The sequence below is a fragment of the Parabacteroides acidifaciens genome (assembly GCF_003363715.1).
Taxonomy (GTDB): Bacteria; Bacteroidota; Bacteroidia; order Bacteroidales; family Tannerellaceae; genus Parabacteroides; species Parabacteroides acidifaciens.
Window position 1 is genome coordinate 1 of the sequence record NZ_QREV01000002.1, and the last position, 57,671, is coordinate 57,671.

Annotated in this window: 44 protein-coding genes, 5 tRNA genes and 1 riboswitch (1 of these 50 running past the window's edge); of the genes, 42 read left to right on the forward strand and 7 right to left on the reverse strand. The window is 45.7% G+C overall.

All coding sequences use genetic code 11. The features are described 5' to 3' along the window. Positions 1–81 precede the first annotated feature (81 nt). The 7 genes from DWU89_RS00860 (at position 82) to DWU89_RS00890 (ending at position 9,007) form a co-directional block, all read left to right on the forward strand. The gene (locus DWU89_RS00860; RefSeq protein ID WP_244205822.1) at positions 82–1,548 is read left to right on the forward strand and encodes a hypothetical protein; all 1,467 of its coding nucleotides are present in this window, start codon (positions 82–84) and stop codon (positions 1,546–1,548) included. A gap of 29 nt (positions 1,549–1,577) precedes the next feature. After that, the gene (locus DWU89_RS00865; RefSeq protein ID WP_208642437.1) at positions 1,578–3,437 is read left to right on the forward strand and encodes a class I mannose-6-phosphate isomerase; all 1,860 of its coding nucleotides are present in this window, start codon (positions 1,578–1,580) and stop codon (positions 3,435–3,437) included. Beyond that, positions 3,412–4,341, forward strand: a complete 930-nt coding sequence (locus DWU89_RS00870; protein WP_115497819.1) for an ROK family protein — start codon at positions 3,412–3,414, stop codon at positions 4,339–4,341. The genes DWU89_RS00865 and DWU89_RS00870 overlap by 26 nt, the downstream gene beginning before the upstream one ends. 106 nt (positions 4,342–4,447) lie before the next feature. Then, positions 4,448–5,728, forward strand: a complete 1,281-nt coding sequence (locus tag DWU89_RS00875) for an acetylxylan esterase (RefSeq protein ID WP_115497820.1) — start codon at positions 4,448–4,450, stop codon at positions 5,726–5,728. A gap of 29 nt (positions 5,729–5,757) precedes the next feature. Further along, the gene (locus DWU89_RS00880) at positions 5,758–6,870 is read left to right on the forward strand and encodes a lactonase family protein (protein ID WP_115497821.1); all 1,113 of its coding nucleotides are present in this window, start codon (positions 5,758–5,760) and stop codon (positions 6,868–6,870) included. Positions 6,871–6,873: 3 nt separating this feature from the next. Continuing rightward, positions 6,874–7,698 carry an N-acetylmuramic acid 6-phosphate etherase gene (murQ, locus tag DWU89_RS00885; RefSeq protein ID WP_115497822.1) on the forward strand — a complete coding sequence of 275 codons (825 nt, stop codon included), beginning with the start codon at positions 6,874–6,876 and terminating at the stop codon, positions 7,696–7,698. Between the two features lie 160 nt (positions 7,699–7,858). Continuing rightward, positions 7,859–9,007 carry an alkaline phosphatase family protein gene (locus DWU89_RS00890; protein ID WP_244205823.1) on the forward strand — a complete coding sequence of 383 codons (1,149 nt, stop codon included), beginning with the start codon at positions 7,859–7,861 and terminating at the stop codon, positions 9,005–9,007. 611 nt (positions 9,008–9,618) lie between these two features. On the opposite strand, the gene DWU89_RS00900 is transcribed toward DWU89_RS00890, so the two are convergent. Further along, on the reverse strand, positions 9,619–11,214 hold the full coding sequence (locus DWU89_RS00900) for a DUF6377 domain-containing protein (RefSeq protein WP_115497950.1): 1,596 nt from the start codon (positions 11,212–11,214) through the stop codon (positions 9,619–9,621). 322 nt (positions 11,215–11,536) lie between these two features. Between DWU89_RS00900 and DWU89_RS00905 the strand changes: the two genes are divergently transcribed. The 8 genes from DWU89_RS00905 (at position 11,537) to DWU89_RS00940 (ending at position 25,771) form a co-directional block, all read left to right on the forward strand. Further along, on the forward strand, positions 11,537–13,753 hold the full coding sequence (locus tag DWU89_RS00905) for a glycoside hydrolase family 97 protein (protein ID WP_115497951.1): 2,217 nt from the start codon (positions 11,537–11,539) through the stop codon (positions 13,751–13,753). 98 nt (positions 13,754–13,851) lie between these two features. Continuing rightward, on the forward strand, positions 13,852–16,833 hold the full coding sequence (locus DWU89_RS00910; RefSeq protein WP_115497825.1) for a SusC/RagA family TonB-linked outer membrane protein: 2,982 nt from the start codon (positions 13,852–13,854) through the stop codon (positions 16,831–16,833). 13 nt (positions 16,834–16,846) lie between these two features. Continuing rightward, entirely contained in the window at positions 16,847–18,463 is a 1,617-nt protein-coding gene (locus DWU89_RS00915; RefSeq protein WP_115497826.1) for a RagB/SusD family nutrient uptake outer membrane protein, read from the forward strand. Positions 18,464–18,502: 39 nt separating this feature from the next. Continuing rightward, positions 18,503–19,945: a SusF/SusE family outer membrane protein gene (locus DWU89_RS00920; protein WP_115497827.1), complete on the forward strand. Its 1,443-nt coding sequence runs from the start codon at positions 18,503–18,505 to the stop codon at positions 19,943–19,945. A gap of 133 nt (positions 19,946–20,078) precedes the next feature. Then, positions 20,079–20,275, forward strand: a riboswitch (cobalamin riboswitch). A 261-nt stretch (positions 20,276–20,536) separates the two neighbouring features. Next, positions 20,537–22,096, forward strand: coding sequence for an ATP-binding protein (locus tag DWU89_RS00925; protein ID WP_115497828.1), 1,560 nt, complete (start codon positions 20,537–20,539; stop codon positions 22,094–22,096). 89 nt (positions 22,097–22,185) lie between these two features. Further along, a complete protein-coding gene (locus tag DWU89_RS00930; protein ID WP_115497829.1) occupies positions 22,186–22,773 on the forward strand; it encodes a porin family protein in 588 nt (195 codons plus the stop codon). Next, the gene (priA, locus tag DWU89_RS00935; RefSeq protein ID WP_115497952.1) at positions 22,770–25,247 is read left to right on the forward strand and encodes a replication restart helicase PriA; all 2,478 of its coding nucleotides are present in this window, start codon (positions 22,770–22,772) and stop codon (positions 25,245–25,247) included. Before DWU89_RS00930 ends, priA begins: the two co-directional genes overlap by 4 nt. 41 nt (positions 25,248–25,288) lie before the next feature. Then, entirely contained in the window at positions 25,289–25,771 is a 483-nt protein-coding gene (locus tag DWU89_RS00940; RefSeq protein WP_115497830.1) for a low molecular weight protein-tyrosine-phosphatase, read from the forward strand. Here the strand turns inward: DWU89_RS00940 and DWU89_RS00945 are convergent. Further along, on the reverse strand, positions 25,760–27,790 hold the full coding sequence (locus DWU89_RS00945; RefSeq protein ID WP_115497831.1) for an HD family phosphohydrolase: 2,031 nt from the start codon (positions 27,788–27,790) through the stop codon (positions 25,760–25,762). The genes DWU89_RS00940 and DWU89_RS00945 overlap by 12 nt on opposite strands. Before the next feature lie 238 nt (positions 27,791–28,028). Between DWU89_RS00945 and gltX the strand changes: the two genes are divergently transcribed. The 5 genes from gltX to DWU89_RS00970 all read left to right on the forward strand — a co-directional run bounded on the left by gltX (position 28,029) and on the right by DWU89_RS00970 (position 33,940). Continuing rightward, entirely contained in the window at positions 28,029–29,546 is a 1,518-nt protein-coding gene (gene gltX / locus DWU89_RS00950; RefSeq protein ID WP_115497832.1) for a glutamate--tRNA ligase, read from the forward strand. 3 nt (positions 29,547–29,549) lie between these two features. Next, positions 29,550–30,788: a 3-deoxy-D-manno-octulosonic acid transferase gene (locus DWU89_RS00955; RefSeq protein ID WP_115497833.1), complete on the forward strand. Its 1,239-nt coding sequence runs from the start codon at positions 29,550–29,552 to the stop codon at positions 30,786–30,788. An 81-nt stretch (positions 30,789–30,869) separates the two neighbouring features. After that, positions 30,870–33,200, forward strand: coding sequence for a GH92 family glycosyl hydrolase (locus tag DWU89_RS00960; RefSeq protein WP_115497834.1), 2,331 nt, complete (start codon positions 30,870–30,872; stop codon positions 33,198–33,200). A gap of 24 nt (positions 33,201–33,224) precedes the next feature. Further along, entirely contained in the window at positions 33,225–33,542 is a 318-nt protein-coding gene (locus DWU89_RS00965) for a nucleotidyltransferase domain-containing protein (RefSeq protein ID WP_115497835.1), read from the forward strand. Next, a complete protein-coding gene (locus DWU89_RS00970; protein ID WP_115497836.1) occupies positions 33,539–33,940 on the forward strand; it encodes a HEPN domain-containing protein in 402 nt (133 codons plus the stop codon). The genes DWU89_RS00965 and DWU89_RS00970 overlap by 4 nt, the downstream gene beginning before the upstream one ends. Before the next feature lie 84 nt (positions 33,941–34,024). Here the strand turns inward: DWU89_RS00970 and DWU89_RS00975 are convergent, their stop codons facing one another. Beyond that, the gene (locus DWU89_RS00975; RefSeq protein ID WP_115497837.1) at positions 34,025–35,419 is read right to left on the reverse strand and encodes a C1 family peptidase; all 1,395 of its coding nucleotides are present in this window, start codon (positions 35,417–35,419) and stop codon (positions 34,025–34,027) included. A 235-nt stretch (positions 35,420–35,654) separates the two neighbouring features. On the opposite strand from DWU89_RS00975, the gene DWU89_RS00980 reads away from it, so the two are divergent. Then, positions 35,655–35,933, forward strand: coding sequence for a DUF2089 family protein (locus DWU89_RS00980; protein ID WP_115497838.1), 279 nt, complete (start codon positions 35,655–35,657; stop codon positions 35,931–35,933). A gap of 3 nt (positions 35,934–35,936) precedes the next feature. Then, complete coding sequence (locus DWU89_RS00985) at positions 35,937–36,524, forward strand: YIP1 family protein (RefSeq protein WP_115497839.1); 588 nt, start codon at positions 35,937–35,939, stop codon at positions 36,522–36,524. Here the strand turns inward: DWU89_RS00985 and DWU89_RS00990 are convergent. The 4 genes from DWU89_RS00990 to DWU89_RS01005 form a co-directional block, all read right to left on the reverse strand. Further along, complete coding sequence (locus tag DWU89_RS00990) at positions 36,518–37,174, reverse strand: HAD family hydrolase (RefSeq protein ID WP_115497840.1); 657 nt, start codon at positions 37,172–37,174, stop codon at positions 36,518–36,520. The genes DWU89_RS00985 and DWU89_RS00990 overlap by 7 nt on opposite strands. Continuing rightward, on the reverse strand, positions 37,174–38,337 hold the full coding sequence (locus DWU89_RS00995) for a serine hydrolase domain-containing protein (RefSeq protein ID WP_115497841.1): 1,164 nt from the start codon (positions 38,335–38,337) through the stop codon (positions 37,174–37,176). The genes DWU89_RS00990 and DWU89_RS00995 overlap by 1 nt, the downstream gene beginning before the upstream one ends. Beyond that, positions 38,338–38,865, reverse strand: coding sequence for a gamma carbonic anhydrase family protein (locus DWU89_RS01000; RefSeq protein ID WP_115497953.1), 528 nt, complete (start codon positions 38,863–38,865; stop codon positions 38,338–38,340). A 93-nt stretch (positions 38,866–38,958) separates the two neighbouring features. Continuing rightward, complete coding sequence (locus DWU89_RS01005; RefSeq protein WP_115497842.1) at positions 38,959–40,749, reverse strand: aminopeptidase P family protein; 1,791 nt, start codon at positions 40,747–40,749, stop codon at positions 38,959–38,961. A 502-nt stretch (positions 40,750–41,251) separates the two neighbouring features. On the opposite strand from DWU89_RS01005, the gene DWU89_RS01010 reads away from it, so the two are divergent. From DWU89_RS01010 to rpoC, 20 genes are all read left to right on the forward strand, one after another. Then, positions 41,252–42,103 (forward strand): hypothetical protein, encoded by an 852-nt coding sequence (locus DWU89_RS01010; protein ID WP_115497843.1) that lies wholly within the window; start codon positions 41,252–41,254, stop codon positions 42,101–42,103. Between the two features lie 16 nt (positions 42,104–42,119). Continuing rightward, positions 42,120–43,169, forward strand: a complete 1,050-nt coding sequence (gene mtnA, locus DWU89_RS01015) for an S-methyl-5-thioribose-1-phosphate isomerase (RefSeq protein ID WP_115497844.1) — start codon at positions 42,120–42,122, stop codon at positions 43,167–43,169. Positions 43,170–43,266: 97 nt separating this feature from the next. Next, positions 43,267–44,304 (forward strand): TolB-like 6-bladed beta-propeller domain-containing protein, encoded by a 1,038-nt coding sequence (locus DWU89_RS01020; protein ID WP_115497845.1) that lies wholly within the window; start codon positions 43,267–43,269, stop codon positions 44,302–44,304. A 117-nt stretch (positions 44,305–44,421) separates the two neighbouring features. Continuing rightward, positions 44,422–44,613: a 30S ribosomal protein S21 gene (gene rpsU, locus DWU89_RS01025; RefSeq protein ID WP_115497846.1), complete on the forward strand. Its 192-nt coding sequence runs from the start codon at positions 44,422–44,424 to the stop codon at positions 44,611–44,613. An 82-nt stretch (positions 44,614–44,695) separates the two neighbouring features. Beyond that, positions 44,696–45,592 carry a tyrosine-type recombinase/integrase gene (locus tag DWU89_RS01030; protein ID WP_167451608.1) on the forward strand — a complete coding sequence of 299 codons (897 nt, stop codon included), beginning with the start codon at positions 44,696–44,698 and terminating at the stop codon, positions 45,590–45,592. 2 nt (positions 45,593–45,594) lie between these two features. Continuing rightward, positions 45,595–45,894, forward strand: coding sequence for a ribosome hibernation-promoting factor, HPF/YfiA family (gene hpf, locus DWU89_RS01035; protein WP_115497848.1), 300 nt, complete (start codon positions 45,595–45,597; stop codon positions 45,892–45,894). 96 nt (positions 45,895–45,990) lie between these two features. Next, a tRNA-Thr gene (locus DWU89_RS01040) sits at positions 45,991–46,064 on the forward strand. A 13-nt stretch (positions 46,065–46,077) separates the two neighbouring features. Beyond that, a tRNA-Tyr gene (locus DWU89_RS01045) sits at positions 46,078–46,160 on the forward strand. A 36-nt stretch (positions 46,161–46,196) separates the two neighbouring features. Next, a tRNA-Gly gene (locus tag DWU89_RS01050) sits at positions 46,197–46,269 on the forward strand. A 10-nt stretch (positions 46,270–46,279) separates the two neighbouring features. Next, a tRNA-Thr gene (locus tag DWU89_RS01055) sits at positions 46,280–46,351 on the forward strand. Positions 46,352–46,405: 54 nt separating this feature from the next. After that, the gene (gene tuf / locus DWU89_RS01060) at positions 46,406–47,593 is read left to right on the forward strand and encodes an elongation factor Tu (protein WP_115497849.1); all 1,188 of its coding nucleotides are present in this window, start codon (positions 46,406–46,408) and stop codon (positions 47,591–47,593) included. A 50-nt stretch (positions 47,594–47,643) separates the two neighbouring features. Continuing rightward, a tRNA-Trp gene (locus tag DWU89_RS01065) sits at positions 47,644–47,716 on the forward strand. Between the two features lie 19 nt (positions 47,717–47,735). After that, positions 47,736–47,930, forward strand: a complete 195-nt coding sequence (gene secE, locus DWU89_RS01070) for a preprotein translocase subunit SecE (protein WP_115497850.1) — start codon at positions 47,736–47,738, stop codon at positions 47,928–47,930. A 12-nt stretch (positions 47,931–47,942) separates the two neighbouring features. Continuing rightward, positions 47,943–48,485 carry a transcription termination/antitermination protein NusG gene (gene nusG / locus DWU89_RS01075; protein ID WP_102408019.1) on the forward strand — a complete coding sequence of 181 codons (543 nt, stop codon included), beginning with the start codon at positions 47,943–47,945 and terminating at the stop codon, positions 48,483–48,485. A gap of 71 nt (positions 48,486–48,556) precedes the next feature. Next, positions 48,557–49,000, forward strand: coding sequence for a 50S ribosomal protein L11 (gene rplK / locus DWU89_RS01080; protein WP_115497851.1), 444 nt, complete (start codon positions 48,557–48,559; stop codon positions 48,998–49,000). Between the two features lie 15 nt (positions 49,001–49,015). After that, positions 49,016–49,714 (forward strand): 50S ribosomal protein L1, encoded by a 699-nt coding sequence (rplA, locus tag DWU89_RS01085; RefSeq protein ID WP_115497852.1) that lies wholly within the window; start codon positions 49,016–49,018, stop codon positions 49,712–49,714. 16 nt (positions 49,715–49,730) lie between these two features. Next, entirely contained in the window at positions 49,731–50,261 is a 531-nt protein-coding gene (gene rplJ, locus DWU89_RS01090; protein ID WP_115497853.1) for a 50S ribosomal protein L10, read from the forward strand. 45 nt (positions 50,262–50,306) lie between these two features. Then, positions 50,307–50,684 carry a 50S ribosomal protein L7/L12 gene (rplL, locus tag DWU89_RS01095; RefSeq protein ID WP_115497854.1) on the forward strand — a complete coding sequence of 126 codons (378 nt, stop codon included), beginning with the start codon at positions 50,307–50,309 and terminating at the stop codon, positions 50,682–50,684. 107 nt (positions 50,685–50,791) lie between these two features. Beyond that, positions 50,792–54,604, forward strand: a complete 3,813-nt coding sequence (gene rpoB / locus DWU89_RS01100) for a DNA-directed RNA polymerase subunit beta (protein WP_115497855.1) — start codon at positions 50,792–50,794, stop codon at positions 54,602–54,604. A 74-nt stretch (positions 54,605–54,678) separates the two neighbouring features. After that, positions 54,679–57,671, forward strand: the 5' portion of a protein-coding gene (gene rpoC / locus DWU89_RS01105) for a DNA-directed RNA polymerase subunit beta' (RefSeq protein WP_115497856.1). The gene runs 1,294 nt beyond the window's last position; 2,993 of the gene's 4,287 nt are visible here — the first part of the coding sequence; it begins with the start codon at positions 54,679–54,681; the stop codon falls past the right edge of the window.

Below are 57,671 nucleotides of genomic sequence, written 5' to 3' on the forward strand. Positions count from 1 at the left end.
TTACCACTACTTCTCAAATAATTCGCTAAAAGTTTATTCCTCAATTGGTTAAGTCAAACCGATGAAAATCTAAAATAGATTATGAACGATCTAAAGAGAAAAATGATGAAAATAAATAAGAATAGAAAACCAAAGGCGGGATTGTTATTAATAGCGTCTCCACGATTTAGGGATTTAGGGGAAGGACTTCAACGGGGAACTTATGCAGAACGTAAAGGCTTTGTGGTCGATGCTTTTCTGGAACAGCTTCAAGACGAATTAGAAATCGTTTTTCCAGATGTGGTGTATGAACGGGAAGATGTGGAGAAAGCGATGACCTCTTTCTTTGTGGAACGGGTTGATTTTGTTATTGCAGAATATTTATCTTGGGCTGAAGATTTTGCCTGGATTCGTTTCTTGCGTGATATGCCTTCAATTCCGATGTTGTTTGTCAACCATGCAAGGGAAAAAGTCTCTTTTGAAGATACATTGGATGAAGATGATTTTATTGACTTCCTGTGTGCAGGAAATCTGGTCGGTTCTCTGGAGGCTGGTGGCTCTATTGCACGCATGGAACGTCCGGATGTAAAAATTGTAATGGGTTCAGACTTTCAGATTTACCAGCAGATTGTTCTGTATGCCCGGGCTGCCCGTGTCCGGGGATTATTGAAACAGTCAACTTTCGGGTTACTGGCTAACTATAATGAGGTAATGTGGTCTACCTATATGGATCCCTATAACCTGTTCACCCGTATCGGTCCGGAATTGCGTTTTATTCCTTATTCTGCCTATGCAGAGGAGATTGAAGCTGTTCCGAGCGAAGAGACGGCAGTCTTTAAAGAACGACTGATGACCAAATATAAAATGATGGATGATGTTGTTGATGATAAATTCGATGCTTCTATTCAAGCTTCTTTAGGAATCGCTCGTTTAGTGGAATCTTATTCTATTGACGCCATGATTTTCAACGATATTGATCCGGCCATGTTTCGTCTGATCGGGCTTCGTGCAGGTTTTTATCCGGATAGCCTGAATGAACGTACTTCAATATTGGTTCCGGAAGCAGATTTAGGAGCCGGAATGATTACCTACATATTGAAATTATTGAGCGGTAAACAAGTTAACTTTATCGAGCCGTTTCATATCGAATATGGCGAAAATACGTTTGCAGCTGGTCATGCTGGTCCGAATGATTATAATGAAGCCGGTCCGGAAGATGTGTTAATAGCCCGCGATGTCCGTTTTGCCAAGACGAATTATAAATATGCCGGAGCACCGTTTGCTTGGTACCGCATCTCGCCGGGACGGAAAACAATGGCACAGTTTGTAGAAGATAATGGCCGCTATAAACTGGTTTGTACACAGGTTGATTCATTACCGGGTAAGCATCTGTTTGCCAGTTACTCACATAGTATCTTCCGTCCGGTAGATATGCAGGTGACTGATCTGTTTGAACATATATTGAAAGTCGGCACAACCCAGCATTTTGCCATAGTGGATGGCGATTATCGGAAAGAGTTGCAAATACTTTCAGAGATGATGCATTTTGATTATTATGAATTTAGATAAAGAAATAGGGAGGAAAAAGTATGAGTTTTATGTATAATCCATATCCGTATGATGATTGGAATGCTGTTAATCGTCCGGCTGTCGATGATGAAGTGACGGATGCATTAGTGTCGGGAACGAAAGCTTCGGCGGATTTTTTGGCTGATGTCTTCAGAAAGCGTTTGGAAACGGTAAAAGGGAGAAATTGCATAGTTGCTTTTGATGGATATATCAGTGCCGATTGGAAAAGGACAATCAACCTGATTGTTCAAAACCTGGAAATGACGAAGACCGAATTTGAAGTGATACCATTTTCCGGAATATATAAAAAAGCAGACGTGTTGGATAAGGAATTGGATTACTATGTCGGAGAAGATAAAATCAAGGATCCGGTTTCCCTTTTTGGAAAAGTCTACGATAAAGGTTTTGAAGGATTATTAGACGAAGACAAGGCCGCGTCATTACAATCCGAATTAGAACATTTCAAACAGGGCAATATCGTGAAGTCTAAAGTTGTGATAGTCTATGGGAATGGTTGTGCAATCGCCCGGTACCGGGATTTGTATGATTGGATTTGCTATTTCGATGTGACTCCAAAGGAAAGTATCTTGAGAGCACGGCGGGGTTCGTTTGGAAACATTGGGGATCGTTTGGCAAAACCGGTAAAAACTTTGATCCGGCGTTGTTATTATGTCGATTTTGAAGTTGCCGTTCGTTTAAGAGGGGAATTGTTGCGTGATAATAAAATCGATTATTATTTGGCTTCCGATTATCCGGATGATATTCAGCTGCTTCCGGGAGTTCAACTGAATAACTTGTTTAATAAAATGGTTCGCTATCCTTTTCGCTGTAAACCGGTTTACCTGGAAGGTGTCTGGGGAGGAACCTTTGTAAAGCGGTTACGTGGTCTGCCGGAGGAAATGCGCAATTGTGCCTGGGTGTTTGATTTGATACCGATGGAAGTCAGCCTGGTGATGGAAGTCGGAAAGAGATTGTTTGAGGTTCCCTTCTCAACCTTTTTTCAGAAAGAAGGCGTTGCTCTGATGGGGGGGGATTGTATGAAAAAATTCAAAGGTTATTTCCCGATCCGTTTCAATTACGATGACTCTTATCACAGTAATGGTAATATGTCCATCCAGGTTCATTCCGGGAAAGATTATAATGTGGAAAATTATAACGAACTGGGACGGCAGGATGAAAGCTATTATGTGGTGCAGGTGGGACACCATGCGAAGACTTACGTTGGCTTTAATGAGGAGGCTGATCCGAAAGAATTTATTGAATTGGCCAAGAAATCAGAGAAAGACTATACACCGATTGACTATCAAAAATATATCCATTATGTTGATTCCAAGCCGGGAACACAAGTCCTTTTACCGGCGGGTACTATTCATTCTTCCGGACGTAATCAGGTAGTCTTGGAAATAGGTAGTCTGACAATCGGTTCTTATACATATAAAATGTATGATTATCTGCGGGCTGATTTGGATGGTAATCCCCGACCTATTCATACATATCACGGAGAACGTGTGCTGAAGACGGAAAGAACAACCCGTTGGGTGCGGGAAAACCTGGTTCAGACTCCACGTGTAGCACGTCAGGGAGATGGCTGGGCGGAATACATCGTCGGTGAACATGATCTGCTCTATTTCACATTGCATCGTTTTGAATTTGAGAAAGAGATAGAAGATGATACAAATGGAAAGTTTCATGTATTAGTCTTGGTAGATGGTGAGCAAGTGAAAGTCGAGTCTTTGGATCATCCGGAATGTAGCTATATCCAGAATTATATGGATATGGTTGTCGTTCCTGCAAATATCGGACGTTATGTTGTCAGGAATTTAGGTAATCAGCCGGTGTGTATTCATAAAACGATGTTGAAAGATGGCTTTATCGACGACAACCAATGAGGCTTGGCTGATTATTGATGCTGGAGGCACCTATCTGAAATCCGCTTTGTTAAATGTGGACGGTACGATATGTGCCTCTTCGTGTTTTTCGACTTTTTCCTGCTCACAAGGAACATTAGAACAAATAAAGAAAGCATTTGAAGATGTTCTGTCTCGTGGAATGGAATATTGTAGCAAAAATCAGCTTTGTCTGAAGGGGATAGGTGTTGCTATTCCAGGACCGTTTGACTACCACAGGGGCATTTCTTTAATGAAGCATAAATATCAGAGTCTGTACGGTCTTGATGTGAAAGATTTTTTGGTATCGACAGGTTGTTTTAATGTTGATCTCCCGGTCTGGTTTGTACATGATGTGAATGCCGTATTAGCTGGTGAACAATGGAGAGGAAGTGCCCGTTCTTTTAAAAATGTTGCTGTGGTTACCTTGGGGACTGGCCTTGGATTTGCTTGTTCGCTGGATGGCAAAATCCAGAGTTCGGAATTGGGTTCCCCCTTGTTTAGTATGTATAATCGTCCCTGCCGGGATGGTATTTTGGAAGATTATGCTTCTCAAAGAGGTATATTGCATATATATAAAGTGCTAAATGATAAAGTTCCGGATTGGATAACCGTAAAAGATATTGCAGCCTTGGCACAGCTGGGAGATGAGTTGTCTTTACAAACTTTTCGTATGATGGCTTTGATATTGGCAGAAAGCTTGTATCCCTTTTTAGAAGAGAAGAGAATAGAATGTTTGCTGTTTGGTGGGCAAATCTCTCGCTCTTTTCCTTTGATGGAGAATACTTTGAAAAGGCAATTGAGAGATATAACGGCATTGATGGTAATCGATACTGTATCCAGTATCGATAATGCTGCATTTTGGGGAACGTTAGTCCAAAGAGAAAGATTATCTTTTGCTGTTTAAGTGATAAAGGCAAGTTTTAGACTGTAGGATGTGAGGAATTTTTGTAAATTTACCGCATCCTTTAATTGTTTCTGTAAATAAATCGTTTATCTAAATCGTTTTTATCATGAAAAAATCTTTATTCTTATTCTGTTTCCTTCTGGGGATGTTAGGGAATTGGGGGAGTGTGTTAGCCCAGCCCGCTCAGAAGTTGATCAATGTTGTGGTTTCGCCGGATCGTGTTGATTGGAAATGCAAAGCGAAAGACGAAGTTAAGTTCACGGTGCAGGTTTTCAGGAATGAGAACTTGTTGAAAGATGTGGTGGTGGACTATGAGTTGGGGCCGGAATATTTTCCGACGGTTGTGAAGAATGATGTGCTGCTGGCGGAGGGGAAGACGACTTTAAAGGCTTCGATGAAAGAACCGGGATTCCTGCGTTGCAAAGTGATTGCCAAAGTGGATGGGCGCCGGTATGAAGGAATGGCGACTGTGGCGGTGGATGAAGCCAAAATCCAGCCGACAACTGCTAATCCGGAAGACTTCGATGTTTTCTGGATGAATGCGATTGAAGAGGCACGTAAGCAACCGCTCGATCCTAAGATGACTTTACTTCCAGAAAGATGTACATCGACTCAGAATGTTTACCACATCAGTTACCAGAACGAACATCCCGGCTCGCGGATGTATGGAATCCTGATTGTACCGAAGAAGTCCGGTAAATATCCGGCAGTCCTTCAAGTGCCGGGAGCGGGCATCCGTCCTTATGGAGGCTTCAATATGGGAGAAAATATTATTACGTTGGAGATTGGAATACACGGGATTCCTGTGACAATGCCCCAAGAGGCGTATGCAAATCTGGCTAACGGAGCATTGAGCGGATATCCTTCGGTGAACAAGAATGACCGCGATACGCATTATTATAAACGGGTGTATCTCGGTTGTGTGCGGGCCGTAGACTTTCTTTATTCATTGCCGGAGTTCGACGGAAGTACGGTTGGAGTGACCGGCGGCAGTCAGGGTGGAGCTTTGTCTATTGTTACGGCTGGTCTGGACCCGCGTATTAAATTTTTGGCAGCGTTCTATCCGGCTTTGTGCGATTACGCTGGTTATCTTCATAAGCGTGCTGGAGGCTGGCCTCATTATTACAGAAATGCCCAGCCGGCAGCCAATGAAGTGGAAACGCTTGCCTACTTCGACGTCGTGAATTTTGCGCGCCGGGTGAAAGCGCCGGGTTGGTACAGTTGGGGCTATAACGATGTGACTTGTCCGCCGACTTCCATGTATTCGGCTTATAATGTGATTCCGGGGGCAAAAGAACTGCATCTCTATCTGGAAACCGGTCATTGGACTTATCCGGAACAGGGGGCTGAGCGTATGGAATGGCTGAAAGATAAGTGCGGGAAGTGAGTTTGCTTCCCGATTAATAATAGAACAGTATGTCAAAATTAAAGTATTTTTTAATCGGTTTATTAGGTATGGCATTTACAGCATGTGCGCAAAAGGAGAGTGAATTGTATTTGTTTGTCGGCTCATATGCCGATGCGGCGGATACGGGTATCAGCTTGTATCGTTTTAATACGGATACGGGAGCGGCTACGTTGGTGAAAGAAGTTTCCGGTATTCAGGACCCTTCTTACCAGGCGATAAGCCGGGACGGGAAGTTTGTTTATTCGGTGAGCGAGACGGGAGAGAGCGATGCCAAAGTCTGTGCCTATTCTTTTAACAAGGACGCGGGGACGCTTACGCTGTTGAACGAGCAAAAGACCGAGGGAAGCGCTCCCTGTTATATCTGGGTGGACAGCCAGCGCCGCATGGCAGTTACGGCTAATTATAACGGAGGAAGTATCAGCGTATTCCCGATCTCGGCCGATGGCACGTTGCAGCCGGCCAAAGTCTGTGCGTATGAAGGTGGAACGCCGGGTTCCGAGCGGCAGGCGGTTCCGCACCTGCATTGCGTTTATGCTTCCCCGGATGAAAAATACCTGTATGCAAACGATTTGGGAACGGACCGGATCTATAAGTACGAGCTTATTGCTTCCGGCAGCGGATTGAACCTGAAGGAAGGGGAACCGGCATCCTTTAGTTTGCCGGCCGGAGAAGGTCCCCGTCACACGGTTTTCCATCCGAACGGAAAGCGGGCGTATCTGATCAGCGAACTTTCCGGGCGTGTAACGGTTCTCGATTATGATAACGGCAATTTTACGCCTGTCCAGTTTATAGAAGCGGATACGTTGCACGTTTCCGGCAGTGCAGATATACACATCACTCCGGACGGACGTTTCCTCTATGCCTCCAACCGTTTGAAGGGAGACGGCATTGCCATCTTCTCCATCGATCCAGCGGATGGGAAACTGACGAAAACCGGTTATCAACTGACGGGCATTCATCCGCGTAACTTCATTATTACGCCGAATGGCAAATACCTGTTGTGTGCCTGCCGTGACAGCAATGCAGTCCAGGTCTTTGAAATAGACCCGCAGACCGGGCTGTTGAAAGATACAGGGAAAGATATAAAGGTGGATAAACCCGTTTGTCTGAAGTTTAAATAAGATATGTCATTCATCAAGATAACAGAACAGGATTCCCACTACAACGACCTGGAGCAGAAGTCTGTCCGGGAGTTGCTCGAAGATATAAACACCGAAGACCGGAAGGTCGCTTTGGCTGTCCGGAAAACAATCCCTAAAATAGAAGAGTTGGTCTTGCAGATCGTCCCCCGCATGAAACAAGGGGGACGTATCTTCTATTTGGGAGCGGGGACGAGCGGTCGGTTAGGAGTTTTGGATGCATCCGAGATACCGCCGACGTTCGGAATGCCTCCTTCGGTGATTATCGGACTGATCGCCGGTGGTGACACTGCTCTCCGTAATCCGGTGGAGAATGCCGAAGACGATGAGGAACGCGGTTGGCAGGAATTGCAGGAACATCAGATTAATGCTCTGGATACCGTGATCGGCATTGCCGCTTCCGGCACGACGCCTTATGTCATCGGCGCCCTTCGCCGGGCACGCGAACATGGCATCCTGACAGCTTCCATCTCCAGCAATCCCGATTCGCCGATGGCTGCACAAGCCGACGTGGCGATCGAAATGATTGTCGGCCCGGAGTTTGTCACCGGCAGTTCCCGCATGAAATCAGGAACGGGACAGAAGATGATCCTGAATATGATTTCCACCTCCGTCATGATCCAGTTAGGCAGGATAAAAGGAAACCGGATGGTCAATATGCAGCTTACCAATCAAAAGCTCATCGACCGGGGAACCCGTATGGTGGCCGAAGAGTTGGGGCTTCCCTACAGCCAATCCCAGCATCTGCTCCTTATGTATGGTTCGGTTAAGGATGCCGTGGAGGCTTATCGTCATAAACGCTTAAAGTAAAAATGCTATTGGATCGGACAGTAATTGACTTACTTGATAGAATAATGTTGTAAATAATTGAATTGATATTATGAGAAGGAGAGATTGCATGAGATGTTTTTATTATTTGTTACTGACGCTGCTATGTTGTGCAGGTTTGTCGGCAAAGACAAAGAAAGCTGTGTATATAATCATTGACGGGGTTCCGGCTGACCAAATCGAGAGGCTGCACCCTTCGGCCATTTTCGATATCGCTTCGAGGGGCGCCTATGGCCGGGCTTATACCGGAGGCGAGATAGGCGGATATTCCCAAACCGCTACGATTTCGGCAATCGGATATACCAATTTGTTGACATCGACTTGGTTTAACAAACATAATGTGGGTGGCAATTCCAACCTGAAACCTAATTATAACTATTGGACTATCTTCAGGATCGCAAAAGAACAGCCGGAAGACTATAAAACGGCTATTTATTCCAGTTGGACGGACAACCGTACCGTATTGATCGGGGAAGGCAAGAAGGAGACAAACAATCTTAAAATAGATTATGTGAAAGACGGTTACGACCTCGATACGGTTCGCTTTCCGAAAAAAGAAAAGGATTTGCATATCTTCGATATCGACGAGCAAATCTCGAAAGACGCAGCGGCCGGTATCCGCAAGGATGCCCCCGATTTGAGTTGGGTTTATTTGTGGTACACCGACGATGCGGGACATATTGCCGGCAACGGTGCCTTTTTCGATGAGTATGTCCGGAAGGCTGACAACCAGGTTGCCCGTGTTTGGGAAGCTGTCAAGTATCGGGAGGCCAATTTCGATGAAGAATGGATGATCGTCGTTACGACCGATCACGGGCGTGGTGAGAATGGGCATGGACATGGAGGCCAATTCTGGCGGGAACGTACGACCTGGATATCGACCAATGTTCCTGTAAACAGCCATTTCTCAAAAGGGGCGTTAGCTATTACGGATATTGCTCCTTCTATTTGCCGTTATATAGGGTTTGAAATCCCGCAGGCTGTTCTTTGGGAGCAGGACGGCATTCCGTTTATCGGCAAAACCGATATTTATGATTTGCAAACCGTGCCTTATGACAATACGGTGGAGCTGTCCTGGAAATCTTATACTGAAAATGTTCCGGTCACAGTCTATGCTGCCACCGATAATAAATTCAAGGAAGGTGGAAAGGACGAATGGATTAAGCTTGCAGACCTTCCGGGGGGAGTGGATAAATATACGGTCGATTTGCAAAACCTGCCGGCTTCCAAGTTCTATAAGTTTGTTGTACAAGCTCCCGGGAATCATTTGAATCGTTGGTTGTTTAAGTAGATTTCAAATATGTTAAAATGACAATAACCCCCTTCTCCGGTCGTTTTTCTATTTCGTCTGAAATTTTGATCGATTTTGGTTTGACTTTTTTCATTGGTTATCCTTTCTTGTCTGACAAAAGATGAGGTGAGGTGCGCAGCCCGTTCCGAAAGGCTTTCTTTTTGATTGCCGAAAAACGGAAACGCCGGCAAAGTGATAAAGCTTAACTCCCGGAGAATCGAATATTTGCGAACGGAGACGGACTGCGCTCCAAATATCCCAAGGAAATATTGGGGGCCTTGTCGCCATGACGACCGTCCTCATCGCCTTTGTGACCGTCTTCATTGGAATGGCGACCGTCTTCATAGGGTATGACGACCGTCCTCATGGCGATAAAGTGCCGGGAAAATGAAATAAAGGTTGACTTCCCGGCAATAAACTCCCGAAAAAGGGGAAAGAGTCCCTTTTTGACGTCTGAAAAGTGGATTAACATTTATTCTGTTTCGGGCTTCTTTTGGGCTTAAAAAATGCGTTTTATACAATAAGCCCCTCTCTGGAGTCTCAATTGGTGAAAACAGGTCGTGCATTGCTTTGTTTAGGATACCGTGGATGCCTGCCACAGGTCCCGTGTTTTATAGATTGATCACGTTCTGTTCGAACTGCTCTTTGTTGCCGATTGCTTTATTCCGTATCTTACTCCGGTAGTTGTAAATGGTAGCTAAAGAATATCCTAAGAAATGGGCGATCCGGTTGCTGTCCGTTACTCCTAAGCGGATCAGTGCGAATATGCGCAGTTCCGTTGTCAGCAGTTCCCCTGATTTAGGATAAATCCGTCCTTCCTCTATCAACAGGCTGTTGAACGAAGAAATAAAATGGGGGAACAGTTCCAGGAAAGACTTATCAAACTCATTGTAGAACGCTTTCCGTTCGTCACGGATAAACTGTTCGGATTTGATGGCTTTGAACAGGTCGTCTATGCGTGAGGCCATTGCCAGTTTAGCTAACGAATGGCGGTAAGTGTCCAATTGGTCCAGATAAGCGACGCAGCGGTCCAGATAGCGGGCGATATATACTTCCTTGATTTTACCGGTCTGTTCCAGCTCCTTATTCACGGCTTGCAATTGCTTGTTGGTTTGGCTCAGATCCCGGCGCATGGCCGATAGCTTTTTCATCCACCGGTACAGATAGAAGATCGTTGCAATCAGGAAAAGAGACAGAAGGCTGATACTTATTAGCAGTGTGCGCGATATCTGGCGTTCTCTTTTCTCCTTTAATTTGTAGGCTTTGTCGATAATCGGGAAGAACTGTGTGACCTCGATAAATCGTAAACGAGCATTACATGAAACGGCATCCTCCATGGAGCAATTCAGATATTTGTAGGCGCGGTCTATCTCGCCCTGTCGGTAGATGAGTTGTGCTAACTTTTGCAAGGAGGCATATTCTTTTGTTGCCGATTGCAAATCCAATATGGCTGTTTGTGCCAGGTAATAGATCTGCTTATCTGTATCGTGCATTGCGTCGTACACTTCGGACAGTGTATAGTAGATAAACGTTTTCTGGCGTATATCCGGTTCTTGTTCTAAAAGGCCGTATAGAATCACCAATGAACTGTCTGGCTTACCGTCGACTATCCATTTTTCAGCCCGGACAATGTCCTGGTTTATTCCCGGTACAGGTGTTGCCAGGATAGAATCGCGGTAGGCATTGGTCTTTTGCAGGTATTTCTGCCTTTCGTCATCATGTGTCGTATAATCGGTCAACCAGCCATAATAGGCTCGGAACGTACCGTAATAATAATTCAAGGTCTTTTGATCCAGCTCTTTAGGGTTGATCTGCTCTAACTTTTCGAGTGCTTCGTTATACATTCCCATGACTCCCATGACTTCCGCCTGGTTGATAATGAGTTCATTTTTTAATTCGGGATGATTCAGCGAAGGGAGTAAATTGATCTTGCTGTTTATATAATATAAGGAAGAATCGGCCTGATAATGCAGGTAGAGGTGGTATAGCAAACCGTACAGGTTATATTTCTCTTCATCGTCTTTTGATTGGTATAACTGTTGTTTCAGATCGTTGATTTCTTTTTCTTTTTTTATATGGAAGGTTTGTTTTCTGGCTATTATTCCGTCCAACTCTTCCAGGACAATCTCGTTTGTTGTCTTTTCGGCGAACAGGCAAAGCGGACAGGCGAATAGTAATAATATAAGGTAACAGGTAATATTTTTCATTATCATCATTGACTTTGTTTTTCACAAATATATAAATATTAAGTATCCGAGGTGCAGAAAACGGTAAGAAATATTTATTAAAGGCTGTAGAAAAGGTGTGGATATGATTCTGGCAGTTCACAAAGACTTATATTTTTAAAAAAGATGTTTAATAGTAATTGTTTGTAGAATAGTGTGTTAGTTTAAATATAGACTGAAAATCATTTATATTTTTGTTCTTGTCTCATTTAGCGGGTTTCAATACTGCTACATTTGCCATATCCGAAATGAAAAAAACTCTCGGACCATATCGTTGGCATATAATTTAATACCATTTTATAATATGAAAAGAAAAAAGAATCTTTCACTCGTCTTTTTACTCTGCATTTCATTTATTGGAAATGCGCAGCAAAAACTTACCTCGCCGGATGGCAATCTGGAAATGACATTTCGTTTGAATCAGGAAGGCGCTCCTGTTTATGAATTAACTTATAAACAGAAAGAGGTCATCAAACCCAGTACGTTGGGACTGGAACTGAAAAAAGAGGATGCGGATGCAGCTGTCGACTTCGAGTTCAAGCAGCGTAAAGACGTTACGACATTAGACAAAAAGACTAATCTTTATAATGGCTTTGAAATCGGAGAGGTCAAGACATCTACATTCGATGAAACCTGGAAGCCGGTTTGGGGAGAAGAAAAGGAAATCCGGGATCATTATAATGAATTGGCGGTGACGCTGAATCAGCCCGCAAACGACAGACATATTGTGATCCGGTTCCGTCTTTTCAATGACGGATTGGGCTTCCGCTATGAGTTTCCGCAACAGAAGGAGTTGAACTATTTCGTCATCAAAGAAGAACATTCGCAATTCGGTATGGCAGGTGACCATACGGCATTTTGGATTCCCGGGGATTATGATACGCAAGAATACGATTACACGACTTCCCGTTTGTCTGAAATCAGAGGGTTGATGAAGAAGGCTATCACCCCTAATTCTTCACAGACGCCGTTTTCACCGACAGGCGTGCAGACCGCTTTGATGATGAAGACCGACGATGGCCTGTATATCAATTTACATGAAGCCGCTCTGGTCGATTATGCGTGTATGCATCTGAACCTGGATGACAAGAACATGGTGTTCGAATCCTGGCTCACCCCTGATGCGAGAGGCGATAAAGGCTACCTGCAAACTCCTTGTAACTCGCCCTGGCGTACGGTTATCGTGAGTGACGATGCCCGTGATATTTTGGCATCCCGTATTACGCTTAACCTGAATGAACCGTGTAAATTGGAAGATGTTTCCTGGATCAAGCCGGTTAAATACATCGGTGTATGGTGGGATATGATTACCAATAAAGGTACTTGGGCTTATACGGACGAACTTTCAAGTGTGAAGTTAGGAGTGACGGACTATTCCAAGACAAAGCCGAATGGCAGGCATTCCGCTAATACGGCAAATGTAAAACGTTATATCGATTTTGCCGCTCAGAATGGTTTCGACCAGGTTTTGGTTGAAGGATGGAATGAAGGCTGGGAAGACTGGTTCGGGAAAAGTAAGGATTATGTTTTTGACTTTGTGACTCCTTATCCCGATTTCAACGTAAAAGAACTTCAGAGCTATGCTGCCGGTAAAGGTGTGAGATTGATGATGCACCACGAAACATCCGCTTCCGTCCGTAATTACGAACGTCATATGGATAAAGCTTACCAGTTCATGGTCGACAATGGATATAACTCGGTTAAGAGCGGTTATGTCGGTGATATTATCCCGCGCGGGGAATACCATTACGGGCAATGGATGAACAACCACTATTTATTTGCTGTCAAGAAAGCGGCCGGTTATAAGATTATGGTAAATGCACACGAAGCGGTTCGTCCTACCGGGCTTTGCCGTACCTATCCGAACCTGATCGGCAATGAATCTGCCCGCGGAACAGAGTATGAATCGTTTGGCGGCAACAATGTGGACCATACGACTATCCTGCCTTTTACCCGTCTGGTCGGTGGACCGATGGATTATACGCCGGGCATCTTTGAAACGCATTGCAATAAGATGAATCCGAATAATAATTCCCAGGTCCGTTCCACTCTGGTGCGCCAGTTGGCATTGTATGTCACGATGTACAGCCCTCTGCAGATGGCTGCCGATATTCCTGAAAATTATGAACGTTTTATGGATGCCTTCCAGTTTATTAAGGATGTCGCCATCGATTGGGACGAAAGCCTGTATCTGGAAGCTGAACCGGGAGACTACATCACGATTGCCCGTCGGGCCAAAGGTTCGAATGACTGGTTTATCGGTTGTACGGCTGATGAAAACGGACATACTTCCAAATTGACATTTGATTTCCTGCAACCGGGAAAACAATATGTAGCAACGGTGTATGCCGATGCCAAAGATGCCGACTGGAAGAATAATCCGCAGGCCTATACGATAAGCAAAGGCGTACTGACCAATAAAAGCAAACTGACTTTGCGGGCAGCAAGCGGAGGGGGTTACGCCATCAGTATCAAAGAAGTAAAAGATAAATCAGAGGCAAAAGGATTGAAAAGGTTATAATAGCTTCAATAGGTTGAAGACAAATAGGTTTTAATAGGTATTTCTCTAATTTGCAACAAAATAAACATAAGTAATAACAATCTTAAATTCTCTAATGCATGAAACAAAAAATTTACTCTTGCAGTGCAAGAGTAAGCCTATTAGTACTAATAGGCTTACTGTGTAACTTTAGCATTTTTGCGCAAGACATTACAGTCAGAGGTAATGTAAAAGATGTGACCGGCGAGCCGATTATCGGTGCCAGTGTTCTTCAGGTTGGTACGACAAACGGGATCATTACCGATGTAGACGGTAATTTCTCTTTAACCGTACCCGGAAACTCTTCGATCAATATTTCGTATATCGGCTATATCCCTCAGACCTTAGCCGTTAATGGACAGACTTCTTTTAATATCATCTTGAAGGAGGATGTGGAAGCGTTGGACGAAGTGGTTGTTGTCGGTTACGCTACGGGAAGTAAGCGGACAATATCCGGTGCCGTTGAAAAGATTAAGAAAGAAGACATGAATGTCGGAGTCGTAACGAACCCGCTCGAGTCAATCAAGGGAAAAGTGGCCGGTGTGGTCATCAACAAACAGGGAGGCGACCCGGCTTCCACTCCCTCTATCCGTGTGCGTGGTACGACTTCATTATCCGGCGGTAACGATCCGTTGGTTGTGATAGACGGTGTTTTCGGTGACTTAGGCTTACTGAATGCGCTTTCTCCTTCCGACATCGAGACCTTTACGATTTTGAAGGATGCTTCCGAAACCGCCCAGTATGGTTCACGCGGTGCCAGCGGTGTAATTGTCGTTACTACGACGAAAGGGAAGGCGGGAGCCGTCAGCCTGAACTATGACGGGACATTCGGCGTGGAAAGCGTCTATAAGAACATTGATATGCTGAATGCCGCGCAATACCGGTCGGCCGTAGAGGTCGGTGGGTATGTCAATGCCCTCGACGGCGGTGCGAGCACGAACTTCATGAAGGAGATGCAACGTACCGGTTTCACGCAGAACCATCGCGTCTCTTTCGGTGCCGGAAACGAGCAATCCAATTACCGCGCTTCGATCGGCGTGATTGCACAGGACGGTATTATTGACGGTAGCGATATGCGCAATTATACCGCTAAGTTGGATGCGAACCAGCGGATGTTCGACGATCGTCTGAAAATAGAATTCGGCATGTTCGGTTCCAAGAAGGTGAATAACTATGTGAACGATCACCAGAAAACATTCTATTCCGCCGCTTCTTTCAATCCGACTCTCCCTGCTGCCCAAAATGTAGATGGAACGTGGCCGGAAGATCCGAACGCAAACGAAATAGACAACCCGTTAGGACGTCTGACCATACAGGATAAGGAAGACAATGCCTACCTGAATGCACACGGTAAGCTCTCGTTCAACTTTACCCCTGATCTGATGTTGAGTGTATTCGGCTCTTATACCTATAATGAGAAGATCAACTCGACCTACATTCCGAATAATATCAAAGCCGGTATCCGTGAAGGTAGCGGTAAGGCCAGCAAGACGCAGAAGAACAGCGATGTACTGATGGGAAATATCACGTTGTCCTATAAGAAAGACTTCGGAAAGAATCATGTTGATGTTTTAGGATTGATGGAAGGGCAGAGCTATAAGTTCAATGGTTTCGGTGCTGACGCACGCGGCTTCGGTACGAACTATTTCGGATATGACAACCTGAAAGCAGGAGCAAATGTGAAGTATGGCGATGTTACTTCTTATGCCAACTCTTACAATATCTCTTCTTTTATGGCCCGTCTTAACTATATGTTTGACGACCGTTATATCGCAACTGTCAACCTGCGTACCGACGGTTCTTCCAAATTAGGTGAAAACAATAAGTGGGGCTTCTTCCCTTCTGCTTCTGCGGCATGGGTAATCAGCAACGAGGCATTCCTGAAGGATATCGAACAGATTACGAACATCAAAATCAGAGCCGGTTACGGTCTGACCGGTAACCAGGATGCCATATCTCCTTACAACTCATTGTCCCTGATGCAACCTACGGGTATCACGACTGTCAACGGTCAGCAGACTGTTACTTACGGGTATGCCCGTAACGCAAACCCGGACCTGAAATGGGAAACCAAGAAGATGTTCGACGTAGGTGTTGACTTCAGCTTGTTGGATAGCCGGATTTCCGGTTCTGTCGATTATTACAATTCCAGAACGACAGATCTTCTGTACGAATATGCCGTTCCTGTTCCGCCGTTCCTCTACAACAAGCTCTTGGCAAACTTAGGGGAAATGCAGAACAACGGTGTGGAAATAGCTTTGAGCGGCACACCGGTACAGACAAAAGATTTCGACCTGAAGATCAGTGCCAATGTCTCTTATCAGAAGAATGAACTGAAATCATTGAGCGGAACTTATATGGGCCAGGAATTGTCTACTTCCGAATATATGCGTTTGGGTAGCATCAATGGCGCCGGTTTTATCGGTGGTAATACGGGAGTTATCTACCAGATGGTAGGACAGCCTGTAGGTGTATTCTATCTGCCTCATTCAAGAGGTCTGGTGAACGACGGTTTGGGTAGCTACACGTACCAGGTTGAAGACCTCGACAAGAACGGTACTGTCGATATCAATGACGGCAACGACCGCTACGTGGCAGGACAGGCAACTCCTAAAGTATTCATGGGTGCCAACATCAGCATGCGTTATAAACGCTTTGACTTGCAGGTACAGATGAGCGGAGCGTTCGGACATAAGATCTATAACGGAACCTCCCTGACTTATATGAACATGAACACCTTCCCGACATACAACGTCTTGCCGGATGCTCCTTCCATGAACATCAAGGATAATACGGTCACTGACTATTGGCTGGAAAAAGGTGATTATGTGAATATCGATTACATCACATTGGGCTATAACTTCAATGTAAAGAAAATCGATAAAGTCATTAAGAACATACGGTTGACGGCCTCTGTCAATAACGTGCATACATTCACGAACTATTCAGGTTTGTCGCCGATGATCAATAACACCGTTGTCGGTAGTGATATGGGTGTCGATGACAAACGCTTCTATCCGTTGACGCGGACCTATTCTCTCGGATTAAATATAACCTTCTAATTAGCATAAAAACATGAAAAAGAATATAATATATAGCTGCCTGCTTGCAGCCGCCACATTCGCTCTTCCTTCCTGTAGCTCTTTCTTGGAAGAAAACCCGAAAGACCAGATGCCGGAAGAAGAGGCTTACAAAAGCCCGGAATTGATTTACCTCAATACAGTTGCCAATCTTTATACCCAGATCGGTGCGACCGGCGGAGGGGAAGGACTGGCAGGAACAGACCGTGGTTTGTACGACATCCAGACATTTACGAACGACGAAGCCTTGCTGCCGACTCGTGGTGGTGACTGGGAAGACGGGAAATTATGGCAACGGTTGTATCTGCATACTTGGGATAAGTCTGAAGCTCCTTTCAAAAGCGTCTGGGATTATCTTTATAAAGTGATCGGTCTGAGCAACCAGTCTATCGACAAATTGAACAGCCTGATGGAAGCGGATCCCGAGAATATCTATCTTCCCGTTTACAAAGCGGAAGTACAGGCGATCCGTGCATTATACTACTACCAGTTGCTGGATTGCTTCGGCCGTGTACCTCTGGTCGAAAAGTCGGATGTACAGATTTCGGATGTCAAACAATCCGAAAGAAGCGAAGTGTACAATTTTGTCCGGAAGGAATTACAGGAGGCTTTGCCTTATCTGAATACGGCAAATAGTACGAAAGAAGGTGAGTATTATGGTCGTATGACACGTCCGGTGGCTTTCTTCCTATTGGCTAAGTTAGCCTTGAATGCGCAGGTCTATTCGGATGATGACTGGACGGACAACGGCGGTGCTCCTAACGGAAGTACGGATTTTGAAATGAACGGCCAGAAGGTTCTTTGCTGGGATGCTGCAATCGCTTATTGTGATTCTATTTCCAATTTGGGATATCAGCTTTCTTCCACTTATTCATCCAACTTCAGTGTGGGGAACGAGAAGTCTGTAGAAAATATTTTCACAATCCCGATGGATCCGGCTAAGTATAGTGCCCAATTCTATTATATCATCCGTACTGTCCATTATGCACACGGTAAAGCTTATTCGATCGACGGCTGGAACGGAGCTTCTGCTTCTAAGGAATTATTAGCTTCTTTCAGAAAAAGCAAGAATGATCCCCGCTTGGAATTGTGTTTCTTCACAGGTAAAGTAACCGGTCCGGACGGCGCTCCGGTCATGGATGGTGATAAAGAGCTGGAATATAAGCCGGATGCCGTTGCCGTCGATGTGTCGGGTATCGCCGATGAAAAAACGGCCGGTGCACGCTGGAAAAAGTATGAGATCGATCCCGCCTCCCAGTCGGCAGGCAAATTGCAAAGTGTCGATTTCGTATTATACAGGTATGCCGATGTCCTGTTGATGAAGGCCGAAGCCAAAATGCGTAAAGGGGAAAGCGGTGACAATGAAATCAATGAAGTACGCGGACGTGTAGGTGCCGATGCGCTCTCCAAAGCGACTCTCAACGACCTGTTGGACGAACGTGCACGCGAGCTTTCCTGGGAAGGTGTACGCCGTCAGGATCTTGTCAGGTTCGGCAAATTCTGCGATGCGGTGGACGGCCGTCCGGCGACACAACCCTATTGCACCGTATTCCCTATTCCGCATGATGTAGTCTTGCTGAATAAAAACCTTTCACAGAATAAAGGATATTGATAAACAACTATAAACAGATTCATATAAAAGGACAATGATATGAAAAAGATATGCAACTATATATCCGTATTTATCCTCCTGTTGCTGGCGGTGACAGGTTGTAAGGATAACGATAACTGGACCATTATCGAAGAGGCGCAACCCGGTACGTATGTGGTCGGTAGTGCCACCATATTCAGCGGTGAGGCTTCTACGTCAGCCTTGAAGCCTGTCAAGCTGGATCTTGGTGACGGTCTGTCTGAAACGAAGCCGGAGATAATCGGTATTTATACCTGGTTGAAAGCCGGTGGTGAGTTTAATATCTCCGTATGTAAAGCGGTCGGAGAAGAGCCGGTGCATTATGGTAAAGGGGAAGTCGTCGAGGAAGTTCCCGATGTAATCTCCATCTGCAACCTGTCTGCCGGAGGTCCGGCTTTTACAGTCGCCTCCGACGGGTTGTATAATATAATCGTTAATACCAGTCTGAACCAGGTGTCTATCCTGCCGGTGAGCTGGGGGATTATCGGTGCCGCCACAGAAGGCGCATGGGATAAGGAGACTCCTTTCAACGCTCCGAAGTTCGATGCGACCAGTACGACGGTAGAGTGGGAGATGTCGACGACGCTGAATGCCGGTGAGTTCAAATTCCGTTATAGCGGTAACTGGGGGTATGAAATCCCATACGATGCGGCCAGCAAAGTGAAAATCTTCACCGATGTTACAGGAACGAAGGAAGGAACGGATAATATCTTGACCGAAGGTTTCAGTAGTATGGAAACGGGAGGTGCCAACCTGGTTACGAATATCGGAGGACAATTCAGCGTGTATATGAAATATGATATCCGTGCCGGGCAGTTCAGCGCTCGTTATGTCCTGACCGGTGAGCCGGTCGTTCCGCCGGCTTATCCCGAAAATCTGTTTATCGTCGGGGATGCCTTCCAGGGATGGACACCCGAAACAGATGCGGAAGAATGTATTCCGGTAAACGGAACGCCAAGTTCATTCTGGAAGATCGCCTATCTGAATCCCGGCGGCTTTAAGTTTACGGTTAAGTTAGGTTGGGGCGGTGACTTCGGTATTGCCGAAGAGAACGCCGATGCTATAGGAGAATATACCAAAGGCGGAAACAACATCAACGTGACGACTCCGGGCTATTATCTGATCTATGTCAATCTGGAAGACAATACCGTTTCCGTGACAGACGTGAATATCTATCTGGTCGGTAAAGTCAACGGCGGTGATTCATGGGAGTATGAGGAAGCAAATAAGTTTACGGTTGATAATGCCGCCAAGAAGATCACATCTCCTGCATTTGCGGCCGATGGTAACTTGCGCATGTGTATCAAACACCCGGGTTTGTCTGATTGGTGGCGTGCCGAATTTAATATTTACGAAGGAAAGATCGAATATCGTGGCAATGGAGGCGACCAGCCTGCTGTGCCTGTCAAAGCCGGACAGAAAGCGGTACTCGACTTCACCGATGGAACAGGCGTGATCCAGTAAAAGGTTTTCACCCCTGATCGTTAAGGAGAGTCTGATGTGCGGCCAACAACCGTATGTCAGACTCTTTTTTCGTTAGAAAAAGACGCGTTCAGCTTTTTTTAGGCGAAGATGAGATATTTATGGAAAATATCCCTATATTTGTCGCATGCATTGTTCCTGCTTCGCACTCTGCGGAAAAGGATTAAAAGGGAATCGGGTGTAAATCCCGAACAGTCCCGCTGCTGTAAGCTTCATAAACGGATTGGGCAATTCTTTTTGCCACTGACGAAAGTTGGGAAGGCGCTCATACCGGAAGCAAGTCAGAAGACCTGCAACGCATTTTTTTTCGACGGCTTCGAGGAAAGGCCGGAAGAGAACATCAGAGCATTTCTGCTTGCATATTCTTTACCCGTTCCCGTAGCCTCCATTGTATTGTTTTTAATTATTTTGCCATAATAATTAGGAAAAGAAGCATGGATCAATATGCGGGATGAGCTCCGCTATTGGTTCATGCTTTCCTTTTATCGGCATTTAAATGATTTTGATTTGACTTGCATGAAAATCGAAGGTTTTTCCGTAGATTTGTATTCATACTTTTAAAACAGAGGATATATGGAAACGACATTTATCAGGAAGTACCCCATCGGGATACAGAATTTTGAGAAGATCAGAAAAGAAGGCTACCTGTATGTTGATAAAACCGACCTGGTGTATCAATTGGTGAAGACAGGTAGCTACTACTTTCTGAGCCGTCCGCGTCGTTTCGGCAAAAGCCTGCTTATTTCCACGTTCGAAGCCTACTTCAAGGGAAAGAAAGAACTATTTGAAGGGCTGGCTATCGAAAAACTTGAAAAAGACTGGCTGACCTATCCGGTGTTACATCTGGATTTGAACGCCAAGAAGTATGTTTCTCCCGAGGATTTGACCGCCATACTCAATCAGCATTTAGAAAGGTGGGAGTTGTTGTATGGCGACGAGAAAAAGGACCGTAGCCCGGAAGAACGTTTTTCATATGTTATCGAGCGCGCTTCGGAGAAGACCGGTATGCGGGTGGTCATCCTGATCGACGAATACGACAAACCGATGCTACAGGCCATCGATAACGACGAATTGCAAAACGAATACCGCAACACCCTGAAAGCGTTCTATGGGGTGATGAAGAGCATGGACCGGTATATCCAGTTCGCTTTCCTCACCGGTGTGACCAAGTTCGGCAAAGTGAGCGTGTTCAGCGATCTGAATAATCTGAACGACATATCGATGTGGGGGGCATTCGTTAGCCTTTGTGGAATTGATGAAAACGAATTGCACGCTTATTTCGACAATGATATCCATGCATTGGCTTCAACACTCGGCATAACGTATGAAGAAGCCTGTCTTGAGTTGAAAGCGTCTTATGACGGCTACCATTTTGTAGAGAACTCTCTTGGTATCTATAACCCGTTTAGCTTGTTGAATACATTCGAGAAGAAGAAATTCGGCAGTTATTGGTTTGAAACCGGGACGCCCACCTATCTGGTGAAGTTATTGCAAAACACGAACTACGACCTCTACCGGATGGCGCATACCGAGACGGATGCCGAGGTCTTGAACAGCATCGATGCCATCTCGAAGAACCCCATACCGGTTATCTATCAAAGCGGTTACCTGACGATCAAAGGATACGACAAGACATTTGGTCTCTACCGTTTAGGTTTCCCGAATAAGGAGGTGGAGGAAGGGTTCATTAAATATCTCCTGCCTTATTACACCCCGGTGAGTCCGGTCGATACAACTTTCGAGATCAAGAAGTTTGCCAGGGAAGTCTACGACGGCAATTACGAAGCCTTTTTACGCCGCCTGCAAAGTTTCTTTGCCGACACACCTTACGAGTTGGTCCGCAACCTGGAACTGCATTATCAGAATGTACTTTTTATTGTCTTTAAGCTGCTGGGCTTCTATGTAAAAGCAGAATACCATACGTCGGAAGGCCGTATAGATCTGATCCTGCAAACCGATCGTTTCATCTACGTCATGGAGTTCAAACTCAACGGTACGGCCGAAGAAGCATTGCAACAAATCGATGACAAAGGTTACGCTCTTCCGTTCGCTTCCGACCCGCGTACGTTGTTCCGTATCGGCATCAATTTCAGCGCGCAGACACGCAATATCGAAAAGTGGTTGGTTGAATAATACTGAATAAACTGTTTGCAAGCGAGATTTGTTTATTACTGGAAAAGTGTGTTTATTTGTAATCGGTATTAATTAAATAAAGAAAGAGTATGAAAAAGATTGTAGGGTTTATGTTGCTGGCTGTGATGGCATTGGTTGCTGTGCCTGCGAAATCCCAGATTAAGTTCGGTATAAAGGGCGGTTTGAACATCTCGTCCGTGCATTTCAATGAAAAAATAGTCGGGAAAGACAATGTGACAGGCTTTAATATCGGTCCGATGATGGAAGTGATGGCTCCGGTGATGGGTGTCGGTTTTGATGCGGCTATCCTTTATTCGCAGAAGGGAATCGGGGCGAAGGGAGAAAAAGACCTTAAAAACGATTATATAGATGTACCGGTCAACTTGAAATGGAAGTTTGGACTGCCGATTATAAAAGGATATCTGGCTGCCGGACCGTATGTGGGCTTCCGTGTGGGCGGTGATAAGTTTTGGGATATCCCCGGTTCGGTTGGAAACCAGTTAAAGGCGAAGAACTTTAATGCCGGTTTGAATCTGGGTGGCGGTGTGGAGCTGATCAAGCATTTGCAGGTCGGTTTCAATTATGCCCTGGGATTGACAGAAGATTATAGCGCATCTAAACTTGATTTGAACGGTAAGAACCGCGGATGGTCGATTACGGCGGCGATCTTGTTTTGAAATACGCAGATGTCATATTACCCCTGCCGTTAGAGAATAGCTATACTTATAGTATTCCGGCTGATCTGGAACAGGCGGTTATACCGGGTTGCCGGGTGATTGTCCATTTCGGAAAGAAGCGCTACTATACGGCTATCGTGATGGAGGTGCATGAGCGTAAGCCGGACAGCCAATACGAGACAAAGGAGATTTATGCCCTTTTAGATGCCACTCCCGTGCTTCGCCGTCCGCAACTTCGTTTCTGGAAATGGATTGCGTCTTATTATCTTTGTAAGTTAGGAGATGTTTATAAGGCCGCCTTGCCTTCCGGGTTGAAACTGGAAAGCGAGACGGCTGTCACTTATAATGAAGCCTTTGAAGCGGACGGGCCGTTGCGCCCGAACGAACAGGTGGTGCTGGATGCCTTTGCGGGAGTCTTGAAACTGACGGTGTCCGAACTGGAAAAGAAAACCGGGCTCCGTAATGTTGTGCCTGTTGTCGCCTCCTTGATGGCGAAAGGGGCAGTCGAAGTCAGCGAGGAACTGAAACGTGGTTTTGCGCCGAAGATGCAGACTTTCATCCGTCTTTCCGAAGCCTATAAGGATGTAGAGACGCATGGTCGTGCGTCTCTACAATCTGTGTTTGATGAGCTTAAGCGGGCGAAGAAACAGGAGCTGCTGTTGGTTTGTTTTCTGGATTTAAGCCATGCGCTTAATCCGGCTCTGACGCGGGAACTATCGAAAAAAGAGTTGCTCGAAAACAGCCATTGCTCACCGGCTACGTTGGACGGTTTGTTGAAGCGGGGCGTTTTGGAAAGCTACGAGAAGGAGGTAGGCCGCCTTCAGGTGCCGGTCTGCCGTTTGCAGACGCCCAGTCCGCTCAGTCCGGCACAGGAAAAGGCTTACGGGGAGATACACGATGTGTTCGGCACGAAAGATGTTTGCCTGCTGCATGGCGTGACATCCAGCGGAAAGACGGAGATTTATATCCGCCTGATAGACGAGGTACTGAAGATGGGCCGCCAGGTCTTATATTTGCTTCCCGAGATTGCCATTACTACGCAAATTACGGAACGGTTGGCTAAGTTGTTCGGCGATAAGTTGCTGGTCTATCATTCCAAGTTTTCCGATAACGAGCGGGTGGAAGTCTGGAACCGCCTGCTGCATACAGATGGGCCGATGCTGGTCTTGGGTGTCCGTTCTTCGCTATTTCTGCCGTTTAAGGATTTGGGACTGATTGTAGTGGATGAGGAACACGAGAATACCTATAAGCAGCAAGATCCGGCTCCGCGCTACCATGCCCGCAATGCCGCGATTGTATTGGCCGGTATGCATGGGGCAAAGACTCTTTTGGGTTCTGCCACTCCGTCTATCGATTCCTATTTTAATGCGACTACCGGCAAATATGGCTTGGTCGAGCTTACCACCCGCTATGGTGACTGTCTGATGCCGGAGATACTGCCGGTCGACATAAAGGAGCTGCGGCGTAAGAAGATTATGAAAGATACGCTTTTCTCTCCGATATTGGTCGAAAAGATCAATATGGCGTTGGAACGGGGAGAGCAGGCGATTTTGTTCCAGAACCGGCGTGGTTTTGCTCCGGTGATCGAGTGTAAGAGTTGTGGTTGGGTGCCCCATTGCGTGAACTGCGATGTCAGCCTGACGTACCATAAGTTCCGTAACGAACTGGTTTGCCATTATTGCGGGTATAAGATCCAGTTGCCCCGCCAGTGTCCGGAATGCCAAAGCCCGGAATTGCGGACGATGGGTTTCGGAACGGAAATGGTGGAAGAGGAGATAGACACGCTTTTCCCCGCAGCCAAAGTGGAACGCCTGGACTTCGACACGGCGCGTACTCGTACGGCTTATGAACGGATAATCGCCGATTTCGAGAAGGGAAAGACGCAGATACTGATTGGAACCCAGATGCTGTCGAAAGGATTGGACTTCGGAAATGTGAGTGTGGTCGGTATCCTGAATGCCGACAGCCTGATGAACTTCCCGGATTTCCGTGCCCATGAACGGGCTTTCCAGTTGATGGTGCAGGTCAGCGGACGTGCCGGCCGGCGGGATAAACGCGGAACAGTAATCTTGCAAACGTCCGGGCCGGATCATCCGTTGATCCGGATGGTGGAGCGTTTTGCTTATAAAGAGATGGTTCGCCTGCAATTGGGTGAGCGCAGTATGTTCCGTTATCCGCCTTATTACCGGCTGATCGTGATTGTGTTGCGTAGTCGCAATGACTCGATCTTGCAGGAATTGTCTGTTTTATATGCCGACAACCTGCGCCGTCGTTTGGGTGAACGCGTCTTGGGGCCGGTTACCCCGCCTATTACACGAGTGCAGACGCTTCATATCCGAAAGATCGTTTTGAAAATAGAAATAGCCGCCGCGATCGCTCCGGTTCGCGAGATTCTGGAAGCCGTGCATGCGGAGATGCAACGTTACCTGCCATTCAAGCAATTGATTGTGCATTACGACGTGGATCCGGCGTAGAGACGCACGGTTGTGCGTCTCTGCTTAATAGATGATGAATTATGGAAAAGAAAAAAGAATATAAGATTTTGTTTGTCTGTTTAGGCAATATTTGTCGTTCTCCGTCAGCGGAGGCAGTGATGAAAAAGCTGGTGCAGGATGCTGGATTGAGTGACCGGATCAAGGTAGACTCTGCCGGAATAATCGGCTATCATGAAGGAGAACAGGCAGACCCGCGTATGCGTGCGCATGCTGCCCGCCGGGGATATAAGCTGGATTCCATTTCCCGCCCGGTGCGTACGGAAGATTTCTTCGATTTCGACCTGATCATCGGCATGGACAACCGGAATATAGACGACCTGAAACGGAAAGCTCCGGATCTGGAGTCGGTTGCCAAAATACATCAAATGACGGAATACTCCCGTAATAAGTTGTATGATTATGTCCCCGATCCTTACTACAGCGGTGCGGAAGGTTTCGAGCTGGTGCTCGATTTGCTGGAGGATGCCTGTGGAGGGCTGCTCGAGGAAATCTCACTTCTTTAGATCCGGATAGCTTATCCGCGTATGGTACATGATCTTTAGTTTCTCTACGAATACGTTCTTGACGGTTTCCACATCTTTGAAAGTCAGCGGGGCGTTTTTCATCAAGCCGTCGGCTATCTGACCGTCGATGATTTTGTCGACCAATCCCCGGATGTTTTCTTCGGTGTGTTCTTTCAAGCTGCGGGAGGCTGCTTCGACGGAGTCGGCCATCATAAGAACGGCTGTCTCTTTCGAGAACGGGTTCGGGCCGGGATAGGTGAAGGTTTCTTCGTCGATCTCGCGGTCGGGATATTGGTTCTTGAAGGAGTTATAGAAGTATTTGGCTTTTCCGCGTCCGTGATGGGTACGGATGAAGTCGGTGATTGCTTTCGGCAGCATAGCCTTTTCGGCAAATTTCACGCCGTCATTCACATGGTTGATGATGATTTTGGCGCTTTGGTCGAAACTGAGCTGGCTGTGCGGATTGACACTGCTCTGGTTTTCGGTGAAAAAGGCCGGGTTTGCCATCTTCCCGATATCATGATACATCGCTCCCGTACGGACAAGCTGTGCGTTGGCTCCGATGGCAGCCGCAGCCTCCGATGCAAGGATGGAGACTTGCAGGGAATGCTGGAAAGTCCCGGGTGATGTCTCCGACAGCTTTTTCAGGATCGGCGTGTTGATATTGGACAGTTCGACCAGTGTGATACTCGACACATAGCCAAACGTTTTTTCCAACATATACACTAATATATAGGTAAACATCAACAAGATGAAGTTGATACCGAAATAGAGCATCATCATCCAGTTGATTTTCTTGAAATCTGCTTCCTGGTAAATCGACAGGCTGATATAGCAGAGCGCATACGACATAAAGATGAAGAAAGCACAACGGATCAGCTGCGAGCGCTCATACAAATCTCTCAGGCTGAATGTGACTACCATGCCCGCAATGACTTGCAACAACAGGAACTCGTGAGGGAAAGGAACCATCAGCGAACAGATCAGCACAATGATCAGATGCGTGAACAAGGCTGTACGCGAATCGAAAAAAGTACGCACCACAATGGGCACAATGGCAAACGGAAGAATGTAGACATTAAACAGTCCGTAGGTCACGCAGAGTTCCGTCATGATACAACTGACAAATACGCATAAGATGAGGAACAGTGCATTCCTCCTGTTGTGTAGTATCTTCACCCGGAAAGACCACAGGTAAAGCCAGAAACAGAAGAGAATCCCGAATACCAATACGAACTGGCCTCCGAGGATTATACTTTGCCGCTGAGTCCCTCCGGATTTACTTTCGTGTACGATCTTGAGGGAACGCAATACGTTATATGTATGGTTGTCGATGATCTCGCCCCGGTCGACGATGCGCTCGCCGGCTTGCACCATCCCGTTTGCTAACGGGACACTGTTCAGGATGTCTTCTTTAACCTTGTCCGACGTCGTTTTGTCATACGTGATATTCTCGGTCAGGTAATTATTGATATCGCAGGATTGCAATACCGACTTTTCCAGATAAGAGGGACAGTTGTTGATGATGAACTCGTAGGCCGTTTTGACTGTGAATAACTCGCTGCTGTGGCGGGGATGGGCCACGTTGTTATCGAGCAGATTGATACGGGGATATCCCTCTTTTTTGAGTTCTTCCATGTCCTGGGCGGAAACGATGCCGTCCCGGTATAGTTTTTGCAGGCTGTTTTCGATGTACTGCATATAAGTCGGAGTCGCCCGGTTTTTGAGCGTGTTATGGTAGTCCGTACGCAGCTTGTCTATTTCGGTGGACTCGATGGTGGCATCCACACGGTAATAGGGTTCGAATTTCTTCAGCGCACTGTCGCGTTCGGATTGTATTTCGGCATCTGTTTTATAAATGGGAAAATCGCTTGGAGCTGTGAGCAGTCCGTATCGCCAGGGTTTCCCTTCGTAGAATTGGTAACGGAACTTCCCTTCCCGGGGAAAGAAGTAAGCGATCAACAATGCCGCCACAATAAAATAGACGCTGGGATGTATGCTATAGTTCTTTACTTTCATAAAACTTGTTTTTGTAATTGACTACTATGTTTGTATTACCGGACGCAGATATCGCAGATGACGCAGAAGAACGCAGATCATTAATTTGTTTTAAAAGAAAATAAATCTGCGTTCTTCTGCGTAGTCTGTGCCCGTCTGCGTCCGGTAAAATCTATTGAAAGGCGAAATGTACATAAAAAAGTTTACTAAGAGAAAAAAAAGGGCTACTTTTGCCGCATTATTATAGAATGAAAGAATTATGACTCAAAGGAAAGTTAGAGTCCGGTTTGCACCGAGTCCTACGGGAGCGCTGCATATCGGAGGTGTTCGTACAGCTTTATACAATTATTTGTTTGCCAAACAGAATGGTGGAGACTTGATTCTCCGTATAGAAGATACCGATTCACAACGTTTCGTCCCCGGAGCGGAAGCCTATATTATAGAGGCTCTTACCTGGTTAGGAATCAAGTTCGACGAAGGTGTGGGCTTCGGAGGCAATTACGGCCCTTATCGTCAGAGTGAGCGTCGGGATATTTACAAGAAGTATGTCGACCAGCTGTTGAACAATGGCTGTGCTTATATTGCATTCGACACGCCTGAAGAGTTGGAAGCCAAGCGGAAGGAAATCCCCAATTTCCAGTATGATGCATCTACCCGTATGCAGATGCGTAACTCGCTGACTCTTTCCGAAGAAGAGGTGAAAGCGCTGATAGACGCCGGTAAACAATATGTAGTCCGTGTAAAGATCGAACCGGACGAAGATATCCATGTGAACGACCTGATTCGTGGCGAAGTGGTTATCAACTCTTCTATCCTTGACGATAAAGTATTATACAAATCAGCCGACCAGCTGCCTACTTACCACTTGGCGAATATCGTGGACGACCATTTGATGGAAGTCACTCACGTGATTCGTGGTGAGGAGTGGTTGCCGAGCGCTCCGCTTCATGTGCTGCTGTACCGTTATTTCGGTTGGGCGGATACGATGCCGCAGTTTGCGCATTTGGCTTTGTTGCTGAAACCGGAGGGAAACGGCAAACTGAGCAAACGCGACGGTGACCGTCTGGGATTCCCCGTATTCCCGTTGGAATGGCATGATCCGAAGAGCGGCGAAGTCTCTTCCGGTTATCGTGAAAGCGGTTACCTGCCGGAAGCAGTCGTGAACTTCCTTGCCCTGCTGGGTTGGAACCCGGGTAACGACCAGGAAGTGATGAGCATGGACGAGCTGATCAAATATTTCGATCTGGGCCGTTGCAGCAAGAGTGGCGCCAAGTTTGATTACGAAAAAGGAAAATGGTTCAATCACCATTATATCCAGATGATGGATAATAAGGAAGCGGCCACACTCTTTATGCCGATCCTCGAAAGCCACGGTGTGAAAGCTGAACCGGCTTATGTGGAAAAGGTGGTTGCGATGATGAAAGACCGCGCTACTTTTATCAAGGACTTGTGGGAGCTTTGCTCTTTCTTCTTTATCGCTCCGACCGAATATGATGAAAAGACACGTAAGAAACGTTGGAAAGAAGATAGCGCCGTCCAGTTGGCGGAACTGATAGAAGTGCTTCGTACCCGCGAACCGTTCGATATCGAAGGTACGGAAGAAGAGGTAAAAGCCTGGATCGAAAGCAAAGGCTATCATTTAGGGAACATCATGAATGCAACCCGCCTGGCCCTTGTCGGCGAAGGTAAAGGCCCGCATATCTTCGATATCACGGAAGCCTTGGGTAAAGAAGAGTCTATCCGCCGTATCCAGCGGGCTATCGAAATACTTAAATAATTCATGTATAGCATACTCATACATTTCTATGCCTTTATTGTCGCATTGATTTCCCCTTTCCATAAGAAGGCGCGCATGATGCGTCTCGGACAGTGGAAAACCAATAGTATTCTTCGTGAGAAGATAGACAGGAAGGCGAAGTATATTTGGTTTCATGCTTCTTCGTTGGGAGAGTTCGAGCAGGGGCGCCCGCTGATTGAGAAAATCAGGGCGCAGCATCCGGAATATAAGATACTGCTGACTTTCTTTTCCCCTTCGGGTTATGAGGTGCGGAAGAATTATAACGGGGCGGATGTGATCTGTTACCTGCCTTTCGATACACCTTACCGGGTAAAGAAGTTCCTGAATTTAGCAAATCCGGCGATTGCCGTTTTCATTAAGTATGAGTTCTGGGGAAATTATCTGCATGAGCTGAAGAAACGGGGAATACCGGTTTACATCATTTCGGCTATTTTCCGTCCGGACCAATTGTTTTTCCAATGGTTCGGAGCGCCTTACCGGAAGATGCTGTATTGCTTCAATCATCTGTTCGTGCAGGATGAGCGTTCCAGGGAATTGCTTGAAAAGTATGGAATCAAGAATGTGACTGTTTGTGGCGATACGCGTTTCGACCGGGTGCTGGATGTCCGTAACCAGGCGCGTGAATTGCCGAATGTGGAACGGTTCGTGACCAATGGAGGCGGAGAGAAGCAACCTACGCTGATCGCCGGAAGTTCATGGCCGCATGATGAGGATATCCTGATTCCGTATTTCAATGAACATGCGGAGATCAAACTGATCATCGCCCCGCATGAGATACACAGGGAACATCTGATGTATATTGAATCGCTGTTGAAGCGTCCCTCTGTCCGCCTGTCCGACGCGATGCAGGATAAGAGCCTGATGGAAGGAAAGGACTGTCTGATAATAGACAGTTTCGGGCTGTTGTCCTCCATCTACCGGTATGGGACGATTGCTTATATCGGAGGCGGTTTTGGTGCCGGTATCCATAATACGTTGGAAGCTGCTGTGTACGGCATTCCCGTTTTGTTCGGTCCGCGATACCAGAAGTTCAAGGAAGCCCGTGACCTGATCCAGGTCGGAGGCGGTTTCTCTGTTTCTTCAAAAGACGAGTTCGATGGCAAGATGAATGAACTGCTGGCCTATCATGACGTTTTGGATGCTGTCGGTAATAGTGCCGGGCAATTCGTGAGCGGCAATGCCGGGGTCACAGACAAAATATTAAAAGAGCTGTCTTTATAGGCCGCTCTTTCAAGGGAGTGCCGGAAAGCGCTCCCTTGCTGTAATTTGTGTTTTTAATAATATTCTTAAATCTGGTAAGCTATGACTATTAGACAATTCTCATTCGGATTATTATTGACTGTTTCAGTCTTTTCCTGTAATACTCCAAAACAGGAATCCGGCGACCGCCCGTTATCATCTTATGTAAATCCTTTTATCGGTGCGACTACAAATACCGAAGCAGCCGGGAGTTATCACGGCCTTGGGAAGACTTTTCCCGGAGCGACCGCCCCTTTCGGAATGGTGCAGGTCAGCCCCAATACCATAACCGGTGGAGATAATGGTTCCGGTTACAGCTATGAACATACTTCAATAGAAGGCTTTGCCTTTACGCAGATGTCCGGTATCGGTTGGTACGGTGATTTAGGGAATTTCCTGGTGATGCCGACAATCGGTCCTCTCCATACTTTTGCAGGAACGGCGGATAATCCGGATGGAGGTTATCGTTCGCGTTATGATAAACAATCGGAAAAAGCGGCGGCCGGATATTATTCTGTCCGGTTGACCGACTATCAGATTCAGGCGGAGGCAACCGCTTTGCCCCATAGCGGGATGCTCCGTTTCACTTTCCCGGAAAGTAAGGAAGCACGCATACAAATCGATCTGGCACGCCGTGTGGGAGGAACTTCCGTCCGGCAGTCGGTAGAGGTCGTAGACGACCATACCATCAGAGGCTGGATGCAGTGCACACCCGATGGCGGAGGTTGGGGAAACGGAGATGGCAAGGCCGATTATACCGTTTATTTCTATGCCCAATTTTCACGTCCTTTCGGGGAACATGGCGTTTGGTCGGCCGATATACCCGATGGTTGGAGCCGTAAACGGGAAGATATAGAAAGCGAGCGTTACCATGAAGTGATCCGCCAGGCTGCTATCCATCCTGCCGTTTCTTCGTTTGAAGGCAAACACCTGGGCTTCTATGCCAATTTCGAAACAAAACCCGGCGAGGAAATCCTGCTTAAAAGCGGTATCTCCTTTACCAGCCTGAAGAATGCGGAAGAGAACCTGTCTGCTGAAATGAAAGACTGGGACTTCGATAAGACGTATGCAGCTTGCAGCCGGCTTTGGGATAACGAACTGGCGAAAGTGAAAATAGACGGTGGCTCGGATGACGATAAGACAACCTTTTATACGGCTTTGTACCATACAATGATCGACCCGCGTATCTGTAGCGATGTGAACGGTGAATATACCGGAGCGGATAAAAAGGTACATCAGACGGAGCGTTTCAATAAACGGACGATATTCAGCGGCTGGGATGTGTTCCGTAGCCAGATGCCGCTTCAGACAATTATCAATCCGACATTGGTGAACGACCTGATTAACTCACTGGTCGAAATAGCCGCACAAAGCGGCAATGAGTATCTGGAACGTTGGGAACTGCTGAATGCTTTCTCCGGCTGTATGCTGGGTAATCCGGCGATCTCTGTCTTATGCGATGCCTATTCAAAAGGAATCCGAGACTATGATGTGGAGAAAGCATATGAGTATGCCGTTAATACCTCGCGCCTGTTCGGAAACGGGCCGGACGGATATACTCCGGGAAATATCGGAATATCACACACCCTGGAATATGCCTATACCGATTGGTGTATGGCCCGGCTTGCCGGATGGTTGGGGAAGGATGCCGATCGGGAGCGCTTTGACCGGCAGGCGCAGACCTACGCTTCGCTTTTTGATCCGGTCTACGGATGGTTCCGGCCGCGTGACGGGAAAGGTGACTTTATCCCGTTACCGGAAAAGGGACGGTTGGAAGAATGGTACGGATGTATGGAATGCAATGCTTACCAGCAAGGATGGTTTGTACCTCATGATATAGACGGTATGGTCAAACTCATGGGCGGTCGTGAAAAGGTGTTGGCCGACCTGACGGATATGTTTGAAAAGACTCCGCATGATTATCTGTGGAATGCTTACTACAACCATGCCAACGAGCCTGTCCATCATGTTCCTTTCCTCTTTAATCGTCTGAACGAACCGGCGCTTACCCAGAAGTGGACACGTGATATTTGCCGCAATGCTTACCGCAATGCCGTCACCGGATTGGTCGGAAATGAAGATGTCGGACAGATGTCGGCCTGGTATGTCTTGGCTGCTGCCGGCATTTATCCCGTTTGTCCGGGTGACTTGCGCTACGAGATTACAAGTCCGGTGTTCGATCGGGTAGAGTTCCGCCTGGATCCGAAATATGCAACCGGAAAGACCTTTGTCGTCGAGACGCGTGATAACAGCCCCGAAAATATCTATATCCAGCATGCGACACTTAACGGGAAAGCATATGATAAATGCTATCTGACACATGCCGATCTGATGGCTGGCGGAACTCTTATTTTGCAAATGGGAGCAAAACCTTCGGATTGGGGTCGAGATTGAATATTATTATCATATCTTTGTGATATGAAGCAAACACGGGAATTCATATTGAATGAAATTAAAAAAACCTTGCAGACGGTAGCTCCAAATGCAAAGGCTATACTTTTTGGCTCAAGAGCCAGGAACGAAGCTCGTGCAGATTCTGATTGGGATATTCTGATTTTGGTTGATAAAGATAAAATCTGTAATGAGGATTTTGATATGATCGCTTATCCCTTGGTGGAGTTAGGATGGACATTAGGTGAAATGATTAATCCTATACTTTATACTTTTAGTGAGTGGAGCAAACGTCGTTTTACGATATTTCATAAAAATGTAGAGGAGGAGGGTGTTGTTATATGACATTAAGTATAGAAGAAAAAAAGGCTATTATTGAATATCGTATTCAGAAAGCGTGGAATAGTATTCGGGAGGCAGAAGATAACGCCAAACTTGGTTATTGGACATTGGCTGCATCCAGATTGTATTATGCTGCTTATTATATGGCTTCTGCCTTACTTGTTGATAAAGGGATCGTGGCACGTTCTCATTCTGGTGTGATTCACATAATAGGCTCGGAATTTGTAAAAAAAGATTTGCTATCTAAAGAGGATGGCCGTTTGATCTCTCGATTGTTTAATATGCGTCAATCAGGTGATTATGACGATTTATTTGATTGGACAGAGGAGGAAGTCTTCCCTTTTTTTGATAAAACAAAAACTTTTCTGAATCGGATGGAGGATTTAATTTCGTTGAAATAGTTTTATTGTGTAATTTTGATTAAATAATATGCCCCCCATTTTAGACGTTTCTCTATTTCGTCTGAAATGGAGGGCGTTTTAGCATTAATCCTCTTCCGCAAACATCGGGTCCCAAGCCGGTAACCGTGTCGGAGTCTGTTTCAATACCTCTTTTACTTTGTTGGTGATAAACTTTTTGTTTACGACCAGGCGGAACATATATTCGTTGAACCATTCGTCCGTCATGATCAGGTGACCGCTGTTTGCACCCGGTCCCCAACTGTTTTCCACCATCCATTTTTTAGGCTTGCCGTTTGCGTCCAGGTCGACAGCCATCAGAGTCATGGCATGGGAGGAGCCGCTGGCGAAAGTCTGGATGCGCTGTTTCTTGTCCATTCCGAAGGTAGTGCCCATCAATGAACCGTAGTCATAATAGTTCACATCGAGTGCACCCCGTTCGCGGTCGAAGAACTTACCCACATCGCAAGAGAAATACATCATCGTGCTGTCCTTGATGGAAGCGATTGCCATCTCTTTGATATCTTCTATCGGGAGGTTGACATACGTCCAGTTCTTGCCATCGTAAGCATGGCGGTCATAATCGATTTCGTATAATTTATAGTAGTCGCGGCTCGGATCGTTCATCAGCATGACATAATTGTTTTTCAGGTCTTCGCCGACAAATTCCTGATAGAATGATTGCGGCGTATATTCCTTTGTCTCCACCGGTTTGCCGTTTGCGTCCTTGCGGGTCCAAGTGAATTTCGTAGGTGGTTCGCCCAGGTTGAGGACCAGCATACGGTAGATTTCCCCTAACATCTCGGTCTTACGTTTTGCCAACGCTTCCGGCTTTGAGCTTTTTGCGTCGCGCAAAGCCAATCCGTATTCTTTCAGCTTCAGTCCGAGCAGGTTTGCCATACGGCTGGTATTGTCACTGCTATATGTTTCAACCATTACTTCGGAAGGGACAACGCCATATTTCATCAGGTTATCGGATATGCCGGTAAACTGTCCGCCGTCTCCGATCGGATTCTTGAACAACCATTCCACCATCTTGTCATCCATCGGCCTCTCCCGTGTGTCGATGATTCCCTGCAGGAAGAGGTTCGCCTTTTCCAACTGGTCCCAGAAGAAGTTATAGTTTTGTGACAGTTCGAATTCCGGAAGATTATATTTAGCGATGGCCCGGGCGCGTATGACATTCAGTCCTGTGAACAACCAGCAACGGCCGGATGACTTCTGGTTCGTGATACCTTTACTGTTCACCTTATGGGAAAAGTAGGTGTCGAAATTGTTTTTACTGTCATTATTGACTGCCAGCTTGTTGATGTCGTTGTTGCTGATAGCGTTATGAATCGCTTTGTCAGCCGGTGTTCCCTTGTAAGCTTGTTTGATTTCCTGCAACATATCGGAAGAGATACCGCCTCCTGTCTGTTGTCCGTAAGCTGATAACGAAAGCCCGCATGCTAAGGCTGTTATCCACAGGTTGTTTACTTTCATGATATAACTTGTTTAGTTTTTATGAGTTTTGTTACAAATGTAGTTGAATTTCTCTAAATACCGGCATATTATGCCAGATGAATATATAAGTCCTTCTTGCTTGTAAATCTAATGCCTGTTTAATAATATTGAATTTATAATGAATAATATTCAATTATATTTGCGTATTTATAAAGTAATATGTATTTTTGATGCGAAGTATTACAAATATAAATAATCATAGGAGGTGAAGTGTATGAGTGAAATAAAGAGGCGTTTGCCTTTACAATGTCCTGCCTGCGATGCTCCGCTGTTAGTCAGCCGGATGTTTTGCGGAGAGTGTGAAACGGAAGTCTGCGGCACATTCGAGCTGCCTGTGCTTGCCAAGCTGACGGATAAAGAGCAGCAGTTTGTGGTAGACTTTATCAAGTCGAGCGGCAGTTTGAAGGATATGGCAAAGAATATCGGCGTCAGCTATCCTACTGTCCGGAATATATTGGATGATTTGATTGATAAACTGAATAAAATGGAATAAATTATGAAAAAGCAGTATTTGTACGGATTGGTAAATCCGTTTGAGCGGGTTGCCGGGTTAGATGCCTTACTTTGGGGATTGGCGGGAATGGTTGTTTCAACAGTGCTCTGTTATTTTTCGGCATGGCATTATCATGGGTTGTTGCATTTCGGGCCGGCTCCTAATCCGGCATGGTGGTGTTATGCGGTGGAACATCTTGTCGTATGGTTAGTCCCTGCTGCCCTGTTTTATCTGGGCGGTTTGCTTTTGTCCCGTTCGCACATCCGGTTAATAGATGTGTTGGGAACAGTAGCGTTTGCACAGCTGCCGTTGATCATTATGAATCTTTTTGAATTTCTGCCTCCCATGCAGAATCTGGCAAAAATGGATATGAACCAATCTCCGGTAGAAATGATGCAACAGCCCGGCTTCCTTGTCGGAATATGGTTGTCACTTGTTGCCTTTGTCTTTCTGATCTGGACACTTGTCTGGATGTTCCAGGCGTTGAAAGTCTCCTGTAACCTGAAAGGCTACCGTTTGGGAATCCTTTATTGTATCGGAGTGTTCGGCGGGGATGTTATCTGCCGGTATCTGATAAGATTATGCTATTGATGCAAGAGTTGCCGGCGCAGTTCTGCAATATCGGTCACGATATAATCGGCCCCTGCCGCAGATAATTCCGCCCGGTCGCCATACCCGTAAAGCACACCGATGGAGTCGAGCTGGTTTTCTTTAGCTCCGATGATGTCGTGCTTGCGGTCGCCGATCATGACAACAGATGAGAGGTCCGTCAGGTTATTGCTCTGCAATGCGTGACGGATTACATCTCCTTTTGTATAGAAAGAACCGTCCAGGCCGCTTCCGGCGACAAAAGTAAAGTAGCGGTCTATATCGAAATAGTCCAGGATGCGCTTGGCAAAGACTGTCGGTTTCGATGTCGCCAGTATAAGGGTGCGTCCTTGCCGGGTTGCCTCCTCCAGAAAATCTTTCATCCCTTCGTATAACTTGTTTTCGTAAATGCCTGTATCGGCAAAACGTTCGCGGTATTTCGCCGCAGCCTCTTTCGCCTGTTCATCCGTAAAATGGTAAAATTCCCGGAATGAATCCAAGAGGGGAGGCCCGATAAAAGGGCAGAGCTCCCGAAGGTCCTTGACTTGTATGCCGAAATGGTTCAACGCATATTCGACACACCGAGTAATGCCGATCATCGGGTCGGTAATCGTGCCGTCCAGATCCATCAGGAGATAGTTGTATTCTTTCATCAATGATTGTTTTGTTTTCCTTGTTCCATTATGTCCAATGCTGCGTCCAGCCAAGTGTTGATGTCATCCGGATAGTGTTGTCCGGTGCGGGTGTCGCTACGTTTGTGTCCGAGGCGTACGACAACTGCATTCTTATCGGGAATTATAAAGACATATTGCCCGAGTATTCCCCGCATGTACGGGATGTCCATGCCTTTGTAGTTCAGATGCCAGAACTGGAAACCGTAGCAACGGTTCGGTTCGTCGTATTCCGCAAAGCGGAGCGTACTGTCCGGTGTCGTCGCCTCTTTCAGGTAGCTTTCCGAAATCAGTTGTCTGCCGTTCCAGCTTCCCCCGTTCAGGAGCAATTGACCGAAACGCGCAAAGTCGCGTGCATTGCTGTTGAAGCAACAATAGGCCTTTTCCATACCGTCCTTTTTGTCTAAGCTCCACAAGGCATTCTCTTCCGCTTGCATCGGGGTCCATAGTTTGCGGGAGACATACGAACTGACGCTTTCTCCTGTCGCCTTCTCCACTAAGAAAGCGAGTAGCTGGGTGACGCCGCTTTGGTAGATAAAGTTTACACCCGGTTCGGCTATCTCTTTCATGCCGAACGCGATCTTGTGCAGGTCATTCCCGTAATACAGTTTTGTCGTGGGGGAGAAAGGTGAAGAATAAGCCTCCTGGAAATCGACGCCTGCGCTCATTGTCAGCAGGTGGCGGATGGTAAGCGTTTTCCCGTTATATCCGTTGAATTCCGGAAAAAAGTCACTGACCGGCTGGTCTACATCCCGGATCAAGCCATCATCAATGGCACATCCGATAGCCAATGACACGATGCTTTTAGCCATCGAAAACGAGTTACTGTGCGATTCCGGCGAATAGTCTTCCCAATATTGCTCGAAAAGCAACGAACTGTCCTGTATGACGACATACGCCACCGTCCCTAACTCGTCAAAGACCGGAAGATACTTCTCCGGAATCGAACAAGTGTTGTATGCCTCCGCCTGTTTCCAGGGAGACGGATCGCCCGCCTTCACGATCCGGTTCTCAAAGATCGGGTATTGGTCGATCTTGGGGAGGAAATGCGTGAGCGCCCTGCGCAGGTAATAATTGGAGGGCAATGCTAAAAAACCTCCTATGCAACAGGCAAGCAGTAGTATTGCCCATCCAATCTTTTTCATCTATTCCGCCCCTTCTTCTTTATACCAGGATGAGTACATGTGATAATTCTTGGCGATCTTCTGGTTGATCTCTTTCGCCTGTTCCGGGTCCACTTTCTTGACGAATTTGGCCGGTACGCCGGCGTAGATGCTTCCCGGCTCGACAATCGTTTTGCTCAACACGACTGATCCGGCAGCCACAATGGCCCCTTCACCGATCACGGCATGGTCCAGCACCACCGAACCCATCCCGATCAGGGCGCCGTTGCATATCTTCGCCCCGTGGATCGTCACGTTATGGCCGACCGAGACATCGTCGCCGATTTCAATGGTTGATTTTTCATATAACGTGTGCAGGACAGATCCGTCCTGTATATTCACGCCATTACCGATGCGGATGGAATTGACATCGCCGCGCAGTACCGTTCCGAACCAGATACTGCACCCTTCGCCTATTTCGACATCACCTATTATCGTGGCGTTGTCTGCTAAAAATGTATCTTTACCAATTTTGGGTGTAAAGCCCCTTACCGATTTAATTAAAGCCATAATAATATAATTGACAATTGATAATTGACAATTGACAATTAAGGAGGACAGTGACATTTAGTTGTCAATTGTCCATTGTCAATTGTCCATTGTTTAAATTTCTGTTGTTTTCTCTTTCAGCCAAGCCTTCTCTTCTTCATTCAGATGCGGGCTTACCAGTTCGTACACCATCTGGTGGTATTTGTTCAACCAGGCATGTTCGCGTACGGAGAGCATGGACGGGATGACCAGTTTGGTGTCGATGTAACATAAAGTCAATGTCTCGAAGCTAAGGAACTTCCCGAACTCGGTTTCACTGTCTTCGCGGATCAGGATCATATTTTCCGTCCGGATACCATATTCGCCGGGGCGGTACATGGCCGGTTCGTCGCTCATCACCATGCCGGGTTCGAGGATGACAGGGTTCTCTTCCATGCGGATGCTCTGCGGCCCTTCATGTACGTTGAGGCAGTGGCCGATGCCGTGACAGGTGCCGTGCAGGTAGTTGATGCCGGCATCCCAGAGCGCTTTGCGGGCGAAAGCGTCGATCAGGCAACCCCGTATGCCCGCCGGGAATTTACATTTGGCGATACCGATCGTCCCTTTCAGGGCGCGGGTGAAGTCTTTCTTCATCTGTTCGGTCGGCTCGTCGCAAAGGGCGATTGTGCGGGTGATGTCGGTTGTCCCGTCCAGGTATTGTGCACCGGAGTCGAGCAGGTACAGGCTGTCGGTTTTCAATTCCGTATCCGTTTCAGGAGTAGGAGAGTAGTGAACGACTGCCCCATGAGGACCGTAGCTGGAGATGCTGGCGAAACTGTCCATCACATATTGCGGTTGCTCGGCGCGCAGGGCCGTCAGTTTGGCTGCTGCACTCAACTCCGTCACTTTTTCTCCGGCCTTCAGGCTGTTTTCCAGCCAGAAAAAGAACTTGGTCATGGCGATACCGTCTTTCAGGACTGCATTGCGGAATCCCTTTATCTCTGTTTCGTTTTTGATACTTTTCAGGTGGTTGGCGGGCGAAATTCCTTCAATAAGGATGCTGCTTTTCGGTAAGGCATTGCAGATGGCGACATTCGTCCGTTTGCCGTCGATGAAAACCCGTGTCTGTTCGGGCAGGCGTGAAAGATAAGTAGCCAACATGCCATAGTCGGCCAATGTCACCCCTTCTTTCTTCAGATGTTCGGCTATGTCGGCCGGAAGTTTCTTTGGATTGACGAAGAGCACGCTTTCCTTTTCGGAAATAAAGGCGTAGCTGACGACGACCGGATTGTAAGTAACATCCGTTCCCCGGATATTGAATGTCCAGGCCACTTCGTCCAAGGCTGACAGAATGGTGCAGTCGGCACCGGCTTTATGCAACATCTTGTTGATGTCGAGCAATTTGTCTTCAACAGATCTTCCGCTCAGCTCGATCGGCATTTCGAACATCGGTGCTTCCGGGATGGCAGGCCGGTCTTTCCAGATAGGATCGATCAGGGAAGCGTTTGTGTCCAGTTTGATATCTTTTGCAGCCAGTGATTTCTCCAAAGCGCGTGCTTCGGCTAAGCTGTATGTTTCGCCATTCAGTCCGGCTGTTTGCCCGGCTTTAAGCTCATGTGACAGGAACTCCGGGATTGTCGGTGTTTCAGGCAGCATCATTTTGTAAAGTTCGATACCCGTTCCCTCCAATTCGGTCGTAGCTTGCAGGAAATAACGGGAGTCAGTCCACAATCCGGCTTTGTCGGCTGTAATGACGACAGTACCGGCCGAACCGGTGAACCCGGATATCCATTCACGGTATTTCCAGCAGTCGGCCGGATATTCGCTCATGTGCGGATCGGAAGTCGGAATGATGTAAGCATCAATCTTATGCTGTTTCATTGCGTCCCTCAGGGCGGCAATGCGTTCAGGAATGTTTGTTTTCATCGCATTTTATTTATTTTGTCAACGTTTACTATAGTTGCAAAGTTATAAAATTCCCGGATAACGAAAGAACCTGGCGGGGATTATCTTTGAACCCGGTTGAAAGCTGTCTATCCAAATTGGCAAGAACTACGCTTTGTTGTACAAAAGTAGCACTGTTTTTCCTTGTAATCATACCAAATATGATAATATAAGGCAAAATAGGATATACTGTATTGTTTTTCTATACTGAACAGAAAGCGGTTTTTCCCTACCATATATATTATATATAAAATATATACAGTTCCTTTTTTCTTTTATTTAGATAATGATATCCGGAAAAGAAAACAATTGTCTGTAACCACAAAAACAATTACTTTTGAATGCGAAGACAATTGCTTTTGATCATATGGACAGTTGTTTTCCATGCCCATGGAAATGAATACAAATAAATCGATGCCGTTTAAACCGGAAATCGGTTTAAATGCTTATATTTGCCTCTACACACTTTAATACATAGAAAGCCATGAAGAAGTTGATTGTTTTTACCTGTTTCTTGGGCTTGCTTTTCTGTTTAAGCTCCTGTTCGTCGTACTACTATTCGATGTTGAGTGCCAATAGTGGTATTTCGGGAATGAACGAATATAATGATTTCGTGCAGGAGAACGACAGCGTGTGCATCATCTATAATTTTTATGGGGAAGATGCGCCGGTGAATGTGACAGTGTATAATAAGTTGGACGAGCCGATGTATATCGATTGGCAACGTTCTTCCCTGGTTCTGGGAGACGAAGCGATAAGCTATTATCAGGATCTAATGCCTGTACATGGGAAGGTGGAATCTTACTCTTCTACCTGGCAAGATGGCACGGTCAGCGGTTATTCAAGCGGTTCCTTTTTCGGGGAAGTGCAGTTGCCGAGAGGAGTCGAATTTATTCCACCTAAGTCAAGGGTCGAATCTTCGGCTTTGTGTTTGGGACGGGAGTTTCTGGACCGGATTCCTGATCGCAGCTTTACGAAACGCTCTTTTGTGAAATCCGACGGCAACAGGACAAACCTGAAAGTAATGGAGTTCACGGAGCGAAATAGTCCGTTGCATATCAGGAGTTATCTGACCATTTATACGGGAAAGGAAGAACATAAATCCGTTTATGAATCGTCTTTCTATCTTTCCGAATGGGTAGATGCCGGAAAGATGTCTCCTTCGGGCATCCGGATCGGGCAGAGTGAGGAAGGCAATTTCTCCTATTATTGTAACCGGCGTGGTCAAACGACCGGTTGGATTATCGGATACGCGGCTTTAGGGGTTTCTGCACTTACTTCTATAATCCTTATTGTGACACATAAGCCCTCCATGGATATGCCGAGCCATTTTTGATCAGTAAATAAAAAAGATGAATACAATTATTGCCGCCTTAAAGACCGTTCGCCTGAGTGAAGATGCGAGCGCTGTCATTATTTTGGATCAGACCCGTTTGCCGGGTGAAGAAGTTTATGTTTCCCTCGCTTCGGCTGCCGAGGTTTGGAATGCCATATATAAGTTAAAGGTACGCGGAGCACCTGCCATCGGGATTGCGGCTGCCTATGGCATTTACGTCTGTAGCAGGCAGATCCAGGCTGCTGCGTTCGATGATTTTTACAGGGAATTTCTGAAGATCAAGGACTATCTGGCCTCTTCCCGTCCGACGGCGGTCAATCTGGTTGCTGCGCTGAACCGGATGGAGAAGGTCGTAACCGGTCATCCGGACCTTCCGGTGGCGGAACTTCTGCGGCTTTTACATGCCGAGTCGGAGGCTATCCGGGCAGAAGATGCAGCCGCTTGTCGTAAGATAGGGGAGAACTGCCTTTCCTTGCTCAAGCCGGGAATGGGAATCCTGACACACTGTAATGCCGGGCATTTGGCTGTTTCGGAATATGGGACGGCATTGGCTCCGGTCTATCTGGGGGAAGAACGCGGGTACGGATTTAAGGTGTTTGCCGATGAAACACGCCCGCTGCTGCAGGGAGCGCGCCTGACGGCCTACGAATTGCATAAGGCCGGCGTGGATGTTACGCTGATCTGCGATAATATGGCGTCGATCGTCATGAAAAAAGGTTGGGTGCAGGCGGTTGTGGTCGGTTGCGACCGGATCGCGGCTAATGGTGATGTGGCCAACAAGATCGGAACTTCAGGTGTGGCGATCCTGGCCCGTCATTACGGCATTCCTTTTTATGTGCTGGGGCCGACGTCGACGATCGACCTGGCTTGTCCGGACGGAGATTCGATCGTCATCGAAGAACGTAGCCCCGATGAAATTACGGATATGTGGTACACTTCGAGGATGGCTCCCGAAGGAGTGAAAGCTTATAATCCTGCTTTCGATGTGACTTCCCACGACCTGATAACTGCGATTATAACGGAAAAGGGGATTGCTTATCCGCCTTTTAATGATATGTGTAAATAACGTTAATTATGTAAGTTAGTCTAATGATATATTCGGTTGGTATTTATACCTTTACGTCTTTGAGATTAAATTAAAAAAGTCGTACAAGAGTAAAGTTATGAGAAACCTGCATATTCTTTTTCTATTTTTATTATTGGTCGCTTGCAGTGAGAAGAAAGAGGGAATACTGGTTTTTCCAAAAGCAACGGAATTGGCTGCAATCGAATATCCGGAAGAAGCTGTAATGGGCACTCCGTGGCAAATTAAGCCGGTAGGAGATAAGCTATTGTTGTTTTTCCCGTCTTCAAGGGATGAGAACGTGATTAAAATAATGGATGCCCATACCGGTAAAATCCTTAGTTCATGGGGTATTTTTGGGAATGGTCCGGGTGAATTTTTTTTACCTCAGTATTGGGGGGCTGATGATGAGAGGATGTTACTATATTTGTATGACGTAAATACCTATCGTTTTAGGGAATATAAGTGGAGTCTACTTCAGGACGATTTGGTTATGGAGCAAATCGCGGAGACACCATTTAAAAGAGACTTTCTCAAGCCGGGTCGTGGGGCGCGGCTTGAGAATGGCAATTTTGTGTCAGCTATAATCTATGGAATCGAAAAGCCGGTATTGGTGATGGATTCCCAATTGGATTCGTTAACGATAGTGGGAGATGTGCCGGATGATGAGCATAAAACGATTACCCTGTTTGATTATGATGGAAGGTTGGCTTCTTACGGCAATAGTTTTGTATTTGCTATGAGCAGTATAGGGTATATAGGATTCTATGAGCAGTTGCCGGATGGGAAAATAGAAAAACGATGGGTCCATTATACTGAAAAGCCGGTTTACAATGGAACAGAATTGAATCGGAAGATTTTGAAAGATGGCTTTGGTGGAGTTGCCATGAATGATAAATATATATTTGCGACTTATAGTGGAGTACACGATAGCCGGGAAAACAGGCAGAGCGGTCAAGTGTATCCGGAAACGATTTTGATGTTCGACCATAAAGGAAAATTGCTTCGTAATTTTCATACGAAGGGGAAACGACAAACGGGTATCGCCATTTCAGAAGATGGGAAGACGCTATATGCCACGGTGGTTTATCCGGAAATTGAGATTGTTCGTTATGACATAAGCCCCTATATAAAATAGGAACATACGTCCGGAGATAAAAAATATTCTTCGAAAGTTTTGCTAATCCCGAAACAATCAGTAATTTTGCTGCCCAATTTGTGGATATAGTAATAAACAATATAATAAAATTAAATTATGATCGTAGTTCCATTGAAAGAAGGCGAAAACATTGAAAAAGCGCTGAAGAAATTCAAAAGAAAGTTTGAAAAGACAGGTGTAGTTAAAGAATTGAGAAACCGTCAGGCTTTCGAAAAACCCTCTGTTACAAAGAGAAAACAGACTATGCGCGCTGTTTACGTTCAGCAATTGCAGCAGGTAGAAGAATAAAAATACAAAATCTATCTGCCAGGCTTGTTTTATTGGATTCTTATTCCTATTTTCGTTGCATAAAAGTTGATGCAACGTGAATGTGCAGATTGATTCGTTTTTAGATTATCTTCGGTATGAACGGAATTATTCCGAATATACGATTGATGCTTATTCCCAGGATTTGCATCAGTTTGAAGGTTTTGTAAAAGAGAAGAAGGAAGGCGCATTTATACCGGAAGAAGTAGATACGGATATTGTACGGAATTGGATTATATTCTTATTGGATAGCAAGATTTCGCCCGTGTCGGTCAACCGGAAATTAAGTTCTTTGAAGTCTTTTTTTAAATTCCTTATGAAGCAGGGATTTGTTTCTGTAAACCCGTTACGGTTTGTAACCGGTCCGAAAACAAAGAAGCCGTTACCTACTTTTGTAAAAGAGAAGGATATGGAACAATTGCTGGATGGAGACGGGTTTGATGAGGATTTTGAAGGTGTGAGGGATCGCTTGATTCTTGAAATGCTTTACGATACCGGTGTGCGGCGTTCGGAGTTGGTCGGCTTGTTAGATGCCGACATAGACTACGATGCCATGCAGATCAAGGTGACGGGGAAGCGCAACAAACAACGGTTGATCCCTTTTGCAGAAAGATTGAAAAACTTGATGCTTGCATACACTGAAGTCCGAAATCGTGAAGTTGGCTCAGGAAGCGGATGGTTCTTGGTTCGGAAGAACGGAGAACAGTTGTCCACCGGCATTCTTTATACAATAGTAAAAAAGAAGCTCTCGGACATTCCGACATTGGCAAAATGCAGTCCCCACGTATTAAGACATTCATTTGCGACAAGTATGTTGAATAACGGAGCGGAGCTGAACGCCGTGAAAGAGTTACTCGGACACAGCAGTCTGGCTTCAACCAGTATTTACACACATACAACCTTTGAGGAATTAAAAAAAGTGTATCATGCTCATCCAAGAGCACAAAAAGAAGGAGGTTAATTATGGACATTAGAATTCAGGCAATCCATTTTGACGCAACAGTTCAACTGGAAGCGTTTATTCAGAAGAAAGTTAGTAAGTTGGAGCAATACTTCGACGGCATAATATTAGCAGAAGTAACGTTGAAGGTCGTCAAACCTGAGACTGCGAAGAATAAAGAAGCTGCTATTCGACTGAAAATTAAGAATGGAGACTGTTTTGCTGAGAAGGTAAATGACACTTTTGAAGGATCAATCGACGAATGTGTCGAAGCGCTGGAAAAGCAATTAGTTAAATTCAAGGAAAAAATCAGAGCCAAATAAAAAAAACGGTAGATAAATTTGGTATGTAAGAAATAATGCCTAAATTTGCAGCCGTTTCGCCTTGGTGACGAAACGGCTGCTTTTTGAAGCGGACATGCCTCTTTAGCTCAGTTGGCCAGAGCACGTGATTTGTAATCTCGGGGTCGTTGGTTCGAATCCGACAAGAGGCTCAAAAAACATATTGGGCAGTTACCAGAGTGGCCAAATGGGGCTGACTGTAACTCAGCTGTCTTTCGACTTCGGTGGTTCGAATCCATCACTGCCCACTTGCTAATTGAAAATGAACAATTGGCAATTAAATTGCGGAAGTAGCTCAGTTGATAGAGCATTAGCCTTCCAAGCTGAGGGTCGCGGGTTTGAGCCCCGTCTTCCGCTCTTATTTATTGCCTGTGTAGCTCAGCGGTAGAGCACTTCCTTGGTAAGGAAGAGGTCCCGAGTTCAAGTCTCGGCACCGGCTCAAAAATGATATTTTAGAACATGATCATTAATCAAATAAAGAACAATTAAAGTTATGGCAAAAGAGAAATTTGACAGATCGAAACCACATGTGAACATTGGTACGATTGGTCACGTTGACCACGGTAAAACAACTTTGACAGCTGCTATCACAACAGTATTGGCAAAGAAAGGTCTTTCAGAATTGCGTTCATTCGATTCTATCGACAACGCTCCTGAAGAAAAAGAGAGAGGTATTACAATCAACACTTCTCACGTAGAGTATTCGACTGCAAACCGTCACTATGCTCACGTAGACTGTCCGGGTCACGCCGACTACGTAAAGAACATGGTAACTGGTGCTGCTCAGATGGACGGTGCTATCATCGTAGTTGCTGCTACTGATGGTCCTATGCCTCAGACTCGCGAGCACATCCTGTTGGCTCGTCAGGTAAACGTTCCGAGATTGGTTGTTTTCATGAACAAATGTGACATGGTAGACGACGAAGAAATGTTGGAACTGGTTGAAATGGAAATGAGAGAATTGCTTTCTTTCTATGATTTCGACGGCGATAACACTCCGATCATCCGTGGTTCTGCTCTGGGTGCTTTGAACGGTGACGCAAAATGGGAAGAAAAAGTAATGGAGCTGATGGAAGCTGTAGATACTTGGATTCCGCTGCCTCCGCGTGAAGTTGACAAACCTTTCTTGATGCCGGTTGAAGACGTGTTCTCTATCACAGGTCGTGGTACAGTTGCTACAGGTCGTATCGAAACAGGTATCGTAAAAGTTGGTGAAGAAGTTCAGATCATCGGTCTGGGTGCTGACGGCATGAAATCTGTTGTAACAGGTGTTGAAATGTTCCGTAAGCTGTTGGATCAGGGTGAAGCTGGTGACAACGTAGGTCTGTTGCTGCGTGGTATCGACAAGAACGAAATCAAACGTGGTATGGTAATCTGCCACCCGGGTCAGGTTAAAGAACACTCTCGCTTCAAAGCTGAGGTTTATATCCTGAAAAAAGAAGAAGGTGGTCGTCACACTCCGTTCCACAACAAATACCGTCCTCAGTTCTATATCCGTACATTGGACGTTACAGGTGAAATCACTCTTCCGGAAGGAACTGAAATGGTAATGCCTGGTGATAACGTAACAATCGAAGTTGAACTGATCTACCCGGTAGCTTGTAACGTAGGTCTTCGTTTCGCTATCCGCGAAGGTGGACGTACAGTAGGTGCTGGTCAGATCACAGAATTAGAAAACTAATTCAAATACATACAAAGTGTAGCCAGTCTTGTTAAAGGACTGGCTATTTTACGGAAGTAGCTCAGTCGGTAGAGCACTGGTCTCCAAAACCAGGTGTCGGGAGTTCGAGCCTCTCCTTCCGTGCTAAAAATCTATAGATTCGATGAAAAAGATAATTACTTATATTAAGGAATCTTATAACGAACTTGTTTATAAAGTTTCTTGGCCTACGAGAACAGAGCTTTCCAATAGTGCTGTGGTTGTTATGTTTGCTTCCCTTATAATCGCCGCATTAATCTTTGTTATTGATTTAGGCTTTGAAGGCGTGATGCGTTTCTTCTACGAGAAAATCTTTTAATCAGTTTAGAGTATGTCTGATATTCAAAAGAAATTTTATGTTCTGCGCGCCATTAGTGGCAAGGAGAATAAAGTCAGAGAATACCTCGAGGCTGAACTGAAGAATACAGATCTGGGTGAATATGTCAACCAGGTGCTGATTCCTACGGAAAAGACTTTCACGGTACGTAATGGTAAGAAAGTGATGAAAGAAAGAGCTTACTTGCCGGGTTATGTATTGGTAGAGGCTGCATTGGTCGGAGAAGTTGCTCATCGATTGAGAAACATTCCCAATGTGATCGGATTTTTAGGTGGATCGGATAATCCCGTTCCCTTGCGTCCGGCAGAAGTAAGCCGTATTTTAGGTACGGTCGACGAACTGCAGGAACAGCAGGAAGACCTGGACATCCAGTTCTATGTTGGCGAGAATGTGAAAATCACCTTTGGACCGTTCAACGGTTTCACCGGTGTAATCGAAGAGGTCAATGCCGAGAAAAAGAAACTCAAAGTGATGGTTAAGGTCTTCGGACGTAAGACACCGCTTGAGTTGGGTTATATGCAAGTAGAGAAAGAATAAGTACTCTTGTTACGAAAAGTACTCCTTTCTTAAAGTTATCGATGTTATATATCTAAAAAATTTTAGAAACAATGGCTAAAGAAGTTGCTGGACAAATCAAATTGCAGATTAAAGGAGGAGCAGCAAACCCTTCTCCCCCAGTAGGACCTGCTTTAGGTTCTAAGGGTATTAATATTATGGAGTTTTGCAAGCAATTTAATGCCAGAACCCAAGACAAGGCTGGTAAGGTTTTACCTGTGGTAATTACTTACTATGCTGATAAGTCTTTCGACTTTGTTGTGAAAACACCTCCTGTTGCTATCCAATTACTGGAAGCTTCCAAACAGAAAGGTGGTTCTGCTGAGCCGAATCGTAAGAAGATTGCAGAAATCTCTTGGGATCAGGTAAAAACTATTGCAGAAGACAAGTTAGTCGATCTGAACTGCTTCACTGTTGAGTCAGCTATGAAAATGGTTGCCGGAACAGCAAGAAGTATGGGTATCACTGTTAAAGGGACATTCCCGGGTAATAATTAATAAACTTCAATTGAGATGAGTAAACTTACAAAGAATCAAAAGTTGGCTTTGGGCAAGATTGAAGCTGGGAAAGCATACACATTGAAAGAAGCTTCAGCTTTAGTAAAGGAAATTACTACTACTAAGTTTGATGCATCCGTAGATGTTGATGTCCGTTTAGGTGTTGACCCTCGTAAAGCTAACCAAATGGTAAGAGGCGTGGTTTCACTGCCTCACGGAACTGGTAAGCAAGTTCGGGTTCTCGCATTATGTACACCAGACAAGGAAGCTGAAGCAACTGCTGCTGGAGCTGACTATGTAGGATTGGATGAGTATATTGAAAAGATTAAAGGCGGTTGGACTGATATTGACGTAATTATCACGATGCCTTCTATCATGGGTAAAATCGGTGCTCTGGGTAGAGTATTAGGCCCGCGTGGTTTGATGCCTAACCCGAAGAGTGGTACGGTTACCAATGAGATCGGCAACGCTGTGAAAGAAGTTAAGCAAGGTAAGATCGACTTTAAGGTAGACAAATCCGGTATCGTTCACACTTCAATCGGTAAGGTTTCTTTTAACCCCGATCAGATCCGTGACAATGCTAAGGAATTTATTTCAACTCTTCTGAAGTTGAAACCGTCTGCAGCTAAAGGTACATATATAAAGAGCATTTATCTTTCAAGTACAATGAGTGCGGGTATTAAAATAGACCCCAAATCAGTTGAAGAAAACTAATTAAAATTATTGGACAATGAAAAAGGAAGATAAGAGCTTAGTCATAGATCAACTGACTGAAATCGTAAAGGAATATCCTAATTTCTATTTGACTGATATCGAAGCATTGAATGCTGAGAAAACAAGCAAATTGAGACGGGAATGTTTCAAGAATGAGATCAAGTTGGTTGTTGTAAAGAATAACTTGCTTAAGAAAGCATTGGAAAATGTAGGTGGTGATTTTTCTCCTCTGCATGTTGCAATGAAAGGCAATACAGCTGTGATGTTCTCACAGACTGCTAACGCACCTGCTCGTCTGATTAAGAGTTTTACCAAGGATGCTAAGAAAGATACTGTTGCTAAACCGGAATTGAAAGCTGCCTATGTACAGGAAAGCTTCTATGTCGGAGCAGAGAACCTCGAAGCACTGGTAAATATCAAGAGCAAAAACGAACTTATCGGAGATGTTATCATGCTGTTGCAATCTCCGGCGAAGAATGTTATCTCTGCTCTTCAGTCATCAGGACAAACTATCCATGGTCTGTTGAAGACTCTGGAAGAAAGATAATTTTTTTAATTTACACAGATAAACAAACATTTAAATCATACAAAAATGGCAGATTTGAAAGCTTTTGCAGAACAATTAGTAAACCTGACCGTAAAAGAAGTTAGCGAACTGGCTACAATCCTGAAAGAAGAATATGGTATCGAACCTGCAGCTGCAGCTGTTGCTGTTGCTGGTCCTGCTGCTGGCGGCGCTGCTGCTGCAGAAGAAGAAAAGACTTCTTTTGACGTAGTATTGAAAGCAGCTGGTGCAAACAAGCTGGCTATCGTTAAGTTGGTAAAAGAATTAACAGGTCTTGGTTTGAAAGAAGCTAAAGATATGGTAGATGGTGCTCCCAGCGCTATCAAAGAAGGAATCGCTAAAGCTGATGCTGAAGCATTGAAGAAACAGTTGGAAGAAGCTGGAGCTGAAGTTGAGCTTAAATAGTATTTATAACCTGGTAATCAGGTGATTTGGTTAAGAGTCTCCCTCCAAGGAGATTCTTAACCTTTTTGTGTCTATAATTTCAATAAGTTCAATAAATTCCTTACTAGATGTCTTCAACAGCTGAAAACCAAAGAGTTAATTTTGCTTCGATTAAAAATCAGTTCCCATATCCGGACTTTCTCGAAGTACAATTGAAGTCATTTCAAGACTTTCTTCAACTTGACACACCTCCCGAAAAGAGAAAAAAGGAGGGATTGTATAAGGTATTTGCTGAGAATTTTCCGATAGCAGATACTCGTAACAATTTTGTGTTGGAGTTCTTAGATTACTATATTGATCCGCCCCGTTACACAATCGATGAGTGTATCGCTCGCGGGTTAACCTATAGTGTGCCTTTAAAAGCGAAGTTAAAACTGTATTGTACAGACCCTGATCACGAGGATTTCGATACCGTGATACAGGATGTGTATCTGGGCCCGATTCCGTATATGACGGAGAGAGGTACTTTCGTGATAAATGGTGCAGAGCGTGTTGTGGTTTCACAATTACACCGTTCACCCGGTGTGTTCTTCGGACAGAGTACACACGCTAATGGTACAAAGTTGTATTCAGCACGTATCATTCCTTTTAAAGGTTCCTGGATCGAATTCGCAACAGACATCAACAATGTGATGTATGCGTATATCGACCGTAAAAAGAAATTGCCTGTAACAACCCTTTTAAGAGCTATTGGTTTTGAAAGCGATAAAGACATTCTCGAAATCTTTAATCTGGCGGAAGAAGTAAAAGTTTCAAAGACGAACCTGAAGAAACTGATCGGCCGTAAGCTGGCTGCCCGTGTATTGAAGACTTGGGTGGAAGATTTCGTAGATGAAGATACCGGTGAGGTTGTTTCTATTGAACGTAATGACGTTATCATCGACCGTGAGTCGGTTCTTGATAGCGACAACATAGAGGCTATCCTGGAGTCTGGTACGCAGAACATTCTGTTGCATCGCGAAGACCAGAATCTATCGGATTATGCCATCATCTATAATACGCTCCAGAAAGACCCCAGTAACTCTGAAAAGGAAGCTGTCCTGTATATTTACCGTCAGTTGCGTAATGCAGAACCTGCAGATGAAGCAAGTGCCCGTGAAGTTATTCAGAACCTGTTCTTCTCTGAAAAGCGTTATGACTTAGGTGAAGTAGGCCGTTACAGAATTAATAAGAAGTTGAACCTTACTACCAGCGATGATATTAAGGTTTTGACGAAAGAAGATATAATCGAGATCATCAAGTATCTGATCGAGTTGATCAACTCGAAGGCGATTGTTGATGATATCGACCACTTGAGCAACCGTCGTGTGCGTACAGTTGGCGAGCAGCTGTATAACCAGTTCGGTATTGGTCTGGCCCGTATGTCCCGTACGGTTCGTGAACGTATGAACGTTCGCGATAATGAAGTGTTTACCCCGATCGATTTGATTAACGCGAAGACAATTTCTTCTGTTGTCAACTCTTTCTTCGGTACGAATGCTTTGTCGCAGTTTATGGACCAGACAAACCCGCTGGCTGAGATTACGCATAAACGTCGTTTGTCTGCCCTGGGACCGGGCGGTCTGTCTCGTGAACGTGCCGGATTTGAGGTCCGTGACGTACACTATACGCACTATGGCCGTCTTTGTCCTATTGAAACTCCTGAAGGTCCGAACATCGGTTTGATCTCATCCCTTTGTGTGTATGCAAAGATCAATGATCTGGGCTTTATCTCTACTCCGTATCGTAAGGTGGTGGATGGTAAAGTTGACTTCTCTGACGAAGGTTTGCAATATTACACGGCGGAGGAAGAGGAAGAATTGACCATCGCACAGGGTAATGCCCCTTTGAATGATGATGGCAAGTTTATACTTGATAGGGTGAAAGCTCGTTTTGAAGCGGACTTCCCTGTTGTACCGCCTTCTGAAATTGACTTGATGGACGTTGCTCCGCAGCAGATTGCTTCTATTGCGGCCTCTTTGATTCCGTTCTTGGAACATGACGATGCCAACCGTGCATTGATGGGATCTAACATGATGCGCCAGGCAGTTCCTTTGTTGCGTACGGATGCTCCGATCGTGGGTACCGGTATCGAGGCACAGGTTGCACGCGATTCACGTACACAGATCATGGCTGAACGCGAAGGTGAAGTCGTATTTGTGGATGCTACTTGCATCAAGATCAAATATGATCGTACGGAAGACGAAGAATTCGTAAGTTTCGAAGATTCAATTAAGACATATACGATTCCGAAATGGCGTAAGACGAACCAGAGTACGACTGTCGATTTGCGTCCGATCTGCCATCGTGGCCAGCGTGTGAAAGCCGGTGATATTTTGACGGAGGGCTATTCTACCCAGAATGGTGAATTGGCACTGGGACGTAATGTGAAAGTGGCCTATATGCCTTGGAAGGGATACAATTATGAGGATGCTATCGTTCTGAACGAACGTATGGTTCGTGAGGACTTCTTTACTTCAGTTCACGTTGACGAATATATTTTGGAAGTCCGTGAAACGAAACGTGGTATGGAAGAGTTGACATCCGATATTCCTAATGTCAGCGAAGAAGCGACCAAGGATTTGGACGAGAGAGGTATTGTCCGTGTAGGTGCCCGCATTGAACCGGGTGATATCCTGATCGGTAAGATTACTCCGAAAGGGGAATCGGATCCTTCTCCGGAAGAAAAACTGCTTCGTGCGATCTTCGGCGATAAGGCCGGTGATGTGAAGGATGCTTCTTTGAAGGCGACTCCGTCTTTGCGTGGTGTGGTTATCGAAACTGCTTTATTCTCGAAAGCTGTTAAAAAGCGTAAGTCCAGACTGACTGATAAGGCTATTCTGCCGAAGCTGGATGAGGAATACGAAATGAAGATGGCCGACCTGAAGAATCTGTTGGTCGACAAATTGTTGGTTTTGACCACTGGTAAGGTTTCTCAGGGTGTAAAAGACTATATGAATACAGAGATCATTGCGAAAGGAGCGAAATTCTCTCGTAAGGCTCTGGAAGATTTGGATTACAATGCTGTTCAGGTAAGTAAATGGACTGCTGATGCAGATAAGAACGAACTTATCAAGCAGGTGATCCTGAACTATCTGAAGAAATATAAAGAACTGGATGCCGAGTTGAGACGTAAGAAATTCGATCTTACGATCGGTGATGAACTGCCGACAGGTATTGTTCAGATGGCGAAGGTTTACATTGCAAAGAAACGTAAGATCCAGGTTGGTGATAAGATGGCCGGTCGCCATGGTAACAAGGGTATTGTTTCCAAGATCGTTCGTCAGGAGGATATGCCGTTCCTGGAAGACGGAACTCCGGTTGATATTTGTTTGAACCCGCTGGGTGTGCCTTCCCGTATGAACTTGGGACAGATCTTTGAAGCTGTGTTAGGTTGGGCCGGTCGCTCGATGGGTGTGAAGTTTGCTACTCCGATTTTCGATGGTGCGACTTTGGATGACATGAACGAATGGACGGATAAAGCCGGTGTGCCCCGCTATGGTAAAACTTACCTGTATGATGGTGGAACCGGTGAACGTTTTGACCAGCCGGCTACGGTAGGTGTTACGTACTTCCTGAAATTGGGTCACATGGTTGATGATAAGATGCACGCCCGTTCTATCGGTCCGTACTCTCTTATTACTCAACAGCCTCTGGGTGGTAAGGCACAGTTTGGTGGTCAGCGTTTCGGAGAAATGGAAGTTTGGGCACTGGAAGCTTTCGGTGCTGCACATGTTCTTCAGGAAATCCTTACAATCAAGTCTGATGACGTTGTCGGACGTTCCAAAGCTTATGAAGCAATCGTGAAAGGTGATCCGATGCCACAACCGGGTATCCCTGAATCTCTGAACGTATTGCTGCACGAACTGAGAGGTCTTGGTTTAAGCTTCACTCTGGATTAATTCAAAAAACAATATAAGTAGATGGGCTTCGGCTCATCTGCTTACTCATTGATAACTCTTTATAAATAAAAAATATGGCCTTTAGAAAAGAAAACAAGATAAAGAGTAACTTTTCAAAAATAACCATCGGTCTGGCTTCCCCTGAAGAAATTCTTGAAAACTCCAGTGGTGAAGTTTTGAAACCGGAAACGATTAACTATCGTACGTACAAACCTGAGCGTGACGGTCTTTTTTGCGAGCGTATTTTCGGTCCGATCAAGGATTACGAATGTCATTGCGGAAAATACAAGCGTATCCGTTACAAAGGGATTGTCTGCGATCGTTGCGGGGTGGAAGTTACAGAGAAAAAAGTGCGTCGCGAACGTATGGGACACATCCATCTGGTAGTTCCCGTCGCTCATATCTGGTATTTCCGTTCCCTGCCCAATAAAATCGGTTACTTGTTAGGCTTGCCGACCAAGAAGCTGGATTCTATTATTTATTACGAACGTTATGTGGTGATTCAGCCGGGGTGTGTAGACACTGTTGCTGAATTGGACTTGCTTTCGGAAGAAGAATATCTGCAGATCCTGGACAACCTGCCAAAGGAAAACCAGATGCTGGAAGATACGGATCCCAATAAGTTTATCGCAAAGATCGGTGCCGAAGCAATCTATGATTTGCTGGCTCGTCTGGATTTGGATTCTTTGTCTTACGAACTGCGTCACCGTGCAAGTACGGACGGTTCACAGCAGCGTAAGAACGAAGCGTTGAAACGTTTGCAGGTCGTTGAATCTTTCCGTGCTTCCAGAGGCCGTAACAAACCGGAATGGATGATCGTGAAGGTGGTGCCGGTTATTCCGCCCGAACTGCGTCCGTTGGTTCCGTTGGATGGTGGACGTTTTGCCACTTCCGATTTGAACGATTTGTATCGTCGTGTTATCATCCGTAACAATCGTTTGAAACGATTGATCGATATCAAGGCTCCCGAAGTGATTTTGCGTAATGAAAAACGTATGCTTCAGGAAGCTGTGGACTCACTGTTTGACAACTCTCGTAAGTCGAGTGCCGTTAAGACAGATGCCAACCGTCCGCTGAAGTCTCTCTCTGACAGTTTGAAAGGTAAACAAGGTCGTTTCCGTCAGAACTTGTTGGGTAAACGTGTGGACTATTCAGCTCGTTCGGTTATCGTCGTAGGTCCTGAATTGAAGATGCATGAATGTGGTCTGCCGAAGAATATGGCAGCTGAACTTTATAAACCTTTCGTAATCCGTAAATTGATCGAACGCGGTATCGTGAAGACGGTTAAATCTGCAAAGAAAATCGTGGATCGTAAAGAACCGGTTGTTTGGGATATTCTGGAATATGTTATGAAAGGTCATCCTGTATTGCTGAACCGTGCACCGACATTGCACCGTTTGGGTATTCAGGCATTCCAGCCGAAGCTGATCGAAGGAAAGGCTATTCAGCTGCACCCGTTGGCATGTACGGCTTTCAACGCCGACTTCGATGGTGACCAGATGGCTGTTCACTTGCCTTTAGGAAACGAAGCCGTATTGGAAGCACAGATGTTGATGCTGGCTTCCCATAACATTCTGAACCCGGCAAACGGTGCGCCTATTACCGTTCCTTCCCAGGATATGGTATTGGGTCTGTACTACATCACGAAGATGCGCAAGGGGGCACAAGGCGAAGGTTTGGTATTCTATGGACCGGAAGAAGCAACGATTGCATATAATGAGAAGAAGGTGGATATCCACGCTCCGATCAAAGTATATGTGAACGATATCGACAAGGATGGCAATCCGGTTAAGAAAATGATCGAAACTTCTGTCGGCCGTTTGATGGTTAATGAATTCGTTCCGGAAGAAGTAGGTTATATCAATGAAGTATTGGGTAAAAAAGCACTGCGCGATATCATCGGTAAGGTGATTAAGGTTTGTGGTGTTGCCCGTACGGCTCAGTTCTTGGACGATATCAAGAATTTGGGTTATTACATGGCCTTTAAGGGTGGTCTGTCCTTCAACTTGGCCGACGTTCTGATCCCGCCTCAGAAAGAGGAATTGGTGAAAGAAGGTTATGACGAAGTTGAGCAGATTATGAACAACTACAATATGGGGTTCATCACCAACAACGAACGTTACAATCAGATTATCGATACATGGACACATGTCAACAGCAAGCTGTCTGATACATTGATGAAGCAGTTGACGGCTGATAACGACGGTTTCAACTCTATCTATATGATGATGGATTCTGGAGCCCGTGGTTCTAAGGAACAGATTCGTCAGTTGTCCGGTATGCGTGGTTTGATGGCAAAACCGCAGAAGAGTGGCGCGGAAGGCGGTCAGATCATTGAAAACCCGATCCTTTCAAACTTTAAGGAAGGTTTGTCTGTGTTGGAGTACTTTATTTCAACTCACGGTGCTCGTAAAGGTTTGGCCGATACGGCTTTGAAGACTGCCGATGCCGGTTATCTGACTCGTCGTCTGGTTGACGTTTCGCACGATGTGATCATCAACGAAGAAGACTGTGGTACGTTGCGTGGCTTGATCTGTACGGAATTAAAGAATAATGATGAAGTGATCGCAAGTTTGGGAGAACGTATCCTGGGACGTGTGTCGGTTCATGATGTCATTCATCCGTTGACAGGCGAAGTTATTGTCCGTGCTGGTGAGGAAATCCGTGAAGATGCAGCCAAGAAGATCGAAGATTCTCCGATCGAAAGCGTTGAAATCCGTTCTGTATTGACTTGTGAATCCAAGAAAGGTGTTTGTGCAAAATGTTATGGCCGTAACCTGGCAACGAACCAGATGGTTCAGAAAGGTGAGGTTGTCGGCGTTATTGCTGCACAGTCAATCGGTGAACCGGGTACTCAGTTGACATTGCGTACATTCCACGTCGGTGGTATCGCTTCTAACGTCGCTACAGAAAACAGCATTACTTCTAAATATGACGGTGTTCTGGAAATCGAAGAGCTTCGTGCCGTAGACAGTGAAGAGGGAGGCAAGAAATGTCAGGTTGTTGTAAGCCGTCTGGCTGAACTTCGTATTGTAGATCCTACGACGAAGATTGTCTTGCTGGCTCA

Excerpts from the sequence above, each read along its gene's own strand:
- DWU89_RS00860 (WP_244205822.1), top strand. The coding sequence starts at position 82 with ATGAACGATCTAAAGAGAAAAATGATGAAAATAAATAAGAATAGAAAA.
- DWU89_RS00865 (WP_208642437.1), top strand. The coding sequence starts at position 1,578 with ATGTATAATCCATATCCGTATGATGATTGGAATGCTGTTAATCGTCCG.
- DWU89_RS00870 (WP_115497819.1), top strand. The coding sequence starts at position 3,412 with ATGGCTTTATCGACGACAACCAATGAGGCTTGGCTGATTATTGATGCT.
- DWU89_RS00875 (WP_115497820.1), top strand. The coding sequence starts at position 4,448 with ATGAAAAAATCTTTATTCTTATTCTGTTTCCTTCTGGGGATGTTAGGG.
- DWU89_RS00880 (WP_115497821.1), top strand. The coding sequence starts at position 5,758 with ATGTCAAAATTAAAGTATTTTTTAATCGGTTTATTAGGTATGGCATTT.
- murQ (WP_115497822.1), top strand. The coding sequence starts at position 6,874 with ATGTCATTCATCAAGATAACAGAACAGGATTCCCACTACAACGACCTG.
- DWU89_RS00900 (WP_115497950.1), bottom strand. The coding sequence starts at position 11,214 with ATGAAAAATATTACCTGTTACCTTATATTATTACTATTCGCCTGTCCG.
- DWU89_RS00905 (WP_115497951.1), top strand. The coding sequence starts at position 11,537 with ATGAAAAGAAAAAAGAATCTTTCACTCGTCTTTTTACTCTGCATTTCA.
- DWU89_RS00910 (WP_115497825.1), top strand. The coding sequence starts at position 13,852 with ATGAAACAAAAAATTTACTCTTGCAGTGCAAGAGTAAGCCTATTAGTA.
- DWU89_RS00915 (WP_115497826.1), top strand. The coding sequence starts at position 16,847 with ATGAAAAAGAATATAATATATAGCTGCCTGCTTGCAGCCGCCACATTC.
- DWU89_RS00920 (WP_115497827.1), top strand. The coding sequence starts at position 18,503 with ATGAAAAAGATATGCAACTATATATCCGTATTTATCCTCCTGTTGCTG.
- DWU89_RS00925 (WP_115497828.1), top strand. The coding sequence starts at position 20,537 with ATGGAAACGACATTTATCAGGAAGTACCCCATCGGGATACAGAATTTT.
- DWU89_RS00930 (WP_115497829.1), top strand. The coding sequence starts at position 22,186 with ATGAAAAAGATTGTAGGGTTTATGTTGCTGGCTGTGATGGCATTGGTT.
- DWU89_RS00940 (WP_115497830.1), top strand. The coding sequence starts at position 25,289 with ATGGAAAAGAAAAAAGAATATAAGATTTTGTTTGTCTGTTTAGGCAAT.
- DWU89_RS00945 (WP_115497831.1), bottom strand. The coding sequence starts at position 27,790 with ATGAAAGTAAAGAACTATAGCATACATCCCAGCGTCTATTTTATTGTG.
- gltX (WP_115497832.1), top strand. The coding sequence starts at position 28,029 with ATGACTCAAAGGAAAGTTAGAGTCCGGTTTGCACCGAGTCCTACGGGA.
- DWU89_RS00955 (WP_115497833.1), top strand. The coding sequence starts at position 29,550 with ATGTATAGCATACTCATACATTTCTATGCCTTTATTGTCGCATTGATT.
- DWU89_RS00960 (WP_115497834.1), top strand. The coding sequence starts at position 30,870 with ATGACTATTAGACAATTCTCATTCGGATTATTATTGACTGTTTCAGTC.
- DWU89_RS00965 (WP_115497835.1), top strand. The coding sequence starts at position 33,225 with ATGAAGCAAACACGGGAATTCATATTGAATGAAATTAAAAAAACCTTG.
- DWU89_RS00970 (WP_115497836.1), top strand. The coding sequence starts at position 33,539 with ATGACATTAAGTATAGAAGAAAAAAAGGCTATTATTGAATATCGTATT.
- DWU89_RS00975 (WP_115497837.1), bottom strand. The coding sequence starts at position 35,419 with ATGAAAGTAAACAACCTGTGGATAACAGCCTTAGCATGCGGGCTTTCG.
- DWU89_RS00980 (WP_115497838.1), top strand. The coding sequence starts at position 35,655 with ATGAGTGAAATAAAGAGGCGTTTGCCTTTACAATGTCCTGCCTGCGAT.
- DWU89_RS00985 (WP_115497839.1), top strand. The coding sequence starts at position 35,937 with ATGAAAAAGCAGTATTTGTACGGATTGGTAAATCCGTTTGAGCGGGTT.
- DWU89_RS00990 (WP_115497840.1), bottom strand. The coding sequence starts at position 37,174 with ATGAAAGAATACAACTATCTCCTGATGGATCTGGACGGCACGATTACC.
- DWU89_RS00995 (WP_115497841.1), bottom strand. The coding sequence starts at position 38,337 with ATGAAAAAGATTGGATGGGCAATACTACTGCTTGCCTGTTGCATAGGA.
- DWU89_RS01000 (WP_115497953.1), bottom strand. The coding sequence starts at position 38,865 with ATGGCTTTAATTAAATCGGTAAGGGGCTTTACACCCAAAATTGGTAAA.
- DWU89_RS01005 (WP_115497842.1), bottom strand. The coding sequence starts at position 40,749 with ATGAAAACAAACATTCCTGAACGCATTGCCGCCCTGAGGGACGCAATG.
- DWU89_RS01010 (WP_115497843.1), top strand. The coding sequence starts at position 41,252 with ATGAAGAAGTTGATTGTTTTTACCTGTTTCTTGGGCTTGCTTTTCTGT.
- mtnA (WP_115497844.1), top strand. The coding sequence starts at position 42,120 with ATGAATACAATTATTGCCGCCTTAAAGACCGTTCGCCTGAGTGAAGAT.
- DWU89_RS01020 (WP_115497845.1), top strand. The coding sequence starts at position 43,267 with ATGAGAAACCTGCATATTCTTTTTCTATTTTTATTATTGGTCGCTTGC.
- rpsU (WP_115497846.1), top strand. The coding sequence starts at position 44,422 with ATGATCGTAGTTCCATTGAAAGAAGGCGAAAACATTGAAAAAGCGCTG.
- hpf (WP_115497848.1), top strand. The coding sequence starts at position 45,595 with ATGGACATTAGAATTCAGGCAATCCATTTTGACGCAACAGTTCAACTG.
- tuf (WP_115497849.1), top strand. The coding sequence starts at position 46,406 with ATGGCAAAAGAGAAATTTGACAGATCGAAACCACATGTGAACATTGGT.
- secE (WP_115497850.1), top strand. The coding sequence starts at position 47,736 with ATGAAAAAGATAATTACTTATATTAAGGAATCTTATAACGAACTTGTT.
- nusG (WP_102408019.1), top strand. The coding sequence starts at position 47,943 with ATGTCTGATATTCAAAAGAAATTTTATGTTCTGCGCGCCATTAGTGGC.
- rplK (WP_115497851.1), top strand. The coding sequence starts at position 48,557 with ATGGCTAAAGAAGTTGCTGGACAAATCAAATTGCAGATTAAAGGAGGA.
- rplA (WP_115497852.1), top strand. The coding sequence starts at position 49,016 with ATGAGTAAACTTACAAAGAATCAAAAGTTGGCTTTGGGCAAGATTGAA.
- rplJ (WP_115497853.1), top strand. The coding sequence starts at position 49,731 with ATGAAAAAGGAAGATAAGAGCTTAGTCATAGATCAACTGACTGAAATC.
- rplL (WP_115497854.1), top strand. The coding sequence starts at position 50,307 with ATGGCAGATTTGAAAGCTTTTGCAGAACAATTAGTAAACCTGACCGTA.
- rpoB (WP_115497855.1), top strand. The coding sequence starts at position 50,792 with ATGTCTTCAACAGCTGAAAACCAAAGAGTTAATTTTGCTTCGATTAAA.